This is a genomic window from uncultured Cetobacterium sp., from assembly GCF_945952365.1.
Classification (GTDB): Bacteria; Fusobacteriota; Fusobacteriia; order Fusobacteriales; family Fusobacteriaceae; genus Cetobacterium_A.
In genome coordinates this window covers 57,672-99,116 of the sequence record NZ_CAMFHX010000008.1, presented here as the reverse complement: position 1 = coordinate 99,116, position 41,445 = coordinate 57,672, and the positions used below count along the sequence as shown (strand labels likewise).

The window sequence follows — 41,445 nt, the reverse complement described above, 5'->3', positions numbered from 1 at the left end:
TTTATATATTTTATTAAAATAATTATAGAGTTTTATAAGTATTTGGTAACGGAGAAAATTTGAAGCAGAGAATACCATTATCAACACAGATATTTTATGGAGTAGGAGTTAGTTATGCAATAGTGGATCAAATATTTGCTCAGTGGATACTATATTTTTATTTACCACCAGAAAACTCAGGATTAAAACCATTTTTAACGCCAGTATTAATCTCACTAGCTTTGGCAATATCTAGAGTAGTAGATATGATTTCAGATCCAGTAGTTGGATACTTATCAGATAAGTTTAATAGTAGATGGGGAAGAAGAATACCGTTTATAGCAGCGGGAGCTATTCCGTTGGGGTTAGCAACAGTAGCATTTTTCTATCCGCCAGTTAGCAGTGAAAAAGCTACATTTATTTATCTGGCGATGGTTGGATCACTATTTTTTACTTTTTATACAATAGTTGGAGCACCATACAATGCACTTATTCCAGAGATAGGCGAAAACTCAGAGGAAAGATTAAATCTTTCAACATGGCAATCGGTATTTAGACTTATATATAGTGCAATAGCTATGATATTACCTGGAGTTTTAATAAAGTATTTTGGTAAAGGTGATACTTTAGTTGGAATTAGAGGGATGGTGATATCTTTAAGTGCTCTATGTGTTTTAGGTTTATTTGTAACTGTACTGTTGGTTCCAGAAAAAAAATACTCTAGACCAGTAGAAAATGTAGGAGCTATAAAAGAGATATTAAAAGAGGTTATAAAAGATAAAGATTTTATATATTATCTTTTAGGTTTACTTTTCTTCTTTGTAGGGTTTAATTCTCTTAGAGCTATGATGAACTATTATGTAGAAGATATAATGGGATATGGAAAGGAAACTATCACAATAGCTTCAGCACTGTTATTTGGAGCATCAGCGATATTTTTCTATCCAGTAAATAAGTTATCTAGAAAATTTGGGTATAGAAAGATTATGTTAGCTTCGTTGATTGCTTTAACAGTTTTAACAATTGCGTTATCTCTTCTTGGAAAAGTAATTCCAGTAAAATATGGTTTTTTAATATTTGGGCTACTAGGGATTCCAATTTCAGGAGCGGCATTTATATTCCCGCCAGCGATGATGAGTGATATAAGTGAAAAGATTAGTAAAAGAATTAACAATAGAATTGAGGGAGTTTGCTTTGGAATTCAAGGATTCTTTTTAAAAATGGCATTTTTAGTATCGATAGTGATACTACCATTGATGTTGGTTTTAGGAGGAAGTGGTGAGGTAACAAAGTATGGGATCTACTCAGCAGCAATGTTCTCAGCGGCATCTTTTGTAATCTCATATATATTTTATTTTAAATATAGTGAGTAAAATGAGGAGGGAAGTTGAAACGAATAGAGATTGGGGCAATAATATTAGTTTTTGCCTCAATTTTCTTTTTAAGGTTAAATTATGTAACGTTTAAAGAGAGAGTTGAGGTTGGGGACATAATCCAAATAAGTGGACGAGTCGACGCAGGTCAAGGAAAAGTTGAGACTATAAACAATAAATATTCAAAGCAAAATCTATTTTTTTCAGTTCATAGAGTTGGTGATGGTGAGAAAATTATTTTAGGTGAAGTGACAAAAATCAAAAAATCAAAATGGGGAACAACCTATTTTTTAAATTCAAATGAAATTTTAGATAAAGACAGTAGATTAAGAGTTTTTTTTAGAGACAGAATAGAAAGAATGACAAAAGAATATTCAGTAGGATTACTGTTATTTTTGAAAGCAACACTTTTAGGAGAGGGATATCTTCTAGATGATGAGTTAAAAGATATGTTTAGATATACAGGAACAGCTCATATACTAGTAATCTCTGGTTTACACATCGGAGTTATCATATCAGGAGTAGCATATATGTTATTTAAACTAAAAGTTCCTAAAAGAGAGAGGTATATTTTAACGTTATTAATTTTAACTTTATATGTTTTAGGAATAGGGAAATCACCATCTGTATTTCGAGCATATGTAATGGGAGCAATCTATATTTTAAGTAATATTTTGTATGAAAAAGCAGATGTAAAAAAATCTTTTTTCTTAGCATTTTTGATATCCTTAATTATATATCCTGCATGGGTTTATACAGTTTCATTTTGGATGTCATATATAGCTGTTTTTTCAATAATTTTTATCTATGAGAAAATTCCAAAAGTAAAAAAGTTTGAAGCAAAATTTGTAAATAAAATATGTAATACATTGTCTTTAAGCTTAACAATTCAACTTTGTATGACGCCGATATTTTATATATTTTTTAGAAATATACCGATGTTTTCATTTCTTAGTAATGTTATTTTAATACCTGTTGCATCAGTTTTTATAGTGATAAGTTTTTTAGCTTTATTTTTATCAAATTTTTATTTAGAATTTTTAATAATGCCAATTTTAAATATAAACTATTTACTTTTATTAGAGGTAGTTGAAGTATTAAATGGGATTCCATATTTGACTTTAGAATTGTAGATGTGATAATCTATTTATGAGGTGATGAAAATGTTCGTATTTAAAGTTATAATTTTGCTATTTTCTTTGGTGCTACATGAATTAGCTCATGGATATATGGCACTTTTTTGTGGAGATAAAACAGCTAAATATTCAGGGAGGTTATCGCTAAATCCTTTGAAACATTTAGACCCAATCGGAGCACTAATACCAGTTGTAATGCTACTGAGTGGAAGTAACTTTATATTTGGATGGGCAAAGCCAGTTCCAGTAAATTATTTTGCTTTTAGAAATGGTAGAGTTGGAGAATTTTTAGTATCAATAGCGGGTGTATTAACAAACTATTCTTTAATGATAATAGGAGCTCTTTTGATTAGGTTTGATATAGTACCATTCAATGATCTATCGGTATATTTTATAATTATAAACATGGCGTTAGGAACATTTAATCTATTACCAATTCCGCCGTTAGATGGTTCTAGAATAATAGCTTCATTTTTAAATGATGAAAACAGAATAAGAATATTTACAATAGATACCTATGGAATATTTATAATATTAGGGCTTAGTTATTTTGGTATTTTGAGTAAAATAATGTCTCCAATATACAATATAATAATTGGAGTAGTAGATTTAATAATTAGGAGTTAGAATGAAAAGTATAAAAAAAGCAGTGAGAATAGAGTTTGAAGAGAGGAAATCGAAATTTATAGGATACGCAAAACCGATTTCATCAAAAGAGGAAGCAGAGGAATTTATAGATATGATTAGAGAGATGCATCCAGATGCAACTCATAACTGTACTGTCTATAGAGTTATAGATAATGGGCAAGAGTATTTCAAAGCTGATGATGACGGAGAGCCAAGTGGAACAGCAGGAAAACCTATGGGTGAGATTCTTACTTATATGGATGTAAACAATATTGCAGTTGTAGCTACAAGATATTTTGGCGGAATAAAATTAGGAGCTGGAGGCCTTGTAAGAAACTACGCTAAAACAGCAAAATTAGCAGTTTTAGAGGGTGAAATTGCAGAGTTTATAGAGCGTCAAGAGTGTCTTTTAGACTTCTCTTATGAAAAGATAAATGAGATTGATAATCTATTAATAAATGGAAATGAAGAGTTACTAAATAAAGATTTTAATGAAAGAGTAACTTATAGAGTAAGGGTATCAGACGAAACTTTAGAAAAATTAAAAGAGTTAAAGGATATCTTGGTTATAATTTAAGAAATAAAAAACAGGTAGAATCTTAAAATTCTACCTGTTTACTTTTACTTTGTAATCTTTTTTTTTAAATACAAATAGTAATAATAAAGTTAAAATGATATATGCAAATTCAACTACTATTATATAGTATGGCCACTCACCAAAATAGTCAAGAGGTGATTGGAAACTAGGTTTTCTATTTATATATAGATAGTTAGTTCCAAGAACGCTATTTATAAAAAATACCCCAGCCATAATAACATTTATTCCAAGGAAAGATCCAGTCCAAGTTTCTAAAGATGGTCTTAACTTAAAAATTTTGTATTCAACAATAGCTGTAAAAATTATGTAGCAGTGCGTTGAGAAAAAGCTAATGTTGAAAAAATGAGGGAAGGTTTCTCTAACCTCAGGTGTTAATAGTGCAAAGATTGCTCCGATAGACCAGAAAAATGTTGCGTACAAAAATGGAGTAAATCTAAGTGTAGTACCTAAAATAGCAAAAATAAGAGTTATATTGCAAAGATGTAAAGGAAGTAGTGAGTACCAAGCTTCTCCAATTAATTTATATCTGATAAAGAGTTCTCCACACTTTATCATCAAAATAATTAAAGAGATTACTCTCATAACTTTTTTAGGTTGTGGGCTATACTTTACTCCAAAATAAAGAAAAACAAAAACTAACGAATATCCCAAAAGATAAAAAAGATGTAACTTATCAAACAGTTCAAACTCCATTAAATTATCCTCCTAGTTTTATTTATGAAAACCTAAATCTGCAGGGTTGATATCACCAGAAACATGTTCGATTTTTCCACCGACATTTTCAAATTGCTCTCTTCTTGCAGCGGTTTTTTTTATAAGATTTATTGTTTTTTCATTTAACGACGATTTATTATAATGCCCTTTAGACCAATAATCAATAATTAATTTACTATCTCCAAAAATTTTTAAATTATTTTTTCTAATTGCTATATCGATAGCTAAGTATATACCAATTAATTCACCGTAGTTATTTGTGCTACCTTCTGGAGCTAAATAGTTTCCAAACTCATTTATCATATGTTCAGGCATAATATTATCCAAAAGAGATGCTCCTTTTATATCAGTAACTCTAACTTCAACTCCAATTCCTCTACCAGTTCCAGCATCGAAATATATCCCATCGATAAGTTTTTCTTTAGCTTCTTTTATTTTCTGTTTTTTATCTTCGTAGATTCCACCTTCAGAAAGCCAGTCTTTAGCTTCTTTTTCAGTCTTAAAAGATTTATACCTCGCTTTCTTTCCTTTTGTTAACTGTTGACACTCAGGCCAAGAAGTAACAATAGCAGAATAGTTTTCTTTATCTATAATAAAAGCATAATATTTAGTAGCCATAACTCTCCTTTATTTTTTTATATATATTTTATCATAAAATTTTATAAAAATAAAAAACTTTATGTGAGTGGCAAAAAAGTGTTGCAAAAGTCAAAAAATTATGATAAAATCTTTACGATAAATAGAAAGATTATAGGAAGGTGACAATAATGAGAAAAGGAATTCATCCTGATTACAAATTACTTACTGTTGACTGTACTTGTGGAAACAAGTTCGAAACAAGATCAACAATGAACGCAAAGGACGCAGAGCTTAAAATAGCTGTATGTGCTAACTGCCACCCATTCTACACTGGAAAAGCTAAGTTCGTAGACGCTGCTGGAAGAGTAGAGCAATTCAACAAGAAGTTTGGATTAAAGAAATAAGAAATAAAAAAACGGGACTATGTCCTGTTTTTTTTTAAAGTATAAGTAACAGGGAGGTTAAAATGGCTGTAATAGAGATAAATCATCCATTAATACAACACAAATTAACAATATTAAGAAATAAAGAGACTGACACAAAGTCTTTTAGAGAGAATCTAAATGAAATCTCAAAGTTAATGACTTATGAAGTAACAAAAAATTTAGTTTTAGAAGAGATAGAGGTTCAAACTCCTCTAATGAAAACAGTTGGATATACGTTAGGAACGAATATTGCAGTTGTACCTATTTTAAGAGCTGGATTAGGAATGGTAGATGGGATAGTTTCATTAATTCCAACGGCAAAAATAGGTCATATAGGAGTTTATAGAGATGAAGAAACTCTAGAGCCAGTATACTATTACTGTAAACTTCCTGTAGATGTACAAAATAAACAAGTTATATTAGTAGATCCTATGTTAGCAACTGGAGGATCAGCTATATATGCAATAGATTACCTAAAGCAATCTGGAGTTAAAAACATAGTATTTATGTGTTTAGTAGCTGCTCCAGAAGGAATAGCAAAAGTTTTACAAACGCATCCAGATGTAGCTATTTATACAGCTAAAATAGACCAAGGTTTAGATTCAAACGGATATATTTATCCAGGTTTAGGAGATTGTGGAGACAGAATATTTGGAACAAAATAACTATAATGGGTGGCTGTATGTCCACCCTTTTTATTTTTCATAGAGATAAATTTTGAGGAGGAAAAAGATATGCTAAGTGTGATAATTCCAGCTTATAATGTTGAAAAATATATTGAAAGATGTATTAAATCAGTTTTAAATCAAACTTTAAAAGAGATTGAAATAATTGTTATCGACGATGGTTCAAAAGATGGGACTTCAAAAATTTGTGAGCAGTTAGCTAATCATTATAGTAATATAATTTATAAAAAAGTGAAGAATGGTGGTTGCAGTGCAGCTAGAAATTGTGGTCTCTCTTTAGCACAAGGAAAATATATTGCATTCTTAGATTCCGATGATTGGGCGGATGAAGATATGTATAAAGAGATGGTAGAGATAGCGGAAAATGAGTTTGCAGATATTGTTATTTCTGGCTTTAAAAAGCTAGATGAGAATAAAAATCTTTTAGCCAATGTTGAGGTAGATAAAAGAGATGATAAAGACAGCTATACAGATTGTACAACAGAGTGGTTTTCATCGCCTTGTAATAAAATCTATAGAAAAGAGATGATTAAAAAAAATAAAATTCAATTTTTATTAGATGTTTATACAGGGGAAGATATGTTTTTTAACTTTATGTGTTTTTTCTTCAGTAAAAAAGTTGTTTCTATTAATAAACCATATTATAATTATTTTATGAACACAGCTTCTGTATCGAATAATTATAAAAATAGAACAGACATATATCTAGTTATAGATGAACTAATAAAATTCTATAAAGAGAATGATGTATATGAGAAGAATATAGATAAAGTTAGAGAATGTTTTAAATATCATGGTATAATGTATCCTTTTGATGTTTTACAAAGATTGAGTGAAAATAAAATTGAGGGATGGAAAAGGTTTTATTTAAAAATAAAAGAAGAAATAGATAGATTTGAAGAGTTGAAAACTTTTGAAATAAAATGTTATTACTATTTTAGAATTTTGAGATTGAAAATGATAGGTTTAAAAAAGTATAAAAAGATACTAACAAGAAAATAGGGTGAGGGAAAGTGAAAAAAATATTAATAAAGGCATATGCACAAATGAATTTAGGCGATGACCTTTTTATAAAAATGCTTTGTGAAAGATATAAAGAAACTGAGTTTTATCTTTATGCAACACCAGAGTATGAGAATTTAAAGGGAATTGATACTGAGAATTTAAATATACTTTATAACGATACTTTTGCTAAGAAAATCTTATTCCGTTTGGGAAGAAAATTTGGGATTCCAAATATATTAGAGGATTTGAAAGCGAGAGAGTTAGATGGTGTTGTAAATATAGGAGGATCTATATTTATAGAAAATGATTTTTCAGAAGAGGATTTTAAAGTTAGAGAGAGAAATTTAGATTTTGGAAAAAACTATTTTATTCTAGGAGCAAATTTTGGACCATATAAAAATGAAGGATTTAGAGATATGTACCATGAGTTCTTTAAAAGTTGTAAGGATGTTTGTTTTAGAGAGAGATATTCATATGAACTTTTTGAAGATTTAGAAAATGTTAGATATGGAAATGATATTGTATTTAGCTTGAAAATGGAACCTAATGAGGTAGAGAACTATGTCCTATTCTCAATTGTGTTACCATCTGGAAGACCTGGATTTACAGGAATAGAGTCTGAGTATTTTAATAGATTGAAAACTTTGACACTAGATATTATAAAATCAGGTAAAAAAGTTAAATTTATGTCGTTTTGCCAAGGTGAAAGGGATGAAGAAGCTATAAGTAAGTTATTAAATATGATTCCAAATGAGCAGCATAAACATATAACAAAATATCTTTATAGAGGAGATATAAATGAAGCCTTAGATATAATCAATAAAGCTGAGAGTGTTGTAGCAACAAGATTCCATGCAATGATATTAGGATTTATATTTAAAAAGCCAGTATTTCCTATAACTTATAGTAAAAAGATGACAAATGTTTTAGAGGATTTAGATTTTAAAGGAAATTTTGCATCATTAGATAATCTGAAAAATTTAAACTATGAAAAGTATAAAGAGAATTTAGCACTGTCGGATGAAGTTTTAATGAAAGCATCAAAAGATGGAGAAAAACATTTCTTAAAGCTAGATGAATTTTTATCAATATAGGTAAAGCTATGGCAAAAAACGAATTGAAAGTTGGAACGGCACTCTCAATGTTAACTATAATAATGAGTTCTTTAATTCAAATTGTATATACACCACTATATATGAGATATTTAGGTCCGGCTGACTATGGAATTAACTCATTGGTTCAATCTATAATGGGATATATCTCAATTTTGAATTTAGGTCTTGGAAATACTATGCTGAGATATACTGTTAGATACAGAGCGTCTGGAAAATTGGAAGAGGAAAAATCTTTAAACGGGATGTTTTTATCTATTTTTTCGATACTTATGGTTTTGGCCATTGGAATTGGAAGTTATATATTTTTTAATATCGAAACATTTTTTGGAGAGAGATTTACAGCAATTGAATTAGAGAAAACAAAAATGGTTTTCATAATATTATCTTTAAATGTAGTTCTTTCATTTCCATTAACTATTTTTTCAACAAATATAAGTTCGAAAGAGAAGTTTATATATCAAAGAGGAGTAAAACTATTAGCAATGGTATTGAATCCAATTATAGGTGCTTTACTTATGATAAATGGGTTTGGATTAATTAGTGTAACATTATCCACACTATTTTTTGCAATAATATCCTATCTCTTTGATATAGTTTATGCAATAAAATTAGGAATGAGAATAAAGTTTTCAAAATTTGATTACAGTATTTTAAAAGAGATATTTACATACTCGTTTTTTATATTTTTAAACGTACTTATAGATCAAATATATTGGGGAACAGATAGAGTTATAATAGGTAAATATATTGGAGTAGCGGGTGTAGCAATATATTCTGTTGGAGCTATTTTTAATACTCTTTACACTGGGTTTGCTGCTGCTATAGCTGGAGTTTTATTTCCGAGAATAAATAGATTGATTGTAGAGGGAAAACATAATGAGATAGATGGGCTATTTTTAAAAGTTGGAAGGCTACAGTATATTCTTTTGGGTTTAATCTCTTCTGGATTTGTTTTATTTGGAAAAGATTTTATAACTCTTTGGGTAGGAAAAGAGTATATAGAAGCTTATAGAATAGCCCTTTGGATAATGATTCCTTTGACAGTTCCTTTGATTCAAAGTATAGGTGTGAGTATAATGCAGGCAAAAAATATGCATCAGTTTAGATCGGTTGTTTATCTGGTAATAGCACTTTTGAATTTAGGTATGAGTATTTTTTTAGTAAAAAAATATGGAGTGATAGGGTGTGCTATAGCTACGGGAATATCATTTATATTAGGGCAGATAATAATAATGAATATATATTATAAAGTGGTTGTAGAGTTAGATATAGTTAATTTCTGGAAAAATATATTAAAAATGTCAGTTCCAATATTTATAGCGATGATTTTTGGAACTCTTTTAAATAGATATTTAAAAGAAGTAAACTATTTAAAATTTATAGTAAAAATAGTGATATATACAATTTTATATTGTTTATTACTTTGGAAGATGGGATTGAATGAGTATGAAAAATCTCAAATACCAATTTCAAAAATTTTAAAGAAAATAAAAAAGTGATGATTAAATCTCATCACTTTTTTTGTTAGTTATATACTCCTCTGTTAAGAAGTGAATTCCTAAAAATAGAATATACCATCCGAAAACTATGTAAACGGCTTTATCTGTAAGCAGAGGTAAAACTACAATCAACGATCCGAAAAGGAAATGTAAAAGTCCTTTCACGATAACTAAAACTCTAACCTTAGCTTTTGTTTTTTCCCAAGAGGTAAACTTGTTATCCCTTCCTAAGATTAAAATTAATCCTTTTAAACAAAGTAAAACACCGATATAGCTTGTAAAGAATAGTTGGCTAGTAAAATTATTTAAAAGAATAACTGCTACCGAGATAAGTTCAACTATACCCTCACCTAAAACAAGCCCCCAATGGAAGTATGGACTTTTTCTATTACTTGTTGAATAGAAAATATGGTAAGCTCCATTTAAAAATAAAACGGTACTTAAAATATATTCAATATTTTTATTAAAAAATCCCATATTGCTGATTCCAAGAGCGCCAATTAAAACATAAAAAATCCCCAGTGTTAAGAAAAATGATTTAAAATTTACTTTCATTATAGATTCTCCCTTAAAGAATAGTTATTGATAAAATTATATCAAAGATTAGTTTACACTTCAATCAAAAAAAACTTCACATAAAGGCAAGAGCTTGGTATAATATTAAAAAAGTTTGCTTAGGAGGGACAGATGTTTTCAAAAAATATACAAAATTTAAAAACATCTCCTGTAAGAGAGTTGATACCATACTCGAAAAAAGCTAAAGAAGCTGGGATAGACATTATACATTTAAATATAGGACAACCAGATTTAGAAACTCCAAAGGAGTTTTTTGAAGCAGTAGAGAATTTTGGACAAGAAACAATAGCGTATTCAGACTCTTCGGGGAGAAAAGAGTTAATAGACTCAGTAAAAGGATATTATAAAAATTTAGGGATGAATTATGACAGTGAGGAAATCTTAATAACTGCAGGAGGAAGTGAAGCACTATTATTTACGTTGATGACACTCTTTGATGCAGGAGAAGAGGTTTTAATTCCAGAACCATATTATGCAAATTACAATAGTTTCTTTGCAATGTTAGGAATAAAGGTTGTGGGGATACCGACTCAATTTGAAGATAACTTTAAGTTACCAAAAAAAGAGGTTATTGAAAGTTTAGTGACAGAGAAAACAAAGGCAATAATGTTTTCAAATCCAGGGAATCCAACAGGCTCAGTTTATTCAAAAGATGAACTGCTTATGCTAAATGAGATTTCTAAGGAGAAAAATTTATTTTTAATCAGTGATGAGGTTTACAGAGAGTTTATCTATGATGGAAAAGACACAGTTAGCTGTGGAACATTTAGTGACAATTTAGAGAGAATTATTTTGATAGATTCAATATCAAAAAGATTCTCAACATGTGGAGCTAGAGTAGGAACTATTTTAAATAAAAATAAAGAGTTCATGGCATATATTTTAAAACTTTGTCAATCAAGACTATCTATTTCAACTTTAGATATGGTTGGAGCAGAAGCTCTTTATAGATGTAAAGATAGAGCTTATTATGAAGTTGTAAATGCGAAGTATATGGAGAGAAGAGATTTCCTATATGAAGGATTAAAAAATATAGAGGGTGTTGTGTTAAATAAACCTGAGGGGGCTTTCTATTGTATTGTTCAACTTCCAGTAGAAGATGCGACAGAGTTTTCAAAATGGTTATTGGGAGAGTTTTCATACGATAACTCAACTGTTATGTTAACACCAGCAAAAGGATTTTATCAAAGAGAGGAGTTAGGAGTAAATAAGGTTAGAATATCTTATGCTCTAGACTTAGATAGATTAGAAAAAGCTGTGAAAATAATTGAGTTAGGATTAAAAAAATACAACTCAAAATAGATATAAAAAAGGTGTCAGAAAAAATATTCTGGCACCTAATTTTTTTATTTTTTTAGCAGGAGTTCACGGAACTCTTTTGCAGTCATTCTATTACTTTTTATCTCTTTCTCGACTTTAGTTGGAGCCGTAAGAGCAACTTTTGGTGTATATAACGAGTTTGTTAATGAGTTTATATGAGTTATAGCAACAGCGATAGCATCAGCTGCATCATCTGGCTTTGGAATCTCATCAAGTTTTAATATTTTTTGAACCATCAATTGAACCTGTTTCTTATCAGCTTTTCCATATCCAGTTATTCCCATTTTTACTTGTAAAGGAGTATAGTTTTCAATTTGAAGATTTTTTCTTTTTCCAGCTAAAACAATAACTCCCCTAGCTTGTCCAACACTGATAACTGTTTTGTTATTTTTGAAGAAGAAGAGTTCCTCTATCGCCATAAACTGTGGTGAATATAAATCTATAATCTCCTCTAACTCATCAAAAATTTGAAGAAGTCTATCCTCCATAGCTAAATTTTTATCTGTAAAAATACATCCATATTTTATAAGAACAATCTTATTTTCTTTATAATCTACAATAGAATATCCAACAATAGCTGTTCCTGGATCGATACCTAAAATTCTCAAAAAAATCACCTCGCTTTAGTTTAACATGTCGAAAGAAAAAAAACTAGCAGGTGTATATAAGTTTAAAAATTATGGTATAATAAAAACAAAAATGATGATAGTAGGAGAGAGAGATATGATTTTGAAAAGAGCTATGGCAGCACAGTTAATAGAAGAGTTAAAAATACAAAATAAAAAAGTAGTATTCACAAATGGATGCTTTGATATTTTACACGTTGGACATCTGACTTATTTAAACGAAGCTAAAAGACAGGGGGATATTCTGATTGTAGGAGTAAATTCTGATGCTTCAGTAAAAAGATTAAAGGGTGAATCAAGACCAATAAACAGTGAGTTAGATAGAGCAGAGATGTTATGTGGTTTAAAAGCTGTAGATTATACAGTTATTTTTGAAGAGGATACTCCATGTGAGCTTTTAGATGAATTAAAGCCATCAATTCATGTTAAAGGTGGAGATTATACAAAGGATGATTTACCAGAAACAAAGATTGTTGAAAAAAATGGTGGAGAAGTAAGAATTTTAGGATTTGTTGAAGGAAAATCTACAACAAATATAGTTAACAAGATACAAGGATAGGTGAAAAGTTAGTGAGAAAGATATTAAAATTTGAAGAGATTAATGCTTTGGCTAAAAAGTTAGCAGACTATGTTTCGCCAAATACAGTAGTAGCACTGATTGGTGATTTAGGTACTGGAAAAACAACGTTTACAAAAAACTTTGCAAAAGAGCTAGGGATAGAGGAAAATTTAAAAAGTCCAACATTTAATTATGTATTGGAGTATTTAGATGGAAGATTACCACTTTATCACTTTGATGTTTATAGACTTGGAAGTGCAGATGAAATATACGAGATAGGGTATGAGGATTATATAAATAACGATGGTGTTGCTTTAATAGAGTGGGCAAATATAATCGAAAGTGAGTTACCAAAAAAATATATAAAAATAGAGTTTGAATATGCTTTAGAAACAGAGGATTTAGAAGTGAGAGCTGTAAATTTAGAGTATGTTGGAGATAAAGAGAAAGAGGAGGAGATGTTAAAATATGTTGATTTTAGCTATTGATACATCTACAAATATAGGGACAGTTGCTCTATATGATGATAAAAAAGGATTGGTTGGAGAAATAACTTTAAATGTAAAGCAAAATCATTCAGCAATAACAATGACAACTATTGATACACTGTTCAGTTTAACAGGTGTGGATAAAAAAAATATAGATAAAATTGCTGTAAGCATTGGTCCAGGATCATTTACTGGAATTAGAATTGGAGTTGGGCTAGCAAAAGGATTAGCTTATGCTTTGAAAAAATCTATTGCAGGAATAAATGAACTAGATTTATTAGCTCAAACTTACACTGGAGATAAAAAAGTTATAGCGATGCTAGATGCTAGAAAGGAAAGAGTATTCGCTGGAGTATATAAGAAAGAGAATGGTGCCTTTGTTTTAGAGGGTGAGTATATGGCAGAGGAGTTAGAAAATATTTTAAACTCTGTAGAGGAAGAAACAGTTTTCGTTGGTGATGGAGCTATTGTATATGAAGATATAATAAAAAATAAAATAGGCGATAAAGCTATTTTTATTAAAAAATCACTAAATGTTTCGAGAGCTTCACTGTTAGCTGAGCTAGCAGTAGAGAAAGAGGATAACTTATTTACACTAGAGCCATACTACGTTACAAAATCACAAGCTGAAAGAGAGAAAGAGGCTAAATAAAAATTTTGAGGTGGGATTATGAACTCTTTTAAATTAAAAAAAGATATCTATTGGGTAGGATCGTTGAATCCTGATTTGAAGGTTTTTGATGTAATAATGGAAACTCAGTTTGGAACTACTTATAACTCTTATTTATTAAAAGGTAGTGAAAAGATTGCTATTTTTGAAACGGTTAAAGAGACAAAGTTTAGTGAGTTTGTAGAGAGGCTTAAAACTGCTTTAGATGATATAAAATTGATTGATTACATAGTTTTGAATCATACAGAACCTGATCATTCGGGATCTGTAGGAAAACTATTGGATTTAGCACCGAATGCAAAAGTTGTAGGATCGAAAAATACAATTGAATTTTTAAAGGGGATTTTAAATAAAGATTTCCCTCATATAGTTGTTGAGCATGGAGATACTATTTCTTTAGGAGATAAAACTCTAAAATTTATTTCAGCTCCATTTTTACATTGGCCGGATTCTATATATACATATATAGAAGAGGATAAAGTTTTAGTAACATGTGATTCTTTTGGTTCGCACTATAGCTTTGATGATATTTTACTTTCAAAGTTACCACTAGAGAAAAAAAGAGATTATATGGTCGCTTTAAGATACTATTATATGTGTATTTTCTCACCATTTAGAAAATATGTTTTAGAAGGTGTGGAAAAGATAAAAGATTTAAAAATAGATATGATTTTACCAGGTCATGGACCAGTTTTAGATGTGGATATAGATAAAGTTATTGAAACATATAAAAATTGGTCAACAGTAAAAAATCCAAATGAATTTAAAAGTGTTGTAATCCCTTATGCTACAGCTTATGGATATACAAGAGAGCTAGCAAAAGAGATAGAAAAAGGAATAAAAGATTATAACAGCACAGTAGAAGTAAAAAGTTATGACTTAGATGTACAAAACTTTGGAAAGCTAGAGGGTGAAATATTAAGAGAGTTTCAGTGGGCTGATGGAATAATATTTGGAAGCTGCACAATAAATGGAGATACACTTCCAGTTATTTGGAATCTTTTGACATCTTTAAATCCAATTGTTCATGGTGGAAAATATGTTTCAGCTTTTGGAAGTTATGGATGGAGTGGAGAAGCTGTTCCAAATATTTTAGATAGATTGAATCAACTTCGAATGAATGTTATCGATGGAATAAAAGTAAACTTTAGAGCTTCGAGAAAAGATTTAGATTCAGCTTTCGAGTTTGGACAAAATTTTGCAAAGCATATGTTCTTAAAAACTATTCCAGAAAAAATCAGAGTAGAGGAAGTAGAAAATCTTAATCCAGATAGAAAACTTATGAGATGGACTTGTAGTGTTTGTGGTGAAAGTTATAATCAGATTGACGCACCAGATATTTGTCCAGCTTGTGGAGTTGGAAAAGAGTTCTTTGTACCATCGAATCTTGAAGAGAAAACAAAGAAGGTAGAAACAACAGATACCATTGTAATTATAGGTGGTGGAATCGCAGCTCTTTCTGCAGCTAAAACAGTTAGAGAGAGAAGCGATAATGCAAAAGTTATAATTTTATCAAATGAAAATGAATATCCATACTATAGAACTCTTTTATCAGAGATGATAGGAGAGGGAATTGCTAGAGAGCAGTTTTTAGTTAAAAATGAGAAATGGTATGAGGATAAAAATATAGAGGTTAGATTAAATACAGTTGTAGAAAATATAGACTCAAGTAAAAAGGTTTTGAAAACATCTTCAGGAGAAATCTCATATGATAAATTAATAATAGCGACTGGAGCAAAGGCGATGATGCCAAGTATAGGTAATTCACATCTAGAAGGAATATTTACCGTTAGAGATAAAAATGATGTTGATAAAATAAGAAAATACTCTTTTGGAAAGAAAAAAGCGGTTGTTATCGGTGGAGGAGTTTTAGGACTTGAATCGGCATGTGGACTTCAAAAGTTAGGGTTAGAAGTTTCAATTGTGGAGATGATGCAAAGAATTTTGCCAAGACAGCTAGATGAGGATGGTTCAAAGCTTTTTGAAGCATGTATAGTTAAAAGTGATGTTAAGTTATATAAGAACTCAAAAGCTGAAAGGTTTAAAGGAACTTCTGAAGTTGAAGGTATATATTTAGACAGTGGAGAGTTTGTAGAGGCAGATGTTGTAGTTATAAGTTCAGGAATTGTTCCAAATAAAGAGTTAGCTCAGCAAGCGGATATAAAAACCAATAGAGGAGTTGTAGTTGATGAAAAAATGCAGACATCTGAAAAAGATATCTACGCTTGTGGGGATGTTGCAGAGTACAAAGGAAATGTAATTGGACTTTGGCAAATATCATCTGATCAAGGACGAGTTGCTGCTTTAAGTGCTCTTGGAATTGATGAAAAGTATGAGGATAAAATTCAACCAGTAACATTTGAAGGAATGGGAACAAAAATATTCTCAGCAGGTGGAGTTTTAGAGACAGGAGATGCAATATCAGAAACAGTTTATGATAAGTTAGTTTATAAAAAATTAAACTTCAAAAATGATGAGATAGTATCAGGAATTTTGATTGGAGATGTCGAAAAAGGAATCACAATAATAAAAGGTTTAAAAGAGAGAGAAAAAAAAGGAAACCTTTTAAAAAAGTTCTATAAATAGGTAAGAAATTAAAATTGACAAAAATAGTTAGGTATGTTAAAGTACAACTACATTTAAAGGAAGATTTTCCGTGTTAAGGAGGAAAAAATGGGAAAAGTTTTAAGTTTAAATAATTCAAATTTCAAAAGTGAAGTAGCAGAATCAAAAGGAATTGTATTAGTAGATTTCTGGGCTGACTGGTGTGGGCCTTGTAAGATGTTAGCTCCAATTTTAGAAGAGCTTTCAGGAGAAACTGCAGCAAAAATATGTAAAGTAAACGTAGACGAAAGTGGAGAGTTAGCTGGAGATTACGGAATTAGAAGTATTCCAACAATGATTATCTTTAAAGATGGAGTTAAAGTTGATCAAATCGTTGGATTAAGACAAAAATCAGAACTTTTAGAAAAATTGAATTCTTATTAAAATAATAAATAAAAAGGTTGCTACTGGCAACCTTTTTTGTTTTATGGTATAATTGAACTTAACATAAAATGGGAAAATGGGAGGGCTAATGAAAAGGAAAATCTATTTGATTCTAGCATTGATGGTTGTTGCAATGAGCAGTTTAAAAGCAGCGACAGAAATAGCTGAAGATACACAAAATGAAGTTGAAATAGATTTAAACTCTAATACTATGACTTCAACAGATGGAGTAAATGTTAGATATGGGTCTTTAAAGTTAAAAGCTTTTGAAGTGAGAGTAGACAGAGAAAGAAATAGAGCTTATGTTCCTGGAGAGTTTTTCTTAGAGGCGGATGAACCGACCGGAAAGTTAAAGATAGATTCATCTAACGGAGAGTTTGATACTGAAGGAAATACTGGAAGCTTTGGAAAAAGTTTTGGGTATTTAGAGGTTGGACAGATTACAGGAGCAGAGAAACCAAACGATAGAATATATTTTGGTGGAGATAAAACCGAATACTTAAATGGAAAAACCTATTTAAGAAACGCTTGGTTTACAACTGATCCTAAAATTATTGAAACGAGAAACCCTTCAGAAGTTGGATACCATTTACAATCAGATACAATCGTAATAGAGCCTGATAAGCAGGTAACTTTTAGAAATACTGATTTATTTATTGGAGATACAGATATAATCCCATTTTCATTACCATGGTATAGATTTAATATAAGACAAGGTTCAGAAGTACCTTTATTCCCAAGTTGGGGTTCAGATGATGATTATGGTTGGTATATAACATCTGGAGTTCTTTGGGGAGATAAAGATAGCAAATTTAAAGGTGGAATTTCACCAAAATTTGGAGATAGAATAGGTCTTTTAATTGGAAGAATGGAAAACTGGTATGACCTAGGTAGCTATGGAAGTGGACAGTTAAATATAAATGATTGGCTTATAGATAAAAAAGCTGATGAAGATGAAGTTGAAAGAAACTTTAATAGATGGGATGTAAACTATACACATAACTATTCAGGTGAAAATGGATACTTAAATCTTAACTACCAAAATTCAACGTATAATATGATTTCAACTATGGATGATGGAATAGATAACTACTTCCGTGGAAAAGAAAATAGTAATAATGGTTGGAAATATATAGATGGTGTACCTGATAAAGGTGGCAGTTTAGGATTCTATAACTTAGATACAGAGCTAACAAATTTAGGAAGTAACAATGATATAACTTTAAAGGCGAAGGTAAATTTAGTATCAGATAAAAAAGCTTACGGTGTTATTGTTGCAGAGCAATTAGATGATATGGATTATGGAGCATCAGCAGATTACGATCTAACGAGTGATATCTCAATTCAAAAAGAAAATGAGAGATATTCGATGGGTGCTTACTATAACTACCTTTATGATATGGACCCTGGATCGACTAAAAAAGATTTACAATCGAGAGCTGAAAACTTTGGATTTAATTTTAACGACAAAGAGAATAATATTTTTATATCTTATGATGATAAATCTGGGGATAAGTTCAGAGAGTTAAACTCTTGGGAAAGAGACCCTAACTTCAGTAAATTAAATAGAAAAGGTTTCTATGGAATCGAGTTTGATTATACTCCTTGGACAGTTTCACAATATGATATCTATGACAGTAAAGATTTAAAAACTTCATTAGGAGAGTATCACCTATATAAAGATATCTTCTATAAAGTTGGATATGACTACAGTGAGTTTGAACATAAGCTAAACCTTCAAAGTGATCCGTTTAGAAAAAGTGCTCTTACTGAAGGGAAGTTAGGAAAAACAACTAACTTTAGAGATACTCAATACAACAGATATGAGAATATAATCTATAATAAAACTACAGAAAATAGAGGTTATATAGACTTTATGTATGACAACTATAAATTTACTATAGCTGGTGGTAACACTAAAGAGGAGATTTGGGATAGAGAGGGAATTTATACATACTCTGATTTTGATACTCCTTGGGGTAGAGAAGCGTATAGAGTTTATGTAAATGAATCAGATTTCTATGAAGTTGGATTATCTAATGAAAAACTTTCTTTAGGTGCTTTAGGAGATTTAGAGTTATACGGAAACCTTAGATTTGATCAGTATGATAAAGGCTATGATAATGAAAAGTCAAAAGAGTTATCAACAGAGGATAAATCAACTAGAGTTAGAGCTGGATTTGCTCATGATGTGACGATGTTTGATAATAGTGATAACAGAGATAGAACTACAGATTTAGCTTTAAACAATAGATTGACGTATATGTATCAAGATTACTCTTACGATTCTGACTCTAAGATGACTAGCGATAGAAGAATGTTCCATAAAGAGAATGTAAATGAAGTATCAGATACTTTAACATTCGATTTAGGAAACACTCAAACTATCTATACAGTTGATTATAAGGATGTTAGAAGAGCAAGTAATGACAATAAAAAAGGTGAAATCTTAAATCAAAAGTTAGAGTTCTTAATCGATGATGAAAATAGTTTTGGTTTAGATTATGGAATAGATAAAAGATTTACAGATTACAACACAGAAAAAGAGAACCATAACGATTTAACATTTGAAAATTATGGTGCTAACTACAGATATTCGAATAACTATTTCTACTATAAAAATCGTAGAATAGACTCTAGTATCTGGAATATAGAAGGTATAAGTGACGCTGAAGAAAGAATTAGAGAAGATGTCTATGGATACACTTATGATTTTGGTAAAAATAAGTTAAACTTAGAGTATATTGAAGGAAAAGATGAAAGAGATGAAGAGAATGCGAAAGTAATCAACACTAAGAATAAAACTTACTCAGCATCATACTTAGTTGGTGGAGATGTAGAGCATCTTTATAAAGCTAGTTATGAAGATTACAAAAATGCAGGAGCTTGGAACAGTTCATTATCAAACTATAACTCAGATGTAGTTTATTTAGCTTACACTTATAAGGATAAGAGATTTACAGATGCAGAGCTAGTTTCATACGCAGCTTCAGAATATAAAAAGACACCAGATCAACTATCACAAGTTGAGATAGATAGAATTAGACAAGTTTTAGAAGATAGAGAAAACTCTAGAGTTAGAACATTTAATTTAAATAGAATTGTGGATGACAGAACTTACTTTGGAGATTACAAAAGAGGATTCCATACATCTCTTATGATGCAAAGAAATGATAAAAGATACGAGGAAACTGGAGATTACTTAAAATCTTTAGAAGAGTTAGAAGGAAGATTGTTCTATTCGTATAATAGAATAGGAGTTGGATATATATATAACCAAAAATCTAACTATACATCACCTTATGCAGCTGATATAACACAAGCTGGATGGAAAGATACAGAAAGAGAGCATGAGTTTAGTTTACATGCGAAAGTTGGAAAGCCAAGTGAAGGTTGGAGAACAAAAGCTTACGTTAAATTCTATGATCAGTTAGATGGAGTTTCAGGAGAAAATTCAAGAAGTACATTTGATGGATTTGGAGTAGAGCTAGGAAAAGAGTTTGGATACTACGAGTGGGCAGTTGCTTACGAAAGAGATTATTCATATAGAACTAAAGACTATGAGTGGAGTATGGCAATTCAATTTAGATTGTTAACATTCCCAGATTCAAATATCTTTGGATTAGGAGCAACAACAGATAAAAACAAAAAGACATCCCCTGATACATATCTATTTGATGGAATCAAAATAGATGATTTAGAGGATTAAAATATTTTATATTTATAGAAAAGGAGAAAAAACATGAGAGTAATATTACCAAGTGGAGATATAAAAGAGTTTGAAAACAGTGTAAATATGTTTGAGATTGCAAAGTCAATCAGTAACTCTTTAGCTAAAAAAGCTATTGGAGCAAAAGTAGATGGGAAAGAAGTAGATATGAGCTACGTATTAGACAGAGATGCTAATATTGAAATCATAACTCCAGAAACAGAGGATGGAGAAGAGATCATAAAGCATTCAACTGCTCACTTATTAGCACAAGCAGTTATAAGATTATTCCCTGGAACAAAAGTTGCGATAGGACCATCAATTGAAAATGGATTCTACTATGACTTTGATCCTGAAAACCAATTTACAGATGAAGATTTAGAAAAAATCGAAGCTGAAATGAAAAAAATAGTAAAAGAAAATATAAAAGTTGAAAGAATCGAAATGGTTAGAGAAGAGGCTATTGAGCACTTCAAAAACCTTGGAGAAAACTATAAAGTTGAGATAATCGAGAGTATTCCAGCTAACGAAATGTTAACATTCTATAAGCAAGGAGATTTTATCGATTTATGTAGAGGACCACACGTTCCATCTACATCTTACTTAAAAGCTTTCAAATTAAAGTCAGTAGCTGGAGCTTACTGGAGAGGAGATTCTAATAACAAGATGTTACAAAGAATCTACGGATTTGCATTCTCAACTGAGCATGCATTAAAAGCTCACTTAAAGTTCTTAGAGGAAGCTGAAAAAAGAGATCATAGAAGATTAGGTAAAGAGTTAGAGTTATTCTTTACAAGTGACTTTGGACCAGGATTCCCATTCTTCTTACCAAACGGTATGAAAATGAGAAATGTATTAACAGATTTATGGAGAAGAGAGCATGAAAAAGCTGGATATGAAATGATCCAAACTCCTATCATGTTAAACAAAGAGTTATGGGAAACTTCAGGACACTGGATGAACTATAGAGAGAATATGTATACATCAGAAATTGATGAGACTGAATTCGCTATAAAACCTATGAACTGTCCAGGTGGAGTTTTAGTATATAAGCACGGAATGCATTCATATAAAGATTTACCAATCAGAGCTGGAGAGTTAGGAATTGTTCATAGACATGAGTTCTCAGGAGCACTTCATGGATTAATGAGAGTAAGAAACTTCACTCAAGATGATGCTCATATCTTTATGACTCCAGAGCAAATCGAAGATGAAATAATTGGAGTAGTAAACTTAATAGATAAATTCTACAGAGGATTATTCGGATTCGAATATGCAATCGAGTTATCTACAAGACCAGAAAAAGCTATCGGATCTCAAGAGATTTGGGATAAAGCTGAATCAGCTTTAGAGGGAGCTTTAAAGAAGTTAGGAAGAGATTACAAATTAAATCCAGGGGATGGAGCATTCTATGGTCCAAAACTAGACTTCAAGATAAAGGATGCTATCGGAAGAACTTGGCAATGTGGAACTATCCAATTAGACTTCAACTTACCAGAGAGATTTGATATCTCTTATGTAGGAGAGGATGGAGAGAAGCATAGACCAGTAATGATCCATAGAGTTGTTTATGGTTCATTAGAAAGATTCATGGGAATATTAATAGAGCACTATGCAGGAGCATTCCCAACTTGGTTAGCACCATGTCAAGTTAAGGTATTAACAATAAATGATGATGTTGTACCTTATGCAAAAGAGTTAGTATCTATATTAAAGTCTGAAGGAATCAGAGTTGAAATAGATACAAGAGCTGAATCTATCGGATACAAAATTAGAGAAGCTAACGGAAAATATAAAGTACCTGTACAATTAATTATTGGTAAAAATGAAGTTGAAAATAGAGAAGTGAACATTAGAAGATTTGGTTCTCAAAACCAAGAATCAATGTCATTAGAAAGCTTCGTAGAGATGATAAAAGAGGAAGCAGCACCAAAATTTAATAACTAATTAAATTATGAGCAGGAATTTTTTCCTGCTCTTTTTCCACTTAAAAATATATAGGAGATAGAGAAATGGGAATTAGATATAGTAAAATTGAAAATAAAAATAAAAGAGAGATTGTTTTATTAAAAGGATTACCTTGTAAATATGGGAAGTGTAAGTTTTGTAATTATATAGAGGATAACTCAACAGATTTAGATGAGATTCAAAAGGTGAATATAGAAACTTTAGAAGAGGTAACAGGTGAGTTTGGAGCGTTAGAGGTTATCAACTCTGGATCTGTATTTGAACTGCCTGAATCAACTTTAGAAAAAATAAGAGAGGTTGTTTTAGCAAAAAATATAAAACTGCTTTACTTTGAAATCTATTATGGATATAAAAATAGATTGAATGAGATAAAAGAGTTCTTCAAGGGAATAGATATAAGATTTAGAATGGGAATGGAAACATTTGATAATGATTTTAGAATACACTCTTACGGAAAAAATTTCAAAGTTGGAACTGTTGAGATAGAGGATTTAAGCCAAAAATTATACTCTGTTTGTCTTCTAATCTGTGTTAAAGGACAAACTAAAGAGATGATAGATAGAGATATCGAGTTGGGATTGAAATATTTTAAGAGTATAACAATAAATATATTTATAAATAATGGAACTGTAGTAGAAAGAGATGAAGAGCTAGTGAGATGGTTTATTCAAAAGTATGCTCATCTACAAGATGATCCAAGAGTTGAGTTGCTGATAGACAATAAAGATCTTGGAGTTTTTGAGCAGTAAATGAAAAGAGTAAAATACACACGAAAAATTTAATTTTAGGAGGGCAAAAATGACAGCATTTGGAGCAGTATTGGGATTAATAATTGCAATAATTTTAATTATAAGAAAGGCTAATCCAGCATATAGCTTAATATTGGGAGCCGTTATAGGGGGATTAGCAGGAGGAGTTTCACTTCCAGAAACAGTTAACTTGATGATAAGTGGAGTGAAGGATGTTACTCCAGCTATACTTAGAATTTTAACAGCGGGTATCCTTGCAGGAATACTTATAAAAACAGAAGCAGCCACAAAAATAGCAGAAACAATAGTTGATACATTAGGTGAAAAAAGAGCTATTTTAGCATTGGCTTTATCAGCTCTTATTCTAACATCGATAGGAGTATTTATTGATGTTGCAGTGATAACAGTATCACCTATAGCTTTGGCAATAGCGAGAAGATTGAAAATGTCAAAAATGGCGATGTTATTAGCAATGATAGGTGGAGGAAAGTGTGGAAATATTATCTCTCCAAATCCAAATACAATAGCGTCTGCTGAAAACTTTGGAGCGTCACTTTCATCAGTTATGTGGGTAAATATAATACCAGCTTTCATAGGATTAATTGCGACAATTTTAATAGCAAACTTATTAGTTGAAAAAGGTGAAAAAGTTCTTGAGATAGAAAATGTTGAAGAAAAAGGAGAGCTGCCATCTTTCTTTGGAAGTATAGTAGGTCCTCTTGTAACGATAGCCCTATTAGCTTTAAGACCAGCAGTAGGAATAAATGTAGATCCACTTATAGCTTTACCACTAGGTGGTTTAGTTGGAATAGTTTTCATGGGAAAAACAGGGAAATTAAAGGAATCTATGGAGTATGGACTTCAAAAAATGTCTGGAGTTGCAATTCTTTTGGTTGGAACAGGAACTGTAGCTGGAATAATTAAAAATTCAACTTTAAAAGATGTTATATTATCACTTTTAGAAAAAGCAAGTATAAGTGATAGATTAATTGCACCGATAGCAGGAGCTTTAATGTCTGGAGCGACAGCTTCAACAACAGCAGGAGCTACAATAGCTTCAGCAACTTTCTCAGGTGCTATTTTAGCAGCGGGAGTTAGTGCAGTTTGGGGAGCGGCGATGGTAAATTCAGGAGCTACAGTTTTAGATCATCTACCACACGGATCATTTTTCCACAGTACAGGTGGAGCAAGTAATATGAATTTAGAAGAGAGACTGAAGTTAATTCCTTACGAATCTGCAATTGGATTTGTTTTAGCTCTATCTTCATTCTTAACATACTTAATGATAGGATAGAAAATAAAAAATGCTGGAAATTTTTTCCAGCATTTTTTGTTTAAATATTTTTAAATATGGATATCATCTCTAGAGATTTCTCTTATCTCTCCAGGTTTCATTCCATCTAAAGTTAGATTTCCAAACTGAACTCTTTTTAAATAAGTAACTTTATTTTTAACAGCTTTAAGCATCTTTTTAACTTGACGGTACTTTCCTTCTGTAATTGTCAAATGAATACTTTTAGGAGTTAGATATTCAACTTTACTGGGAAGAGATATATAATCAGTATCAAATTTCACTCCAGATTCAAGGGCAGAAATAGCCTCTTCAGAAATCTCTCTATCTAGTTCAACATAGTATGTTTTTTCCATTTTTTTATCTGGATGAGTCATAGTATAACTTAAATCTCCGTCACTTGTAAAAAGAAGTAGACCTTCTGTATCTTTATCGAGTCTTCCGACAGGAGAAACAGATTTTTTGTCTACAAAGTCAGGTAAAAGCTCAGCAACGATAGCTCTATTGTGCATATCTTCCATAGCAGTTATATAACCAGCTACTTTATAAAGAATATAATATTTCATTTCTTTTTTTTGAGGAACTATTCCATCAAAAGTTATAACGTCTACTCCCCATTCTACTTCAGTAGCATCATTAACTTCAACTAATCCATTTACAGTAGCTCTGCCTTCTGCAATAGCTTTTTTTATTTTTCTTCTACTAGCTACACCGCATTCAACTAAATATTTCTCTAATCTTAATTTCAACTTTAATTCTACCTCACAAATTTTATTTTTATATCCTAAGATGGTAACATATTTTTGATATTTTTGCAAAAGAGACTATTTTTTTTGGACAAATTATGTTAATTTATATATGTGTTAAACAATAAAGAGGTTTCGGGAGGAAAGATGAGTTTTTTATTAGAAAAGTTTTTACAATACGTACAGATTGATACTACAGCAGATGCTAAGAGTAAAACATGTCCGAGCACAGAGATTCAGTGGAACTTAGCTAAAGTTATAGTTAAAGATTTAGAAGAGATTGGTTTAGTAGATATATCATTAGATGAAAATGGGTATATTATGGGGACGCTACCATCAAATTCAAAAAAAGATATTCCAACGATTGGATTCATAGCACATATGGATACAGCACCGTCGTTTAATGGAACAGATGTTAAACCAAGAATAATAGAAAAATATGATGGAGAAAATATAGTTTTAAATAAGGATTTAGATATTGTTATGCAAACTAAAGATTTCCCAGAGTTAAAAAAATATATGAATCAAACTTTAATTGTAACAGATGGAACGACTCTTTTAGGAGCAGACGATAAAGCTGGAATTGTTGAGATTATGACAGCTTTAAAATTCTTAAAAGATAATCCAGAGATTGAACATGGAGAGATTAAAATAGGTATAACTCCTGACGAAGAGATTGGAAGAGGAGCAAATCTATTTGATGTAGAAAAATTTAATGCTAAGTTTGCATATACAATTGATGGAGGAGAGATTGGAGAGTTAGAGTTTGAAAACTTCAATGCTGCTTCAGCAAATATAGTTATAAAAGGAAGAGATATTCATCCGGGAGCTTCAAAAAATAAAATGATAAACTCGATGCTATTAGCTATGGAGTTAAATGCAATGCTTCCTGCTAATGAAAGACCAGAGTATACAGAAGGGTATGAAGGATTCTTTTTATTGACAAACTTTAAAGGTAGCGTAGAGTTAACAGAGATAGATTATATAGTAAGAGACCATTCAAAAGAGAAGTTCTTAGAGAAAAAGAGTTTGATAGAGAGTGCAGTAAAGTATTTAGCAGGAAAATATTCTGATGCTGAGATTATCTTAACAATGACAGATAGCTATTACAATATGAGAGAGATGATAGAACCTGTTTATCATATTGTGGATTTAGCAAAAGAAGCTATGTTAGAAGTTGGAGTAAAGCCAATCATAAAACCAATTAGAGGTGGAACTGATGGAGCTAGATTATCATTTAAAGGATTACCTTGTCCAAACATATTTACTGGTGGACATAACTTCCACGGTAAATTTGAATTTATTTCATTCCAATCAATGGAAAAATCAGTTCAAGTAATTTTAAAAATTGTAGAAATTATGACGAGATAGTATCTGAGGAGGAAAATGAAAACATATCATTTTATAGTAAAAGGTAGAGTTCAGGGTGTTGGATATAGAATAACTACTCAGCTTAATGCTCAAAGAATAGGAGTTAAAGGAGTTGTAAAAAATCTGTCTAATGGTGATGTAGAAGTTTTTGCTCAAGGTGAAGAGAATATTATTGAAAACTTTAAAAAATATTTAAAAATAGGATCGATAATGAGTAAAGTTGTAAGCATAGAAGAAACTATTTTAGATAGAGAGAAGTTTGAAGAGTTTCAAACTAAATATTAAAAGCGATAGATATCTATCGCTTTTTTCTTATGCCTCTTCTATTTCTACTATTGTTTCAGGAAACATAATATTGTTTAAAAGCATTGCTAAATCAGCAGCGTTACATTCAACAATGTGAGCAGTTATAGTTTCATCATCATATCCATCAATATTGAAGAAAACTCTGTCGTTATTAAGGAAAATCTCTTTTACAATTCCAGCACCAACTTTATATGCACCAGATGCTTTAGATATAGCTAAAACCTCATACTCATCATCTGTAATAGCTAATGTTTTTACATTTAAACCTTTAAGGTATTCTCTAACTAGCTCTTCGGCTTGAACATAGAACTCTTCTAAAACTTTAACGTATTTATCTTTTTTTATCAATCTATCAACTAATACAGCTAGTGAGAACGAGTGGAAAATATCTTCAATACTATATGCAGAAGGAACCATCTCTTTATTTTTTAAAAAGATTTCAATGCCATGTTCTCCCTCTTTTACAGTTTCTATAATTGGAGTTTTACTACCATCTAAATAATCAATAGCATCAACTTCTAAATTTAGAACAGACAATTTTTTTACCTTTTCTTTTTTCATTAATGTTTCGAATTCAGTTTCAATTTTGTCATAGAAATTAACAATAAAATCGTTGAAAAAGTTTTCTTTCATAATATAATCACCACCATCATTTTTTAGATATTATAACATAAAATCTATGATATAATATATAGAAGATAAAAAAATTAGTGAGGTATATAAAATGATAAGTTGTCCAGTTTGTAATAAAAAAATGCAAAAGATTGAAAGAAAATATATATGTGAAGGAAATCATAATTTTGATGTCTCTAAGTTTGGACATGTAAATTTATTATTATCTAATCAAAAAAATAGTAAACTTCCAGGAGATAGTAAAGAGATGGTTTTAAGTAGAAAAAATTACTTAGAGAAAGGTTACTATGAAGGGATATCAAATGGAGTAAATGAGATAATCAAAAGAGAGCTTGGAGATAAAAAAGATATCAAAGTTTTAGATATAGGTTGTGGAGAGGGATACTATACAAATAGATTAAAAACTTTTTTAGAGAATTTAGATATAAAAAATCAGATTGTAGGAATAGATATATCTAAAGAGGCTGTTATCTCGGCTGCAAAATCATATAAAAATATAGAGTGGATTGTTGCGAGTGCGAGCTCTTTACCTATAGAGGATGAATCATTAGATTTTATAATCTGTATGTTTGCTAAGATAATACCTGAAGAGAAGATGAGAACTTTAAAAAAAGGTGGAAAATTAATAATAGTTTCGACAGGAGAAAATCATCTTTTAGAAATGAAAGAGGTAGTTTATGATGTTGTTAGAAAAGAGTTCTATTCACCAGTAGAGGATTTAAATATTTTTTCTCACTTAGAAAAGGTAAATGTAAAATATGAAACAGAGATTCTAGAGCAGGAAAGTATTGAGAATCTATTTAATATGACTCCTTATAGATGGAGAAGTCCGCAAAAAGGTGTAGAGAAGTTATTCGCTTTAGAAAAATTAAAAACAACAGTAGAAGTAAATATAGATATTTTTGAAAAAAAATAAAAAAAATAAAACTTTTTTAAGGAAGCTCCCGTCAAAAAAGTGTAATTAGAAAATAGTAAGTTTTTAATTACACAAAAGACTTTATACTTATAAAAGTATTATTTAATCCCCCCCTGTAGACGGCCTTCTATCCCCCCCAGAAGGCCGTTTCTTTTTTTTGTTTTGAACAAACTAGGTCACAACTATTTTTTTTTGTAAATTTATATTGTATAATATACTAAGTCAATTTTAGGGGGTATTAAAGTTGAAACAGGTAAACAGAGTTATTTTTATTAATTTATTAACAACATCGATAGTTCTTGGGGTATACAATGTTTTTACAGGAATCCATATAAAAACATTAGGTTATGGAGAGGGTGTTATTGGACAAGTTTTATCAATTGGTAGTTTATCGATAGCAGTGGGGTCGATGTTAAATGCTTATTTTAGCTCAAAAGTAGGCTTGAAAAAAACAATTTCATTTGGATTGATATTGATGTCGGTAGGTATTTTAGGTGTGGGATTTATTAGAAATCCATTTTTAATAAAAATATCTTCAAGTTTAATGGGAGTAGGTTATGGCTTTCCATTTTCATCGATTGGAGTTTTACTTATAGAAAATTCCGGTGAAAGTGAACGAGTGAAAGTTTTTAGTAGAAATTTTATAGCTCAAAGTTTAGGTACAGTTTGTACAAGTTATCTAGCAGGAGTTATTATTAAAACTTTTGGAAAGGTTTTTGCAGCAGAAAAGGCAATTCCATTGCTTTACTTGCTTTGTGTTTTTATAATTTTATTAGGTTTTTATCCTTTGAAAGGATTAAATGATATTGATAAGTTAAAGAAAAATAAAGATAAAAATTTTTTTAAAGGTTTTAAAGATGTAATGAGTGGTAGTGCATTAAAATTTGTTATTTATAATACAATAATAGGATTTGGAGCGGGATTAGTAATTCCATTTTTCAGTGTATATTTGAAGTTTGCATTGAATATGGATAATGAAAAAGTTGGAGTTATAATGGGGTTATCACAGTTGGGATTAGTTCTAGGTGGATTTTTAGTTCCGTATATATCTAAAATACTAGGAAGAGAGATGACAGTTGTTGTATGTCAATTACTTTCAATTCCATTTTTAATCTCTATAGCGTTTCCACAAGGAGTTTTTATAATGGGATTATCATTTTTTCTGAGATCAACATTGATGAATTTGAATCAGCCACTTATACAAAATATATCTTTAGAAACTGTAGATTATGATAACAGAGCTTTGATGAGTAGTGTAATATCTATGTCATCAAATGCAACAAGAGCGATAAGTATGATAATAGCTGGATATTTAATGGAAAATGTATCATATACAGCACCGTATTATTTGACAGTCGTATTATATTTAATAGGAACCGCTATTTTTTATAGAAGTTTTAATTTAGAGAAAAAACCATTAAGAGGAGGGATTGAATGAGTAAAAACTTTGTTCATTTACATCTACATACAGAGTACAGTCTTCTAGATGGGGTTGGAAAGATAGATGAGTATTTAGATAGAGCTAAAGAGTTAAATATGAAAGCTATGGCAATAACCGATCATGGAAACATGTATGGTGCTATAGAGTTTTATAAGAGTGCAATGAAAAGAGGGATAAAGCCGATAATAGGAACAGAGGCTTATGTATCTGAGTTTGAAATGGATAAAAAAGAGGGAAGAAATTTCCATCTTATTTTATTAGCTAAAAATTTAAAGGGGTATCAGAATCTTTTAAAAATTTCATCGGTAGGGTTTTTAAAAGGATTTTACTATAGACCCCGTGTGGATAAAGAGTTTTTAAAAGAGCATAGTGAAGGGATAATTGCACTGTCAGCATGTATGCAAGGAGAGATATCTAGAGCTATTTTAGGAAATGAATCTGAAAATATTATAGACAATAAAATAAAAGAGTATGTAGAGATTTTTGGAAAAGATAACTTTTATATTGAGTTACAGGGAAATGGTGTTGAAGGACAAAAGGAGTTAAATAGAGAGTTATTTAGATATGCAAAAAAACATAATCTAAAATGTGCTGCTACAAATGATACTCACTATGTGTATGAAGGCGATCATGTTCTTCAAGATTTGGTTATTTGTATTCAGACTGGAGCTAAGGTTGCAGATAACAATAGAATGAAAATAGAAACAAAGGAGTTGTTTTTAAAAAGTAGAGCTGAAGTTATAAACTCTTTGGGTGATGAGTATCTTGAAGCTATTGACAACACGGAAGAGATTGCAAATAGATGTAATTTGAGTTTAGAGTTTGGAGAACTAAAGTTTCCTAAATATGAGATTCCTGCTTGTGTTAAAAGTTCAGCTGAATTTTTAAAAAAAGTTGTATATAAGGGCTTAGCTGAAAGATATCCAGCAGGATTGAGTGAAGAGTTATTAAAAAGAGTTGAGTATGAGTTAGAAGTTATTTTGAAAATGGGATATGAGGAGTACTTTATAGTTGTATGGGATTTTATAGCTTATGCAAAAGGTAAAAATATTCCAATTGGACCTGGAAGAGGTTCCGCAGCAGGAAGTTTGGTAGCATATGCATTAAAGATAACAGATTTAGACCCAATAAAATATAATCTTATTTTTGAAAGATTTTTAAATCCAGAAAGAATCTCAATGCCAGATATAGATATAGATATTTGTCAAGAGAGAAGAGGAGAAGTTATTGAGTATGTTACTAAAAAGTATGGTGAGGATAAAGTTGCTCAGATTATAACATTTGGTAGAATGAAAGCTAGAGCAGCTTTAAGAGATGTTGGAAGAGTGCTAGATGTAAATTTAATGAAAGTGGATAAAACAGCTAAATTGATTCCAGCATTTTCAACATTAGCAGAGGCTTTGAGAGATAGCTCAGAACTTAGAGAGATATATTCAGAAGATACTGAGATTAGAAACCTTATAGATTTGTCTCAACGTTTAGAAAATAAAGTAAGACATGCATCAATACATGCTGCTGGAGTTGTAATAACAAAAGATCCATTGATGGATGTAGTTCCACTTTATGGAGACAATAAAGATAATACAATATCGACGCAGTATCAGATGAAAGAGTTAGAGGATTTAGGTCTGTTGAAAATGGATTTTTTAGGACTGAGAAATTTAACAAATCTTCAGAGAACGATAGAGTACATAAAAGAAAGTAGAAACAAGGAGATAGTTTTAGCAAAAATCTCTTTAAATGAGAAAGAGGTTTATGAGATGCTTTCAAGTGGTGATAGTTTGGGGGTATTCCAATTAGAATCAACAGGAATTAGAAAAATATTGGCTCAATTGAAACCTACAAAATTTGAAGATGTAATAGCTTTGTTAGCACTATATAGACCGGGACCTCTAGGGTCTGGAATGGTTGAAAGTTTTATAAATTGTAAAAATGGCTTAGAGGAGATAAAATATCCTCACGAAAGTTTAGAAAAGGTTTTAAAAGAGACTTACGGAGTTATTCTTTATCAAGAGCAAGTAATGAAAATAGCTAATATAATGGCTAACTACTCATTAGGAGAAGCTGACTTATTGCGAAGAGCTATGGGAAAAAAACAGGCTTCTATAATGGATGAAAATAGAGAGAAGTTTGTTCAAAGATCTGTAGAAAATGGATATACAAAAGAAAAAGCAGAGGAGATATTCTATTTAATAGATAAGTTTGCAGGTTATGGATTCAATAAATCGCATTCAGCAGCTTATGCTCTTATAGCTTATTGGACAGCTTATTTTAAATGTTTTTATCCACAAGAGTATTATGCTTCAATAATGACATCAGAAAAAAGTAATGTTGAAAATGTAGCATTTTATATAGAGGATGCTAAGGTTCACAAAATAGATTTAAAACTTTCAGATGTAAATAATCCAGCTTCAAAATTTATAGTCGAAAATGGTGGGATAAGATTTTCATTAGCAGCTATAAAAAATGTAGGAGAGAGTTTGGCTCAAAAAATAAAAGCTGAGTTTGAAGAAAATGGAAATTTTTTAAGATATGAAGATTTCATTTATAGATTGAGAGGTCAGGGATTAAATAAAAAAAATATAGAGGCACTTATATATGCTGGAGCTTTAGATTCATTACCTGGAAATAGAAAACAAAAGATAGAGTCGATTGAAAAAGTTATAGATTATGCCAATAAAAAAATAAAAGAGGATGATATCCAACAAATGAATCTATTTGGTGGAGCAAAATCTGAAATTGTAAATTTTGTTTTACCCGATTTATCTGATTTTACAGCTGATGAAAAACTAGATAAGGAAAAGGAGTTTTTAGGATTTTATTATAGTGCTCATCCCCTTGATAAATATGACTGGCTTTTAAAAAATTATAAAATGAATAAAATTTCAGAGGTAAAACTAGAAAATTCTCAGCATACAGTAAAAACTTATGGTATACTAAGGGATGTGAAAAAAATACTCACAAAAAAAACAAAGGAAGCGATGTGCACCTTTATTTTAGAGGATTATTATGATCAAATATCAGGAATTATATTCCCTAGAGAGTACAAAGAGTTAATGAATATTGAACTAGAAGGAAAAGCTGTTTTAATAGATGGAACAGTTCAAATAGATTACTTCAATGGAAATGAAAATAAAAAAATAGTTGTAAAAGATATAAAATCACTAAATTCGATAGAGTTTACAAAAAGGAATCGAGTATACATATTGATAAATGAGAAATCAAAAGATAAATACAGTCGTTTGAAAGAGCTTCTTTTAAATAGTAAAGGAGATGTACCCCTTAGTTTTGCTATTGATATAGATGGAAATAAAGAGGTTAAGAACTCTAAAATAACTGTAGAGATAACTCCAACTTTGATAAGAAAAATCGAGGAGTTACTAGGTGAAAAAAGTATAGTAATCAGATAAGATTACATATGTAATGTAACCTTGAATGATTTTTTAAATTATGTTAAAATAGGTGATAAAAAACTGATGGAGGAGCTATGAAGAAAGAGGAGTTTGCAATAGAGGATTTAATTAGCGTACTTAGTGAGTGTGGACTTACAGAGATTAGTTATGAGGAAAATGAAAATTTAAAAATAAAAATAAAAAAATCTCCGCAAAGAAAAGTTGTAATACCAAAAGAGATTGTTCAGTCAACTAAAGAGGTTGCAAAAAAAGAGGATAATATAAAAAATATTTTATCAACAGGAATAGGAAAATATTTCTATCAGAACTCTGTTAAAGTTGGAGACAAAATTAAAGTTGGACAAGATCTAGGTTATATTTACGTGATGGGATTAAAGACTCCTTTAAAAGCTACAGTAGCTGGAGAGGTGTTAGAAATAACAGTAAAAGATGGTGGAGTAGTTGACTACGGTAAGGCTTTATTAAAAGTAAAAGCTACAGCAAGATAATCGGGAGGATTTTATGTTTAAAAAGATATTAATTGCTAATAGAGGTGAAATAGCTGTTAGAATTATAAGAGCAGCAAAAGAGCTTGGAATAAAAACAGTTGCTGTTTATTCAGAAGCGGATAAGGATAGCTTACATATAAGATTAGCAGATGAAGCTGTATGTATTGGGGGGCCTTTAAGTACAGAATCGTATTTAAAAATACCAAATATTTTAGCAGCAGCAGAGATAACAGGAGCAAATGCAATTCATCCAGGATATGGATTTTTATCTGAAAATGCTAGATTTGCTAGAATATGCCAAACACATAACATAACATTCATAGGACCAAGTCCAGAAGCTATTGAGAGTATGGGAGATAAGGCTACAGCTAGAAAAACTGCAATTGAAAATGAGGTTCCTTTAACAAATGGAACAGGTATTGTTAGAAGTATAGATGATGCTAGAAAAGAGGTTGAAGAGAGAATCGGATACCCTGTAATGATAAAAGCTACTGCTGGTGGTGGAGGAAAAGGTATGAGACTTGCCAGAACCGCAGAAGAGTTAGAAAGCAGAATTATAGCAGCTCAAACAGAAGCAGAATCAGCATTTGGAAATCCAGATGTATATATAGAAAAATTTGTTGAAAATCCTAGACACGTTGAAATCCAAATTATAGGAGATAAGCATGGAAATGTAATCCATTTAGGTGAAAGAGATTGTTCTATTCAAAGAAGACATCAAAAGTTAATAGAGGAAGCACCATCGTATAAGTTACCTTCTAAAGTTAGAAAGGCTATGGGAGAGGCCGCTGTAAAATTAGCTAAATCAATAAGTTATGATTCAGCTGGAACTTTAGAGTTCTTAGTAGACAAAGATGATAACTTCTACTTCATGGAGATGAATACAAGAGTTCAAGTTGAACATACAGTTACAGAGATGGTAACAGGAATAGATATAATCAAGTTACAAATAAAGGTAGCTGAAGGAGAGAGAATTAATATCTCTCAAGAGGATGTTGTGCTATTTGGTCACGCAATAGAGTGTAGAATAAATGCAGAGGATACTAAAGCTGGATTTTTACCTTCACCAGGAAAGTTAGAAACTTATATCGTTCCAGGTGGGCCAGGAGTAAGAGTTGATTCACATTCATATTCTGGATATGAAATCTCTCCATACTATGATTCTATGATAGGAAAACTTATCGTCCATGGAATCACTAGAGAGGAAGCAATTGAGAAGATGAAAAGAGCTTTAAATGAGTTTATTATAGAGGGAATCGATACTACAATTCCATTCCATTTAGAGGTACTAGATAATAAAGTATATAGAAGTGGAAAAGTAACAACTAAATTTATTGAAGAAAATTTTGAAAAAAATTAATAAATAGCTAGGAAAAATTTTAAATAAATGTAATAATATAGGTATAATATCTACGGAGGTGTTTTTATGAACGAGTTAGGAAATATAAAAATAGCAGATGATGTAGTAAAGACGATTTCAGCAAAGGCAGCACAGGATGTTTCTGGAGTTTATAAACTAGCAGGTGGAGTAGCAGATGAAGTTAGTAAGATGCTAGGAAAGAAAAGACTTACAAACGGTGTTAAAGTTGAAGTAGGAGAGAAAGAGTGTAGCGTAGAGATCTATATAATAGTAGAATACGGTTACCAAATCTCTGAAGTAGCTCAAAACGTTCAAAAGAATGTTTTAACAGCAGTGAGTACAATGACTGGTTTAAAAGTTGTAGAAGTAAATGTTTTTGTTCAAGATGTTAAAATTTTAACAGAAGAATTTGAAGATAGACACGAAGATATTGAGATAGTATAATTATAAAAGAGGCGTTTTGATACGCCTCTAATCTTTCTTACAGGGGTGAGTTTCTTGATAAAAAAAATAATATTTTTCTTTGCATGGATAGGGATATTTACTATGGCTGTAGCAGGGATTGGTTATATAACAATGCCACAATATTTTTCGACAATAGATAGTAGCTCACTTATATTTAAAGTAGTATTTTTTAATATATGTTTAGCTTACATATGTATATCAGTACTAAAATTATTATCAAAGTTTTCAAAAGAAAAAGATTATGTTATAAAAAATGAACACGGAGCAGTACATATATCAACAGATACAGTGAAAAATCTAATTAGAGAGATACTATCAAGAGATAGTGATATAAAGGGATTAAAAATCGATTGTGGGAATAGGGGTAGTAAATACTTTATTAAATTAAACTTAGACATGATTTCAAATAATAATTTATCAACAAAAACTGTAGATATACAGAATTTAATAAAGAGTAACTTAGAAGAAAAACTAGATTTAAAGGTTGATTATATAGAGGTAAAAATTTCGAGGTTATCAATAAAAAGAGATATAATTGAATAGGAGGAGCAAAAGATGATGTTAGAAAAAATTATTGAAAACTTTATTCTTAATTTTAAAAAATATCTATACGCTATCCTAGGATTAATATCTGGAATTCTTTTAGTGGAGTATGGAATTTTAAAAACAATGTTTATATTGATTTTAGCGTTTGTAGGGTATAAACTAGGAGATAGAGATTTTCAAGAGAAGTTAAAAAAACAAATATTAAATAGATTAAAGGATTAGAAAGGAAACAGTAATGAGTAGAAGAGTAGCAAGAGAAGAGTTATTTAAAATAGTTTTTGAATCGGAGTTAACAGAAGTTAAAATAGACGAAACTTTAGAGAATTACATGCTAAGAGATGAGACTAATTTAAATACAAATGAGAAGGAGTTTATTGTAAAATACTCAAAAGGTATGGCATTAAACGATGAGAAAGTTGTAGAGACTTTAAAAAATAACATCACAGGATGGAGCTTAGAAAGAATTGGAAATGTAGAGAAAGCATTATTAAAAATATCTACATATGAAGTTTTATTTGAGGATGTTCCAGCAGAGATTGTTGTAAACGAAGTTGTAGAATTAGCTAAAAAATATGGAGATGAAAAATCTCATGAGTTCATCAATGGAGTTTTAGCAAAAATAGTTGCAGAAAAAAATAACTAATAAAGAAAAGAGATGCCAATGTTTGATTCAAACAGCATCTCTTTTTTATTAGTTTTTTCTAAAATTGATAGCTTCTAATAAATGATTTTTTTCTATATTAATAGCATTATCTAAATCGGCGATAGTTCTAGCAACTTTTAGTATTTTATGGTAAGTTCGCATAGATAGATTTAAAGTTCTAATAGCAGTTCTAATTATATTTTCACATTCAGAGTCTAAAGAGCAGAATTTTTCGACTTCACTGTTATCCATATCACGATTTAATTTATTTCCTAAAAATCTTAGATTCTGTATCTCTCGGGCTTTGATAACACGCTCTTTAATCAATTTTGAAGAATCACCTCTCTCTTCATCTAAAATCTCTGTATCATTCAATCGATAAATTTCAACATATAAATCAATTCTATCTATAATAGGACCAGATAATTTTTTAGAGTATCTTCTTAAATCGTAAGGAGTGCAAGTACATAGTTCCTCGTCAAATCCCATTCCGCAGAAACATGGATTACAGGCTGCTATGAATATAATTTTAGCTGGAAACTCCATTTTACCTAAACTTCTAGTTATAGAGATACGTTTTTCTTCAAGAGGTTCTCTTAAACTTTCTATAACAATTCGATCAAACTCTGTGAACTCATCTAAGAAAAGAACTCCATTATTAGCAAGACTAATTTCACCTGGCTTTGGTGTTCGTCCACCACCTATAATAGAGCTTGCTGTTGAAGTATGGTGTGGATCACGGAATGGACGGTTTGTAATAATAGGGACTCTCTCACTAAGTTCACCAGCAATACTATAGATTTTAGTTGTTTCAATAATCTCTTTCTCAGACATAGAGGGTAAAATAGTAGTTAATCTTTTTGCAAGCATAGATTTTCCACTTCCTGGAGCTCCAATCATAATAATATTATGTCCACCCGCGGCAACAATCTCAAGAGCTCTTTTAGCTCTAATTTGCCCTTTTACATCCCACATATCAAGTAGATTTTCTGAAAGATTAGTAGAATTTGTAATACGCTTACTTCTAATAACTCCCTCTTCAATAAATTTAACAACATCTCTTAGATTTTTAACAGGAATAATTTCGATATCTTTTATTATAGATGCTTCTTCTAAATTTTCTTCTGGAATAATAACTCCTTTAAAACCTTTACTTTTAGCTAGTAAAACACCACTAATAATTCCATCAGCTCTTCGAACTTCACCAGTCAAAGAGAGCTCTCCCATCAGTAAATAGTCTTTCAAAACGCCACTATAATCAGAGATAAACTTCATTCCAACCATAATACCTATAGCTATCGGTAAATCAAAGTGAGAACCTCTTTTACGAATATTAGCAGGAGTTAAATTAACAACAATTCTTCGAGGTTCTAAAAGATAGCCCATATTTTTAATTCCAGATCGAATACGATCTCTACTTTCTGATATTGTGGCGTCACCTAAACCAACAATATTAAAAATTGGTAATCCGTTGGTGACATCAACTTCAACCTCTACTAAAAAAGGCTCAATTCCAAGATAACTCGAACTTAAAACTCGAACTAGCATATATTCCTCCTTTATTTGTGAGTTATTTTTAAAATTAAAGTTTTAAATAATATGTAGTGATTATAAAAGTCCTTTATCTATCTACGGATAAATTTTCTTTTTCTTTTTTATTATACAAAAAAAGTAAAAAAAGAATTGACATATTTTTGAAAAAGGTGTATATTATCTTTGTAAACAAAATTGTAACAATTACAAAAAAGGAATTAAAACAAAATTAAAAAATAAATGATAGAGATAAATAAAAATTGAGGAGGATTAAAAAATGGCAAAAGTAAAATGTACAGTATGTGGAGAAGTATTTGAAGAGGCTTTAGGGACTTGCCCTTTATGTAAAGTAGGATTAGATAAGTGTGTTCCATTCGATGAGTCAGGAGCAAGAGTTTGGGCTACTGAGCACGTAGTAGGAGAGGGATTAGCTTGCGGAGATGAAGAGATCATTGAAGGATTAAGAGCTAACTTCAACGGTGAGTGTATGGAAGTTGGAATGTACTTAGCAATGGCTAGAGTTGCAGATAGAGAAGGATACCCAGAAGTAGCAGAAGCTTACACAAGAATCGCTTTCGAAGAAGCAGGACATGCTGCAAGATTCGCTGAGTTATTAGGAGAAGTTGTAACAGCTTCAACAGAAGAGAACTTAAAAAGAAGAGTAGAAGCTGAGTACGGAGCGACTTCAGGAAAGTTCGATATCGCTAAAAGAGCAAAGCAATTAGGATTCGACGCTATTCACGATACAGTTCATGAAATGGCTAAAGATGAAGCTAGACATGGAAGAGCTTTCTTAGGATTATTAGAGAGACATTTCCAAAAATAATAGATAAAAAGTAGAGTGCTTGAAGAATTCAAGCACTCTTTTTCGTTTATTGAAGTTTTGATTATATTGTGATACTATTAAAGTATCATAAGACAAGGGTGATATAAGTGGGGAAAATAATATATATAACTGGTGGAGCTAGAAGTGGAAAAAGTTCTTTTGCAGAAAAAAAAGTTTTTGAAAGTGAAAAAGAAAAAATCTATATAGCAACAGCAATCTCTTTTGATGAGGAGATGAAAGAGAGAGTTCGTCTTCATAAAATTCAAAGAGGTGAAGATTGGATAACGATAGAGGGATATAAAAATATTAGTAATATATTGTCAGAGTATAAAAATTTAAATAAAATTATTTTATTAGATTGTTTAACTAATATGGTTACTAATAATATGATTATGGATAGAGATGTAGATTGGGACAAGATTACTCAAGAGAGTTTAAGAGATATTGAGAGTGAGATAAAAAATGAGGTACAAGATTTAATAGATTTTATAAAAGATAGTTCTTTAGATATGATTGTAGTTTCAAATGAAGTTGGAATGGGACTAGTTCCTCCATATGCGTTGGGAAGATATTTTAGAGATATCGGAGGAAGAATGAATCAGTTAGTTGCAAAAGAGAGTGATGAAGCTTATCTTGTAGTTTCAGGTTTAGAGTTAAAATTAAAATAGAGTTGGAGGAAAAAATGAACGGGTTAGCTTTACTTTTTAAATTTATGACAAGATTACCATTTCCAGGAGGAAATAAATTTGATTCAAAAGCCTTAGGAAATTCAATGAAGTGGTTTCCAATCGTTGGATTAATTATTGGAGTTATAAACTTTATTGTTGCAGGTTTATTAGAAACGGTTATTCCATCACCTGTTTTAATGGGGATACTACTAGTAACATTAGATGTGATTATAACTGGTGGGTTACACTTAGATGGATTAGCAGATACGTTTGATGGAATATTTAGCTATAGAAGTAAGCAAAAAATGTTAGAAATAATGAAAGATTCAAGAGTTGGAACAAATGGAGTTTTAGTATTAGTTCTTTATTTTATTTTTAAAATAGCTTTCTTGGTAGAAGCTTCAGAATTATTTGGAGTAAGTCAGGGTGTTATCATGTTGATAGTTCCAGTTTTATCTAGAATAAGTGGAGTTATAAACTGTGCATTTGAACCATATGCTAGACCAACAGGTATGGGAAAAACATTTGTGGAGAATACAGATAAATTAGGCGCAGGTATAGCTTATGGAACAGTTGCTGCTATCTTATACGGTGTTTCAGGGTATTTTGGATTACCATATTTAAATCTATTTTTAGTTTTAAATATTTTAAGTATCAGTGGATTCTTATTTGGAAAGTTAATGACAAAAAAAATAGGTGGAATAACAGGGGATACATTAGGAGCTTTACTTGAGTTATCATCTGTATTATCATTAGTTTTAATATATATCTTTTTATAGTCTAGGAGATATCTATGGGAAAGATTATTTTAATTAGACATGGAGAATCTGAACTGAATGTAAAAGGAGTTTATTACGGTATTTTAAATCCTGCTCTTACAGAAAAAGGAAGAGATCAAGCTCAAAAGACGAGAGAGATTTTAAAAGAGTTTGATTATCATAAAATTTATTGTAGTGATTTAAAAAGAGCTTTAGATACAGCAGAAATAGTTAATATAAAAGAGCTAGATTTACAGATAGACGAAGAGTTAAGAGAGTTAAACTTTGGAATTTTCGAAGGACATACTTATGAAGAGTTATTGGAAAAATATCCAACAGAGTTAGAGAAAAGTCAAAAGGATTGGGAAAGTTATAACTATATAACTGGGGAAAGTGTTTTAGAACTTCAAAAGAGGGCAATAGGTTTTATAAACAAAAAAGTTAATTTAGAAGAAAATACAGTTTTAGTTACTCATTGGGGTATTATAAATACTATTTTAAGCTATTATTTTTCAAATGGATTGGATGCTTATTGGAAATTTAGTGTTAAAAATGCCGGAGTGGTTATAATTGAATTTTCAGATGGATATCCAATATTAAAAGGGTTGAACATAGGGGGATAAGTTGGAAAGATTAATAAAAGTTCAGAAAG

Annotated in this window: 42 protein-coding genes (1 of these 42 cut by a window edge); 35 read left to right on the top strand and 7 right to left on the bottom strand. The window is 30.6% G+C overall.

Going from position 1 to position 41,445, the window contains the following annotated elements:
• Positions 1-59 precede the first annotated feature (59 nt).
• From Q0O83_RS04350 to Q0O83_RS04335, 4 genes are read left to right on the top strand one after another with little or no spacing between them, the layout of a single operon-like run.
• Positions 60-1,352, top strand: a complete 1,293-nt coding sequence (locus tag Q0O83_RS04350; protein WP_294094489.1) for an MFS transporter — start codon at positions 60-62, stop codon at positions 1,350-1,352.
• A 14-nt stretch (positions 1,353-1,366) separates the two neighbouring features.
• On the top strand, positions 1,367-2,485 hold the full coding sequence (locus tag Q0O83_RS04345) for a ComEC/Rec2 family competence protein (protein ID WP_294094488.1): 1,119 nt from the start codon (positions 1,367-1,369) through the stop codon (positions 2,483-2,485).
• Positions 2,486-2,515: 30 nt separating this feature from the next.
• Positions 2,516-3,115 carry a site-2 protease family protein gene (locus Q0O83_RS04340; RefSeq protein WP_294094486.1) on the top strand — a complete coding sequence of 200 codons (600 nt, stop codon included), beginning with the start codon at positions 2,516-2,518 and terminating at the stop codon, positions 3,113-3,115.
• Position 3,116: 1 nt separating this feature from the next.
• Positions 3,117-3,692 (top strand): YigZ family protein, encoded by a 576-nt coding sequence (locus Q0O83_RS04335; RefSeq protein WP_294094484.1) that lies wholly within the window; start codon positions 3,117-3,119, stop codon positions 3,690-3,692.
• Positions 3,693-3,722: 30 nt separating this feature from the next.
• On the opposite strand, the gene Q0O83_RS04330 is transcribed toward Q0O83_RS04335, so the two are convergent.
• The gene (locus Q0O83_RS04330) at positions 3,723-4,406 is read right to left on the bottom strand and encodes a TIGR02206 family membrane protein (RefSeq protein WP_294094483.1); all 684 of its coding nucleotides are present in this window, start codon (positions 4,404-4,406) and stop codon (positions 3,723-3,725) included.
• Between the two features lie 18 nt (positions 4,407-4,424).
• Positions 4,425-5,045, bottom strand: coding sequence for a ribonuclease H family protein (locus Q0O83_RS04325; protein ID WP_294094481.1), 621 nt, complete (start codon positions 5,043-5,045; stop codon positions 4,425-4,427).
• Positions 5,046-5,194: 149 nt separating this feature from the next.
• On the opposite strand from Q0O83_RS04325, the gene rpmE reads away from it, so the two are divergent.
• The 5 genes from rpmE (at position 5,195) to Q0O83_RS04300 (ending at position 9,736) form a co-directional block, all read left to right on the top strand.
• The gene (gene rpmE, locus Q0O83_RS04320; protein ID WP_294094479.1) at positions 5,195-5,410 is read left to right on the top strand and encodes a 50S ribosomal protein L31; all 216 of its coding nucleotides are present in this window, start codon (positions 5,195-5,197) and stop codon (positions 5,408-5,410) included.
• Between the two features lie 62 nt (positions 5,411-5,472).
• Positions 5,473-6,096 (top strand): uracil phosphoribosyltransferase, encoded by a 624-nt coding sequence (upp, locus tag Q0O83_RS04315; RefSeq protein ID WP_294094478.1) that lies wholly within the window; start codon positions 5,473-5,475, stop codon positions 6,094-6,096.
• A 69-nt stretch (positions 6,097-6,165) separates the two neighbouring features.
• On the top strand, positions 6,166-7,119 hold the full coding sequence (locus tag Q0O83_RS04310) for a glycosyltransferase family 2 protein (RefSeq protein WP_294094476.1): 954 nt from the start codon (positions 6,166-6,168) through the stop codon (positions 7,117-7,119).
• Positions 7,120-7,130: 11 nt separating this feature from the next.
• Positions 7,131-8,216 carry a polysaccharide pyruvyl transferase family protein gene (locus Q0O83_RS04305; RefSeq protein WP_294094474.1) on the top strand — a complete coding sequence of 362 codons (1,086 nt, stop codon included), beginning with the start codon at positions 7,131-7,133 and terminating at the stop codon, positions 8,214-8,216.
• An 8-nt stretch (positions 8,217-8,224) separates the two neighbouring features.
• On the top strand, positions 8,225-9,736 hold the full coding sequence (locus Q0O83_RS04300; protein ID WP_294094473.1) for an oligosaccharide flippase family protein: 1,512 nt from the start codon (positions 8,225-8,227) through the stop codon (positions 9,734-9,736).
• A gap of 3 nt (positions 9,737-9,739) precedes the next feature.
• Here the strand turns inward: Q0O83_RS04300 and Q0O83_RS04295 are convergent, their stop codons facing one another.
• The gene (locus Q0O83_RS04295) at positions 9,740-10,291 is read right to left on the bottom strand and encodes a DUF308 domain-containing protein (protein WP_294094472.1); all 552 of its coding nucleotides are present in this window, start codon (positions 10,289-10,291) and stop codon (positions 9,740-9,742) included.
• 132 nt (positions 10,292-10,423) lie between these two features.
• On the opposite strand from Q0O83_RS04295, the gene Q0O83_RS04290 reads away from it, so the two are divergent.
• Positions 10,424-11,614: a pyridoxal phosphate-dependent aminotransferase gene (locus Q0O83_RS04290; RefSeq protein ID WP_294094470.1), complete on the top strand. Its 1,191-nt coding sequence runs from the start codon at positions 10,424-10,426 to the stop codon at positions 11,612-11,614.
• A 44-nt stretch (positions 11,615-11,658) separates the two neighbouring features.
• Here the strand turns inward: Q0O83_RS04290 and ruvC are convergent, their stop codons facing one another.
• On the bottom strand, positions 11,659-12,240 hold the full coding sequence (ruvC, locus tag Q0O83_RS04285; protein WP_294094469.1) for a crossover junction endodeoxyribonuclease RuvC: 582 nt from the start codon (positions 12,238-12,240) through the stop codon (positions 11,659-11,661).
• Positions 12,241-12,355: 115 nt separating this feature from the next.
• On the opposite strand from ruvC, the gene rfaE2 reads away from it, so the two are divergent.
• From rfaE2 to Q0O83_RS04240, 9 genes are all read left to right on the top strand, one after another.
• Positions 12,356-12,817 carry a D-glycero-beta-D-manno-heptose 1-phosphate adenylyltransferase gene (rfaE2, locus tag Q0O83_RS04280; RefSeq protein WP_294094490.1) on the top strand — a complete coding sequence of 154 codons (462 nt, stop codon included), beginning with the start codon at positions 12,356-12,358 and terminating at the stop codon, positions 12,815-12,817.
• Positions 12,818-12,828: 11 nt separating this feature from the next.
• A complete protein-coding gene (gene tsaE / locus Q0O83_RS04275; RefSeq protein WP_294094467.1) occupies positions 12,829-13,305 on the top strand; it encodes a tRNA (adenosine(37)-N6)-threonylcarbamoyltransferase complex ATPase subunit type 1 TsaE in 477 nt (158 codons plus the stop codon).
• Entirely contained in the window at positions 13,286-13,957 is a 672-nt protein-coding gene (gene tsaB / locus Q0O83_RS04270; RefSeq protein ID WP_294094466.1) for a tRNA (adenosine(37)-N6)-threonylcarbamoyltransferase complex dimerization subunit type 1 TsaB, read from the top strand. Before tsaE ends, tsaB begins: the two co-directional genes overlap by 20 nt.
• Before the next feature lie 18 nt (positions 13,958-13,975).
• Complete coding sequence (locus tag Q0O83_RS04265; RefSeq protein ID WP_294094464.1) at positions 13,976-16,561, top strand: FAD-dependent oxidoreductase; 2,586 nt, start codon at positions 13,976-13,978, stop codon at positions 16,559-16,561.
• Positions 16,562-16,648: 87 nt separating this feature from the next.
• Positions 16,649-16,963, top strand: coding sequence for a thioredoxin (gene trxA, locus Q0O83_RS04260; protein ID WP_294094463.1), 315 nt, complete (start codon positions 16,649-16,651; stop codon positions 16,961-16,963).
• 88 nt (positions 16,964-17,051) lie between these two features.
• Positions 17,052-20,672 (top strand): hypothetical protein, encoded by a 3,621-nt coding sequence (locus Q0O83_RS04255; RefSeq protein ID WP_294094461.1) that lies wholly within the window; start codon positions 17,052-17,054, stop codon positions 20,670-20,672.
• A 33-nt stretch (positions 20,673-20,705) separates the two neighbouring features.
• Positions 20,706-22,619, top strand: coding sequence for a threonine--tRNA ligase (gene thrS / locus Q0O83_RS04250; protein ID WP_294094460.1), 1,914 nt, complete (start codon positions 20,706-20,708; stop codon positions 22,617-22,619).
• A gap of 65 nt (positions 22,620-22,684) precedes the next feature.
• Complete coding sequence (locus Q0O83_RS04245; RefSeq protein ID WP_294094458.1) at positions 22,685-23,389, top strand: radical SAM protein; 705 nt, start codon at positions 22,685-22,687, stop codon at positions 23,387-23,389.
• A gap of 49 nt (positions 23,390-23,438) precedes the next feature.
• Positions 23,439-24,683 carry an SLC13 family permease gene (locus tag Q0O83_RS04240; RefSeq protein WP_294094457.1) on the top strand — a complete coding sequence of 415 codons (1,245 nt, stop codon included), beginning with the start codon at positions 23,439-23,441 and terminating at the stop codon, positions 24,681-24,683.
• A 50-nt stretch (positions 24,684-24,733) separates the two neighbouring features.
• On the opposite strand, the gene Q0O83_RS04235 is transcribed toward Q0O83_RS04240, so the two are convergent.
• A complete protein-coding gene (locus Q0O83_RS04235) occupies positions 24,734-25,429 on the bottom strand; it encodes a pseudouridine synthase (RefSeq protein WP_294094455.1) in 696 nt (231 codons plus the stop codon).
• A 144-nt stretch (positions 25,430-25,573) separates the two neighbouring features.
• Here Q0O83_RS04235 and pepT point away from each other — a divergent pair, with 144 nt between their 5' ends.
• On the top strand, positions 25,574-26,797 hold the full coding sequence (gene pepT / locus Q0O83_RS04230) for a peptidase T (RefSeq protein WP_294094454.1): 1,224 nt from the start codon (positions 25,574-25,576) through the stop codon (positions 26,795-26,797).
• 15 nt (positions 26,798-26,812) lie between these two features.
• On the top strand, positions 26,813-27,082 hold the full coding sequence (locus tag Q0O83_RS04225) for an acylphosphatase (protein ID WP_294094452.1): 270 nt from the start codon (positions 26,813-26,815) through the stop codon (positions 27,080-27,082).
• Positions 27,083-27,109: 27 nt separating this feature from the next.
• Here the strand turns inward: Q0O83_RS04225 and Q0O83_RS04220 are convergent, their stop codons facing one another.
• Entirely contained in the window at positions 27,110-27,736 is a 627-nt protein-coding gene (locus Q0O83_RS04220; protein ID WP_294094451.1) for a hypothetical protein, read from the bottom strand.
• Between the two features lie 91 nt (positions 27,737-27,827).
• Here Q0O83_RS04220 and Q0O83_RS04215 point away from each other — a divergent pair, with 91 nt between their 5' ends.
• The 9 genes from Q0O83_RS04215 (at position 27,828) to nusB (ending at position 37,008) form a co-directional block, all read left to right on the top strand.
• Positions 27,828-28,652 (top strand): methyltransferase domain-containing protein, encoded by an 825-nt coding sequence (locus tag Q0O83_RS04215; protein ID WP_294094449.1) that lies wholly within the window; start codon positions 27,828-27,830, stop codon positions 28,650-28,652.
• A gap of 244 nt (positions 28,653-28,896) precedes the next feature.
• A complete protein-coding gene (locus tag Q0O83_RS04210) occupies positions 28,897-30,090 on the top strand; it encodes an MFS transporter (protein WP_294094448.1) in 1,194 nt (397 codons plus the stop codon).
• Positions 30,087-33,503, top strand: a complete 3,417-nt coding sequence (locus Q0O83_RS04205; protein ID WP_294094447.1) for a DNA polymerase III subunit alpha — start codon at positions 30,087-30,089, stop codon at positions 33,501-33,503. The genes Q0O83_RS04210 and Q0O83_RS04205 overlap by 4 nt, the downstream gene beginning before the upstream one ends.
• 77 nt (positions 33,504-33,580) lie before the next feature.
• Positions 33,581-33,994 carry a biotin/lipoyl-containing protein gene (locus Q0O83_RS04200; RefSeq protein WP_294094445.1) on the top strand — a complete coding sequence of 138 codons (414 nt, stop codon included), beginning with the start codon at positions 33,581-33,583 and terminating at the stop codon, positions 33,992-33,994.
• 13 nt (positions 33,995-34,007) lie between these two features.
• Positions 34,008-35,354 carry an acetyl-CoA carboxylase biotin carboxylase subunit gene (gene accC / locus Q0O83_RS04195; RefSeq protein WP_294094444.1) on the top strand — a complete coding sequence of 449 codons (1,347 nt, stop codon included), beginning with the start codon at positions 34,008-34,010 and terminating at the stop codon, positions 35,352-35,354.
• A gap of 66 nt (positions 35,355-35,420) precedes the next feature.
• Positions 35,421-35,798 (top strand): Asp23/Gls24 family envelope stress response protein, encoded by a 378-nt coding sequence (locus Q0O83_RS04190; RefSeq protein ID WP_294094442.1) that lies wholly within the window; start codon positions 35,421-35,423, stop codon positions 35,796-35,798.
• 54 nt (positions 35,799-35,852) lie between these two features.
• Entirely contained in the window at positions 35,853-36,362 is a 510-nt protein-coding gene (gene amaP, locus Q0O83_RS04185) for an alkaline shock response membrane anchor protein AmaP (RefSeq protein ID WP_294094441.1), read from the top strand.
• Positions 36,363-36,374: 12 nt separating this feature from the next.
• The gene (locus Q0O83_RS04180; protein WP_294094439.1) at positions 36,375-36,587 is read left to right on the top strand and encodes a DUF2273 domain-containing protein; all 213 of its coding nucleotides are present in this window, start codon (positions 36,375-36,377) and stop codon (positions 36,585-36,587) included.
• A 13-nt stretch (positions 36,588-36,600) separates the two neighbouring features.
• Positions 36,601-37,008 carry a transcription antitermination factor NusB gene (nusB, locus tag Q0O83_RS04175; RefSeq protein WP_294094437.1) on the top strand — a complete coding sequence of 136 codons (408 nt, stop codon included), beginning with the start codon at positions 36,601-36,603 and terminating at the stop codon, positions 37,006-37,008.
• A gap of 48 nt (positions 37,009-37,056) precedes the next feature.
• Here nusB and Q0O83_RS04170 read toward each other — a convergent pair whose 3' ends face one another.
• Positions 37,057-38,556, bottom strand: a complete 1,500-nt coding sequence (locus Q0O83_RS04170; protein ID WP_294094435.1) for a YifB family Mg chelatase-like AAA ATPase — start codon at positions 38,554-38,556, stop codon at positions 37,057-37,059.
• A gap of 262 nt (positions 38,557-38,818) precedes the next feature.
• Between Q0O83_RS04170 and Q0O83_RS04165 the strand changes: the two genes are divergently transcribed.
• The 5 genes from Q0O83_RS04165 to cobT all read left to right on the top strand — a co-directional run.
• Positions 38,819-39,367 carry a ferritin family protein gene (locus Q0O83_RS04165; protein ID WP_294094433.1) on the top strand — a complete coding sequence of 183 codons (549 nt, stop codon included), beginning with the start codon at positions 38,819-38,821 and terminating at the stop codon, positions 39,365-39,367.
• A 107-nt stretch (positions 39,368-39,474) separates the two neighbouring features.
• Entirely contained in the window at positions 39,475-40,035 is a 561-nt protein-coding gene (gene cobU, locus Q0O83_RS04160; RefSeq protein WP_294094432.1) for a bifunctional adenosylcobinamide kinase/adenosylcobinamide-phosphate guanylyltransferase, read from the top strand.
• A gap of 14 nt (positions 40,036-40,049) precedes the next feature.
• Entirely contained in the window at positions 40,050-40,814 is a 765-nt protein-coding gene (gene cobS, locus Q0O83_RS04155; RefSeq protein WP_294094430.1) for an adenosylcobinamide-GDP ribazoletransferase, read from the top strand.
• Positions 40,815-40,828: 14 nt separating this feature from the next.
• Entirely contained in the window at positions 40,829-41,416 is a 588-nt protein-coding gene (locus tag Q0O83_RS04150) for a histidine phosphatase family protein (RefSeq protein ID WP_294094428.1), read from the top strand.
• A gap of 1 nt (position 41,417) precedes the next feature.
• Positions 41,418-41,445, top strand: partial view of a nicotinate-nucleotide--dimethylbenzimidazole phosphoribosyltransferase gene (gene cobT / locus Q0O83_RS04145; protein ID WP_294094426.1) — the 5' portion only. The gene runs 1,022 nt beyond the window's last position; only the first 28 of its 1,050 coding nucleotides appear in the window; the start codon lies at positions 41,418-41,420; the stop codon falls past the right edge of the window.

Bases quoted from the DNA above. Each gene is read 5' to 3' on its own strand.
- Q0O83_RS04340 (WP_294094486.1), top strand. From the start codon at position 2,516: ATGTTCGTATTTAAAGTTATAATTTTGCTATTTTCTTTGGTGCTACAT.
- Q0O83_RS04335 (WP_294094484.1), top strand. From the start codon at position 3,117: ATGAAAAGTATAAAAAAAGCAGTGAGAATAGAGTTTGAAGAGAGGAAA.
- Q0O83_RS04330 (WP_294094483.1), bottom strand. From the start codon at position 4,406: ATGGAGTTTGAACTGTTTGATAAGTTACATCTTTTTTATCTTTTGGGA.
- Q0O83_RS04325 (WP_294094481.1), bottom strand. From the start codon at position 5,045: ATGGCTACTAAATATTATGCTTTTATTATAGATAAAGAAAACTATTCT.
- rpmE (WP_294094479.1), top strand. From the start codon at position 5,195: ATGAGAAAAGGAATTCATCCTGATTACAAATTACTTACTGTTGACTGT.
- upp (WP_294094478.1), top strand. From the start codon at position 5,473: ATGGCTGTAATAGAGATAAATCATCCATTAATACAACACAAATTAACA.
- Q0O83_RS04310 (WP_294094476.1), top strand. From the start codon at position 6,166: ATGCTAAGTGTGATAATTCCAGCTTATAATGTTGAAAAATATATTGAA.
- Q0O83_RS04300 (WP_294094473.1), top strand. From the start codon at position 8,225: ATGGCAAAAAACGAATTGAAAGTTGGAACGGCACTCTCAATGTTAACT.
- Q0O83_RS04295 (WP_294094472.1), bottom strand. From the start codon at position 10,291: ATGAAAGTAAATTTTAAATCATTTTTCTTAACACTGGGGATTTTTTAT.
- Q0O83_RS04290 (WP_294094470.1), top strand. From the start codon at position 10,424: ATGTTTTCAAAAAATATACAAAATTTAAAAACATCTCCTGTAAGAGAG.
- rfaE2 (WP_294094490.1), top strand. From the start codon at position 12,356: ATGATTTTGAAAAGAGCTATGGCAGCACAGTTAATAGAAGAGTTAAAA.
- tsaB (WP_294094466.1), top strand. From the start codon at position 13,286: ATGTTGATTTTAGCTATTGATACATCTACAAATATAGGGACAGTTGCT.
- Q0O83_RS04265 (WP_294094464.1), top strand. From the start codon at position 13,976: ATGAACTCTTTTAAATTAAAAAAAGATATCTATTGGGTAGGATCGTTG.
- trxA (WP_294094463.1), top strand. From the start codon at position 16,649: ATGGGAAAAGTTTTAAGTTTAAATAATTCAAATTTCAAAAGTGAAGTA.
- Q0O83_RS04255 (WP_294094461.1), top strand. From the start codon at position 17,052: ATGAAAAGGAAAATCTATTTGATTCTAGCATTGATGGTTGTTGCAATG.
- thrS (WP_294094460.1), top strand. From the start codon at position 20,706: ATGAGAGTAATATTACCAAGTGGAGATATAAAAGAGTTTGAAAACAGT.
- Q0O83_RS04245 (WP_294094458.1), top strand. From the start codon at position 22,685: ATGGGAATTAGATATAGTAAAATTGAAAATAAAAATAAAAGAGAGATT.
- Q0O83_RS04240 (WP_294094457.1), top strand. From the start codon at position 23,439: ATGACAGCATTTGGAGCAGTATTGGGATTAATAATTGCAATAATTTTA.
- pepT (WP_294094454.1), top strand. From the start codon at position 25,574: ATGAGTTTTTTATTAGAAAAGTTTTTACAATACGTACAGATTGATACT.
- Q0O83_RS04225 (WP_294094452.1), top strand. From the start codon at position 26,813: ATGAAAACATATCATTTTATAGTAAAAGGTAGAGTTCAGGGTGTTGGA.
- Q0O83_RS04220 (WP_294094451.1), bottom strand. From the start codon at position 27,736: ATGAAAGAAAACTTTTTCAACGATTTTATTGTTAATTTCTATGACAAA.
- Q0O83_RS04215 (WP_294094449.1), top strand. From the start codon at position 27,828: ATGATAAGTTGTCCAGTTTGTAATAAAAAAATGCAAAAGATTGAAAGA.
- Q0O83_RS04205 (WP_294094447.1), top strand. From the start codon at position 30,087: ATGAGTAAAAACTTTGTTCATTTACATCTACATACAGAGTACAGTCTT.
- Q0O83_RS04200 (WP_294094445.1), top strand. From the start codon at position 33,581: ATGAAGAAAGAGGAGTTTGCAATAGAGGATTTAATTAGCGTACTTAGT.
- accC (WP_294094444.1), top strand. From the start codon at position 34,008: ATGTTTAAAAAGATATTAATTGCTAATAGAGGTGAAATAGCTGTTAGA.
- Q0O83_RS04190 (WP_294094442.1), top strand. From the start codon at position 35,421: ATGAACGAGTTAGGAAATATAAAAATAGCAGATGATGTAGTAAAGACG.
- Q0O83_RS04180 (WP_294094439.1), top strand. From the start codon at position 36,375: ATGATGTTAGAAAAAATTATTGAAAACTTTATTCTTAATTTTAAAAAA.
- nusB (WP_294094437.1), top strand. From the start codon at position 36,601: ATGAGTAGAAGAGTAGCAAGAGAAGAGTTATTTAAAATAGTTTTTGAA.
- Q0O83_RS04170 (WP_294094435.1), bottom strand. From the start codon at position 38,556: ATGCTAGTTCGAGTTTTAAGTTCGAGTTATCTTGGAATTGAGCCTTTT.
- Q0O83_RS04165 (WP_294094433.1), top strand. From the start codon at position 38,819: ATGGCAAAAGTAAAATGTACAGTATGTGGAGAAGTATTTGAAGAGGCT.
- cobS (WP_294094430.1), top strand. From the start codon at position 40,050: ATGAACGGGTTAGCTTTACTTTTTAAATTTATGACAAGATTACCATTT.
- Q0O83_RS04150 (WP_294094428.1), top strand. From the start codon at position 40,829: ATGGGAAAGATTATTTTAATTAGACATGGAGAATCTGAACTGAATGTA.